Source organism: Paenibacillus sp. LC231, from assembly GCF_001860525.1.
Taxonomy (GTDB): domain Bacteria; phylum Bacillota; class Bacilli; order Paenibacillales; family Paenibacillaceae; genus Paenibacillus_AQ.
The window spans coordinates 173,014-230,684 of sequence record NZ_JFOM01000009.1; the positions used below are offsets into that span (position 1 = coordinate 173,014).

Annotated in this window: 48 protein-coding genes (2 of these 48 only partly in view); 36 read left to right on the plus strand and 12 right to left on the minus strand. The window is 47.5% G+C overall.

The window, feature by feature from the left end:
- Together AK95_RS05910 and AK95_RS05915 are read right to left on the minus strand one after the other, a co-directional pair.
- Positions 1-298, minus strand: the start of a protein-coding gene (locus AK95_RS05910) for an ABC transporter permease (RefSeq protein ID WP_071219047.1). Its footprint begins 593 nt before the window's first position; only the first 298 of its 891 coding nucleotides appear in the window; the start codon lies at positions 296-298; the stop codon falls past the left edge of the window.
- Between the two features lie 110 nt (positions 299-408).
- A complete protein-coding gene (locus AK95_RS05915) occupies positions 409-2,109 on the minus strand; it encodes an extracellular solute-binding protein (RefSeq protein WP_071219048.1) in 1,701 nt (566 codons plus the stop codon).
- A gap of 347 nt (positions 2,110-2,456) precedes the next feature.
- Between AK95_RS05915 and AK95_RS05920 the strand changes: the two genes are divergently transcribed.
- The 3 genes from AK95_RS05920 to AK95_RS05930 are packed head-to-tail and all read left to right on the plus strand — an operon-like array spanning position 2,457 to position 6,140.
- On the plus strand, positions 2,457-4,208 hold the full coding sequence (locus tag AK95_RS05920) for a sensor histidine kinase (protein WP_235613009.1): 1,752 nt from the start codon (positions 2,457-2,459) through the stop codon (positions 4,206-4,208).
- Between the two features lie 4 nt (positions 4,209-4,212).
- The gene (locus AK95_RS05925) at positions 4,213-5,640 is read left to right on the plus strand and encodes a response regulator transcription factor (RefSeq protein WP_071219049.1); all 1,428 of its coding nucleotides are present in this window, start codon (positions 4,213-4,215) and stop codon (positions 5,638-5,640) included.
- A gap of 2 nt (positions 5,641-5,642) precedes the next feature.
- Entirely contained in the window at positions 5,643-6,140 is a 498-nt protein-coding gene (locus AK95_RS05930; protein WP_235613011.1) for an AAA family ATPase, read from the plus strand.
- 115 nt (positions 6,141-6,255) lie between these two features.
- Here AK95_RS05930 and AK95_RS05935 read toward each other — a convergent pair whose 3' ends face one another.
- Positions 6,256-6,540, minus strand: a complete 285-nt coding sequence (locus AK95_RS05935) for a hypothetical protein (protein ID WP_071219051.1) — start codon at positions 6,538-6,540, stop codon at positions 6,256-6,258.
- A 1,032-nt stretch (positions 6,541-7,572) separates the two neighbouring features.
- Here AK95_RS05935 and AK95_RS05940 point away from each other — a divergent pair.
- Both AK95_RS05940 and AK95_RS05945 read left to right on the plus strand, forming a co-directional pair.
- The gene (locus AK95_RS05940; protein WP_071219052.1) at positions 7,573-8,469 is read left to right on the plus strand and encodes an AraC family transcriptional regulator; all 897 of its coding nucleotides are present in this window, start codon (positions 7,573-7,575) and stop codon (positions 8,467-8,469) included.
- A gap of 25 nt (positions 8,470-8,494) precedes the next feature.
- A complete protein-coding gene (locus AK95_RS05945) occupies positions 8,495-8,959 on the plus strand; it encodes a GNAT family N-acetyltransferase (RefSeq protein ID WP_083397531.1) in 465 nt (154 codons plus the stop codon).
- Positions 8,960-9,037: 78 nt separating this feature from the next.
- Here the strand turns inward: AK95_RS05945 and AK95_RS05950 are convergent, their stop codons facing one another.
- From AK95_RS05950 to AK95_RS05965, 4 genes are read right to left on the minus strand one after another with little or no spacing between them, the layout of a single operon-like run.
- Positions 9,038-9,778: an ABC transporter permease gene (locus AK95_RS05950; RefSeq protein ID WP_071219053.1), complete on the minus strand. Its 741-nt coding sequence runs from the start codon at positions 9,776-9,778 to the stop codon at positions 9,038-9,040.
- Positions 9,775-10,686 carry an ABC transporter ATP-binding protein gene (locus AK95_RS05955; RefSeq protein WP_071219054.1) on the minus strand — a complete coding sequence of 304 codons (912 nt, stop codon included), beginning with the start codon at positions 10,684-10,686 and terminating at the stop codon, positions 9,775-9,777. The genes AK95_RS05950 and AK95_RS05955 overlap by 4 nt, the downstream gene beginning before the upstream one ends.
- Positions 10,687-10,703: 17 nt before the next feature.
- Positions 10,704-11,114 carry a DUF3021 domain-containing protein gene (locus tag AK95_RS05960; protein ID WP_071219055.1) on the minus strand — a complete coding sequence of 137 codons (411 nt, stop codon included), beginning with the start codon at positions 11,112-11,114 and terminating at the stop codon, positions 10,704-10,706.
- On the minus strand, positions 11,111-11,569 hold the full coding sequence (locus AK95_RS05965; protein WP_071219056.1) for a LytTR family DNA-binding domain-containing protein: 459 nt from the start codon (positions 11,567-11,569) through the stop codon (positions 11,111-11,113). The genes AK95_RS05960 and AK95_RS05965 overlap by 4 nt, the downstream gene beginning before the upstream one ends.
- 256 nt (positions 11,570-11,825) lie before the next feature.
- On the opposite strand from AK95_RS05965, the gene AK95_RS34050 reads away from it, so the two are divergent.
- The 4 genes from AK95_RS34050 (at position 11,826) to AK95_RS05980 (ending at position 14,827) form a co-directional block, all read left to right on the plus strand.
- Positions 11,826-11,978, plus strand: a complete 153-nt coding sequence (locus tag AK95_RS34050) for a hypothetical protein (RefSeq protein WP_162487535.1) — start codon at positions 11,826-11,828, stop codon at positions 11,976-11,978.
- A gap of 140 nt (positions 11,979-12,118) precedes the next feature.
- Complete coding sequence (locus AK95_RS05970; RefSeq protein WP_235613012.1) at positions 12,119-12,991, plus strand: SDR family oxidoreductase; 873 nt, start codon at positions 12,119-12,121, stop codon at positions 12,989-12,991.
- Positions 12,992-13,125: 134 nt separating this feature from the next.
- A complete protein-coding gene (locus AK95_RS05975) occupies positions 13,126-13,833 on the plus strand; it encodes a DNA alkylation repair protein (RefSeq protein ID WP_071219057.1) in 708 nt (235 codons plus the stop codon).
- Positions 13,834-14,263: 430 nt separating this feature from the next.
- Positions 14,264-14,827 carry a histidine phosphatase family protein gene (locus tag AK95_RS05980; protein ID WP_071219058.1) on the plus strand — a complete coding sequence of 188 codons (564 nt, stop codon included), beginning with the start codon at positions 14,264-14,266 and terminating at the stop codon, positions 14,825-14,827.
- A 132-nt stretch (positions 14,828-14,959) separates the two neighbouring features.
- On the opposite strand, the gene AK95_RS05985 is transcribed toward AK95_RS05980, so the two are convergent.
- Both AK95_RS05985 and AK95_RS05990 read right to left on the minus strand, forming a co-directional pair.
- Positions 14,960-16,342, minus strand: coding sequence for an ADP-ribosylglycohydrolase family protein (locus AK95_RS05985; protein WP_071219059.1), 1,383 nt, complete (start codon positions 16,340-16,342; stop codon positions 14,960-14,962).
- A 95-nt stretch (positions 16,343-16,437) separates the two neighbouring features.
- Positions 16,438-17,298 (minus strand): helix-turn-helix transcriptional regulator, encoded by an 861-nt coding sequence (locus tag AK95_RS05990; protein WP_071219060.1) that lies wholly within the window; start codon positions 17,296-17,298, stop codon positions 16,438-16,440.
- A gap of 306 nt (positions 17,299-17,604) precedes the next feature.
- Here AK95_RS05990 and AK95_RS05995 point away from each other — a divergent pair, with 306 nt between their 5' ends.
- From AK95_RS05995 to AK95_RS34720, 7 genes are all read left to right on the plus strand, one after another.
- Positions 17,605-19,269, plus strand: coding sequence for an extracellular solute-binding protein (locus AK95_RS05995; RefSeq protein ID WP_071219061.1), 1,665 nt, complete (start codon positions 17,605-17,607; stop codon positions 19,267-19,269).
- A gap of 114 nt (positions 19,270-19,383) precedes the next feature.
- Positions 19,384-20,289: an ABC transporter permease gene (locus tag AK95_RS06000; protein ID WP_071219062.1), complete on the plus strand. Its 906-nt coding sequence runs from the start codon at positions 19,384-19,386 to the stop codon at positions 20,287-20,289.
- Positions 20,290-20,326: 37 nt separating this feature from the next.
- Positions 20,327-21,211, plus strand: a complete 885-nt coding sequence (locus AK95_RS06005; protein ID WP_201259359.1) for a carbohydrate ABC transporter permease — start codon at positions 20,327-20,329, stop codon at positions 21,209-21,211.
- A gap of 40 nt (positions 21,212-21,251) precedes the next feature.
- Positions 21,252-22,982, plus strand: a complete 1,731-nt coding sequence (locus tag AK95_RS06010) for a sensor histidine kinase (RefSeq protein ID WP_071219063.1) — start codon at positions 21,252-21,254, stop codon at positions 22,980-22,982.
- A gap of 12 nt (positions 22,983-22,994) precedes the next feature.
- Entirely contained in the window at positions 22,995-24,677 is a 1,683-nt protein-coding gene (locus AK95_RS06015; RefSeq protein WP_071219064.1) for a response regulator, read from the plus strand.
- Between the two features lie 96 nt (positions 24,678-24,773).
- On the plus strand, positions 24,774-26,048 hold the full coding sequence (locus AK95_RS06020; RefSeq protein WP_162487536.1) for a Gfo/Idh/MocA family protein: 1,275 nt from the start codon (positions 24,774-24,776) through the stop codon (positions 26,046-26,048).
- Between the two features lie 317 nt (positions 26,049-26,365).
- Positions 26,366-29,275 carry a DUF4855 domain-containing protein gene (locus AK95_RS34720; RefSeq protein ID WP_235613013.1) on the plus strand — a complete coding sequence of 970 codons (2,910 nt, stop codon included), beginning with the start codon at positions 26,366-26,368 and terminating at the stop codon, positions 29,273-29,275.
- A 162-nt stretch (positions 29,276-29,437) separates the two neighbouring features.
- On the opposite strand, the gene AK95_RS06030 is transcribed toward AK95_RS34720, so the two are convergent.
- Positions 29,438-30,136 (minus strand): MerR family transcriptional regulator, encoded by a 699-nt coding sequence (locus tag AK95_RS06030; RefSeq protein ID WP_071219066.1) that lies wholly within the window; start codon positions 30,134-30,136, stop codon positions 29,438-29,440.
- Between the two features lie 151 nt (positions 30,137-30,287).
- Here AK95_RS06030 and AK95_RS06035 point away from each other — a divergent pair, with 151 nt between their 5' ends.
- The 13 genes from AK95_RS06035 to AK95_RS33365 all read left to right on the plus strand — a co-directional run bounded on the left by AK95_RS06035 (position 30,288) and on the right by AK95_RS33365 (position 43,815).
- Positions 30,288-30,776 carry a DUF6022 family protein gene (locus AK95_RS06035; protein ID WP_071219067.1) on the plus strand — a complete coding sequence of 163 codons (489 nt, stop codon included), beginning with the start codon at positions 30,288-30,290 and terminating at the stop codon, positions 30,774-30,776.
- 104 nt (positions 30,777-30,880) lie between these two features.
- Positions 30,881-31,114, plus strand: a complete 234-nt coding sequence (locus AK95_RS06040; RefSeq protein ID WP_071219068.1) for a transcriptional regulator — start codon at positions 30,881-30,883, stop codon at positions 31,112-31,114.
- A gap of 205 nt (positions 31,115-31,319) precedes the next feature.
- On the plus strand, positions 31,320-31,643 hold the full coding sequence (locus tag AK95_RS06045) for an ArsR/SmtB family transcription factor (RefSeq protein ID WP_071219069.1): 324 nt from the start codon (positions 31,320-31,322) through the stop codon (positions 31,641-31,643).
- A 96-nt stretch (positions 31,644-31,739) separates the two neighbouring features.
- On the plus strand, positions 31,740-32,741 hold the full coding sequence (locus AK95_RS06050) for an NADP-dependent oxidoreductase (protein ID WP_071219070.1): 1,002 nt from the start codon (positions 31,740-31,742) through the stop codon (positions 32,739-32,741).
- Positions 32,742-33,065: 324 nt separating this feature from the next.
- Complete coding sequence (locus AK95_RS06055; protein WP_071219071.1) at positions 33,066-34,013, plus strand: ABC transporter permease; 948 nt, start codon at positions 33,066-33,068, stop codon at positions 34,011-34,013.
- Positions 34,014-34,026: 13 nt separating this feature from the next.
- Complete coding sequence (locus AK95_RS06060; protein WP_071219072.1) at positions 34,027-34,902, plus strand: carbohydrate ABC transporter permease; 876 nt, start codon at positions 34,027-34,029, stop codon at positions 34,900-34,902.
- Between the two features lie 156 nt (positions 34,903-35,058).
- Positions 35,059-36,573, plus strand: coding sequence for an extracellular solute-binding protein (locus tag AK95_RS06065; protein WP_071219073.1), 1,515 nt, complete (start codon positions 35,059-35,061; stop codon positions 36,571-36,573).
- Between the two features lie 67 nt (positions 36,574-36,640).
- The gene (locus AK95_RS06070) at positions 36,641-37,897 is read left to right on the plus strand and encodes an FAD-dependent oxidoreductase (protein WP_071219074.1); all 1,257 of its coding nucleotides are present in this window, start codon (positions 36,641-36,643) and stop codon (positions 37,895-37,897) included.
- A gap of 25 nt (positions 37,898-37,922) precedes the next feature.
- Entirely contained in the window at positions 37,923-39,563 is a 1,641-nt protein-coding gene (locus tag AK95_RS06075; RefSeq protein WP_071219075.1) for a response regulator, read from the plus strand.
- Positions 39,526-41,430: a cache domain-containing sensor histidine kinase gene (locus tag AK95_RS06080; protein ID WP_235613015.1), complete on the plus strand. Its 1,905-nt coding sequence runs from the start codon at positions 39,526-39,528 to the stop codon at positions 41,428-41,430. The genes AK95_RS06075 and AK95_RS06080 overlap by 38 nt, the downstream gene beginning before the upstream one ends.
- Before the next feature lie 318 nt (positions 41,431-41,748).
- Complete coding sequence (locus AK95_RS06085) at positions 41,749-42,318, plus strand: TetR/AcrR family transcriptional regulator (RefSeq protein ID WP_071219077.1); 570 nt, start codon at positions 41,749-41,751, stop codon at positions 42,316-42,318.
- A gap of 7 nt (positions 42,319-42,325) precedes the next feature.
- Positions 42,326-42,919: a GNAT family N-acetyltransferase gene (locus AK95_RS06090; RefSeq protein WP_071219078.1), complete on the plus strand. Its 594-nt coding sequence runs from the start codon at positions 42,326-42,328 to the stop codon at positions 42,917-42,919.
- A 485-nt stretch (positions 42,920-43,404) separates the two neighbouring features.
- Positions 43,405-43,815, plus strand: a complete 411-nt coding sequence (locus tag AK95_RS33365; RefSeq protein WP_268801957.1) for an HIT family protein — start codon at positions 43,405-43,407, stop codon at positions 43,813-43,815.
- A 927-nt stretch (positions 43,816-44,742) separates the two neighbouring features.
- Here AK95_RS33365 and AK95_RS06100 read toward each other — a convergent pair.
- Positions 44,743-44,952 (minus strand): hypothetical protein, encoded by a 210-nt coding sequence (locus tag AK95_RS06100; RefSeq protein WP_071219080.1) that lies wholly within the window; start codon positions 44,950-44,952, stop codon positions 44,743-44,745.
- Positions 44,953-45,481: 529 nt separating this feature from the next.
- Between AK95_RS06100 and AK95_RS06105 the strand changes: the two genes are divergently transcribed.
- The 5 genes from AK95_RS06105 to AK95_RS06125 all read left to right on the plus strand — a co-directional run bounded on the left by AK95_RS06105 (position 45,482) and on the right by AK95_RS06125 (position 52,593).
- Positions 45,482-47,191, plus strand: a complete 1,710-nt coding sequence (locus AK95_RS06105) for an extracellular solute-binding protein (protein WP_162487537.1) — start codon at positions 45,482-45,484, stop codon at positions 47,189-47,191.
- A 69-nt stretch (positions 47,192-47,260) separates the two neighbouring features.
- Positions 47,261-48,160 carry an ABC transporter permease gene (locus AK95_RS06110; protein WP_028404878.1) on the plus strand — a complete coding sequence of 300 codons (900 nt, stop codon included), beginning with the start codon at positions 47,261-47,263 and terminating at the stop codon, positions 48,158-48,160.
- A gap of 12 nt (positions 48,161-48,172) precedes the next feature.
- On the plus strand, positions 48,173-49,093 hold the full coding sequence (locus AK95_RS06115; protein ID WP_071219082.1) for a carbohydrate ABC transporter permease: 921 nt from the start codon (positions 48,173-48,175) through the stop codon (positions 49,091-49,093).
- A 103-nt stretch (positions 49,094-49,196) separates the two neighbouring features.
- On the plus strand, positions 49,197-50,948 hold the full coding sequence (locus AK95_RS06120; RefSeq protein ID WP_162487542.1) for a sensor histidine kinase: 1,752 nt from the start codon (positions 49,197-49,199) through the stop codon (positions 50,946-50,948).
- A 1-nt stretch (position 50,949) separates the two neighbouring features.
- Positions 50,950-52,593 carry a response regulator transcription factor gene (locus AK95_RS06125; RefSeq protein ID WP_235613027.1) on the plus strand — a complete coding sequence of 548 codons (1,644 nt, stop codon included), beginning with the start codon at positions 50,950-50,952 and terminating at the stop codon, positions 52,591-52,593.
- Between the two features lie 75 nt (positions 52,594-52,668).
- Here the strand turns inward: AK95_RS06125 and AK95_RS06130 are convergent, their stop codons facing one another.
- Complete coding sequence (locus AK95_RS06130) at positions 52,669-53,364, minus strand: response regulator transcription factor (RefSeq protein WP_071219085.1); 696 nt, start codon at positions 53,362-53,364, stop codon at positions 52,669-52,671.
- 295 nt (positions 53,365-53,659) lie between these two features.
- Here AK95_RS06130 and AK95_RS06135 point away from each other — a divergent pair, with 295 nt between their 5' ends.
- Both AK95_RS06135 and AK95_RS06140 read left to right on the plus strand, forming a co-directional pair.
- Complete coding sequence (locus tag AK95_RS06135) at positions 53,660-55,057, plus strand: ABC transporter substrate-binding protein (protein ID WP_071219086.1); 1,398 nt, start codon at positions 53,660-53,662, stop codon at positions 55,055-55,057.
- Positions 55,058-55,154: 97 nt separating this feature from the next.
- Positions 55,155-57,671: the 5' portion of an extracellular solute-binding protein gene (locus tag AK95_RS06140; protein ID WP_071219087.1), read on the plus strand. The gene runs 375 nt beyond the window's last position; only the first 2,517 of its 2,892 coding nucleotides appear in the window; it begins with the start codon at positions 55,155-55,157; its stop codon lies beyond the right edge, outside the window.

A 57,671-nucleotide genomic window follows, 5' to 3' on the forward strand; every position in this document is an offset into this window, starting at 1 on the left:
TCAGACGAAGCTCATTGAGCATGAGTGCAAACAGCAGAGGCGCAATCAGATTGGCGACAATCTTCATGGACGCGATGACAAGCGTATTTATGAAGACTTCCTGCGTATCCTTCAGCAAAAACATATACTTGAAGTGTTCGAGCCCCGCCCAATCCGAGCCCAGGATTCCTTTGCCTGGATTAAAATATTGGAACGAAATGACGATGCCGAACATCGGAACGATGCTGAAGACGAACAGCCATAGAAATCCCGGGATCAGCATCAGATAATAATGTTTGGCGAAACCTTTCATTCGCATGACAGCACTCCTTTCCCCGAATCCTACTTCGAATGTTCCAGAGCTCCTGACAGGTGCTGGGAGCTCTGGCTATATGGTTCGTAATTTGCCTTAAGATTACTTCACAAGTGTTACTTCACAAGTGCGTCCTTAACCTCCTGGGTAATCTGGTCGCCGCCTTGACGTTTCCAGTTCTCGACGAAGGAGTCGAATGTCTCCAGTGGAGCCGCGCCCATAATGATGCGCAGGAAGGTCTCATCCTCTAACTTTCGCAGATTCACCCAACGGCTCTCCATTAATGGCGTCTGCTCATACAGAAGACTGGGCACCTCCTCAAACTCGGTATCAACCAGCGGCCTGCCGCCCACCATCATGGAGTACGCTCGTGTCCATGCTCCCCAGTTCGCTTCAGGGTTCCATGTTGAAAGATCCATAGAATCGTAAGGCTCGTTTTTGATCGTCTTGATGCTTGCGATGTCCGAAGGCAGCAGTTTGTAGGCTTTGTCATTCGCAAAATCCTCTGCGGTTTTATTCCCTGCCAGCACATCACGGAGGGCTTTGACTGTAAATTCAATTTCATCGGATGGTGCGTACACCACGCGGAGCGGATAGTAACCAGGACCGCCTTTGCTTGGGTCAAAGGTGTTCTCTTGCTCGTTTTTAAACAAATTGTTAAGTAATTTCATCGGAACTTCCGGATGCTCGTAATCTTTCCGAACCACCACAAACTCAGTAGAAGGCGTAGCAGCATGTGGTCTAAATTCGCCATTCTGATTCAAAGGCAGGGCATAAGCTTGCCAGTTGGCTTCGGAATCATTTTTTACAGCATTGGTTAGCGGGCCATAAGCCATCCACCATGGCGCAAAGAACATTCCGGATTTACCGGCGATAATGGGCTCATCCGCTTTGTTACGAACGCCCATCTCAGGATCAATAAGTCCCTTGGAATATAAATCTCTTAAACTAGCTAACGCCTCGCGAGTCTCCGGCAGGATTGATCCGTACACAGGACTGCCATCCTCGCCCTCAAGCCAGTATCCAGGGAACGAGTCATGCGCGGAGAAAATGGCGTCAAATCCGTACAAATTGTTCTTCGACTCCAGGAAGTTAGCATACAGCTTACCACCACTCTCCGGTCCGGTAATCCCAATCGTATCGCGCTGACCGTTGCCATCCGGATCATCTTCGACGAAAGCACGGGCGACGGCCTCAAGTTCAGACATCGTGGTTGGCGGTTCAAGGTTCAGCTTATCCAGCCAGTCCTGTCGGATCCACATGAGGTGGATGCCATCGGCATTGGCTTGCACACCCGGAAGGGCCATGATTTTGCCATCGAATGTTACCGAATCCAGGGCAGCACCGTTGGTGTTTTCAATGATGGTCTTTATATCCGGGGATGCATATTGCTCATACACATCCGTTAAATCAGCAATTTGGTCGGCTTCGACCAATTGGCGCAGCTCAACGGCATTGACGACCATAGCATCCGGCAAATCGTTACTTGCAATAGCGAGACTGATTCTCTGACGAAGATTCTGGCCGGAGGCAGCAAATTGATGATCGACGTCCACATTAAGCGCTTCCTTAATCTGACGAGTGTATTGATTGTCCAGCGGCGTGTCGCCAGGCGGCAATTCATTATCGGTGGGATCGATTTCAATACTGATGCTGATCTGGACAGGTTCTTCGTAGCGGCCAAATGGATCAGCGGGTTCGCTTGACTCCGCGCTTTTCTCCGGTGCAGCCGGCGTGTTATTAGTTGTATTGCTGCAAGCACCCAGAACGAGAAAGCAGGCCAGTAAAAGCGCTAACGTTTTTGACTTGTTTTTCATAATTACACCCCTTCTATCAGATTGAATGGAATAACTATCCCTATGGACCATTTAACTGTAACACAATGAAACCGCCTTCAAGGATAGAAGGTGGTTTCTAAATGAGGGGGTCATATGTACAAAAATTTACGGCTGTTCCGGGTGGTTGGACATTTCACCCACTAAGGAGAAGACATTTGTCTACCCTGTTTTTTTCAACTGAAAGATAACAGCTCAGGCATCTGGATTATTGAAATCTTTGCTCAATAATCAAATTTATTTGTGTTATATTCTAGAAAGATTTTTCCACCTGTTTCTGTTTATGCACGTCTTAGACCTGATTCGAAGAGAGGAGGAGTCAATAATCGATGGGGATGCTAGCGTTGAAACCGGAAAAGGATTGGAAGTCCCGCCTGAAGCGATTGACCTTGAAAAATAGAATTCTTTTACTGTTCGCCGCAGCAACATTGATCCCTTTCATCTGCACCTGTTATCTTTCATACAACACCATTACATCCATTCTGAATACGAAGCTGCAATCCGGCATTCAAAGCAATTTAAAGCAGGTCAGATTGTCGCTTGAGAACACGCTGAACAATCTGAATCACGTATCCCAACAACTGTCCTTTAAAGGGAATGTCGGCAGGCAGCTTGAGATGTTTTTGATGGCGAAGCAGCCGTATGACCGGAGTTATCTGACGGATGAAATCAAAAATCAGCTGAATCTCATCACGTTCACCAATCCCAATGTTGGATTAACGCTGTATTATTTACGCGACGATCAGACCACTCTTTTTGAGAATACAGGCATGAAACAACCATTCCATCTCGATAATCTTCCAATCCTCGCAGAGTATTATGGCATCACCTATTTTGGACCGCATATCAGTCAAGACCGGTTCAACAATCAATATGTGCTTTCCGCGTTGCGAAAGGTGGACTTGCCGGAGAGGGAGGATGCCTTTGTCTACATTGAGTCCGGTTTCAAGCTGACGCAGAGTATTCTTGATTTGGATGAAGTCAGCAAGCATACCAATCATTTAATTCTGGACAACAACGGAAGAATTTCTTACAGCGAACTTCAAGATATCTTTCCTGAAAATTCATTTTTTACGGATACACTATCGCCATCCCTGGTAACAGGTATTACGTCCGACTATTATTGGTATCGACAAGTCAGCAATCAGGGCTGGAGCGTGGTTTCGCTTATTGCGAAATCCGACTACAACCGCGAGAAAAATCGCTGGATGATGCAGATGCTTGGGCTGGCGCTGCTGTTCGCCGTAGTCAGTCTGACGATTGGCTGGCTTCTATGGAAAATGGTGTACCGGCCGCTGTCGCGCTTCCATAAGGAGATCAAATCGATTGCGGGCAGCAATTTTAATGCGGCTGCCACACAGTCGAGCATCCCGGAATTTGAGATGTTGTTAAACCAATTTCAACATATGAAGGTTCAGATTACGCAGCTGTATTCTGAAATCAAGGCCAAGGAGAAGCGCAGAGCGGATCTGGAGATCGAGAAGCTGCAGTATCAGATCAATCCGCATTTTCTGATGAATACGCTGGATACCGCTCACTGGCTTGCCGTTATGAACGGTCAGGAGGAGATCGACAGGCTTGTCACCTCGTTGAACAAATTGCTTTACTACAATCTCCGCAAAGGCAACAGTGTCGCGACGATCAGGGATGAGATTGATTCACTGAAACAATATCTCATTCTCCAGCAAATTCGATACAATTTTCAGTTCGATGTCAAAATTCATGTGGACGACGCACTGCTCGAAGTGACGGTTCCCAGATTCATTCTGCAGCCGTTGGTTGAAAATTCGCTCTATCACGGGCTGGATGACAACGGCAGAATCGAGGTGGTGGTTAGAAAGAATGACAGATTGGAGATCGAAATTCGGGATAACGGTGGGGGGATCTCTGAGGAAACGATTGAGACGTTGCTTGAGCAGGAACAGACTGAGCATCATAGAGTGGGAATGGGAATCGGACTGAATTATGTCAAACGAATGTTAGAATTTCATTACGAAGGGAAAGCGAGTCTGACGGTAACAAGCGAGCTTGGCAAAGGTACCCGCATTATCATTTCGATACAAATTGGGGAGGGAAATTAACGAAATGATCCATGTTCTCATCGTAGACGACGACAAGCTTGTACGTAAGGGACTGATGTCCTTTTTACCCTGGGAATCGTTCGGAATGAGAGTTGTAGGCGAAGCAGCTAACGGGGAGAAGGCGCTCGATTTTCTAAAGGCAAATCGGGTAGATCTGTTAATGACCGATTTGGCCATGCCCGTGATGTCGGGTATCGAATTAATTCGGGTTGTACGCAAGTTATATCCGAATATCGCGATCGCCGTGCTGACGCTTCATCAGGATTTTGAATACATCCAGGAAGCGCTGCGACTGGGTGCCATTGATTACATTGCCAAAGTAGAGCTTGAGAAAGAACAGTTCGAAGAAGTGTTTCAGCGCATCCACTCGCGCATTGTGGAAGAGAAGCAGAAGCACAAGAATGAGTCGCATACGATAGCAGCGGTTTGTTCTTCTGATACGGCCTATGCGCTATTGACATTCCCGGATGAGCCAATAACAAGCAGTATGGTTGCGGATTGCGTTTCCTTGGGCTGGATAGCCGAATCGGAAGGCTCTATTCTGATGTGGCTGACGGATCTTGCCAAGGAGCTTCAGCCTCAAGGCCATTACGAAGAAGAACCGTTGCCGCCGCTTCCAAACGGAACGCGCAGCTCCGGATGGCATATGGTGCGGATACGGCTTACAGCCGGTTTATCTCCATCCGATCTGCATCAACGGATACGGGCTTACAGGAGCAGAGATTTTTTTTACGACTGCGACGGCAATGAGCCCTATCCGATTGAGAAGTCTGTCATGGAGCTGTTGGCTGAACATCCTGAACCGGGAGAAGAGGAGACGGACACGGTGAAGAAATTAATGCACGCCTTTACTTGGGTCCATGACGATGAAGCCTTTGATAAGCTTTGTAGTCGATTAAAAGAACTGCGAATACCTGTCTCCAAACTAATGCAATGGATCTACGGATTTATAGTTGACTGGAACCGGCTATATAGAGCGATACAACCTGATGATATCAAGATGCCTGACACATTTACGTGCTGGCGGGAGGTTACGGACTGGCTGAAACATTTTAGGGGAAATGGGATAACGCTGTCAGGCAGCCTGCAGCTGAGCCCGGAAGTAAGCGGCAGTATTATGACCGCGGTCAAGATCGTGCACGATGAACTGGAGTTTCCGTTATACGCCGTCGATGTCGCGAAGCGGGTCAATCTGAGCCGAAGCTACTTCTATCAATGTTTCAAAGAAATCGTAGGCTATTCCTTCAATGAATATCTGCGCAAGGTACGAATCGATAAAGCGCGGGAATATCTGGAGCAGACGGCCAGGCCAATTGTCTGGATTGCCAAGCAAACCGGATACGAAGATGAGAAATATTTCAGCAGAACTTTTCGAGAGCAGACAGGCATGCTCCCGAGCGAATATAGACAGCAGTATAAGTCGAGGTCATAACAATGGAAAGTGAATTTCCTTTATTTATCGTAACAGGTGCAAGTGGCTCTGGGAAAACATATGTTACCAAGGAATTGCGGAGATTGATGCCTGATTTTGATATTTTTGACCCTGATAGTCTTATTGAATTTATCGGGCACGATTGGGAGAAAATGCGAAATATTTGGCTGCGGGTTGCACGCAATATCGCTGAAAATGGACGCATGACTATAATATGCGGAACAATGATGCCGTGGGATATTGAAAAATGTGCGGACTTTCCTTTTTTTAAGCATGTATATTACCTAAACCTGCATTGTGATGAGGAAACGCGCGAAAAACGTCTACGTGAAAGAAATTGGGCGGATGAAGAGATTCAAAACCACAAAAACTTTGCAAAACGATTGCTTGAAATTGCCGATGAGGTCTATAACCCACCTATGCCTACTATTGATACAACGGTTACTGATGTAACCGAGGTTGCCTCTCGGATAAGAGAGTGGGTTCACCAATACGCTTGAAATAACGGGAAACGATAGGCAGCCGATCACATGGAGATCTGCTGCCTCTTGAATGTTGGAAAGAATTATAGACCGATATTGTCACAATGAGGATAATTCTATTTCCGTACGAACCTTACTTTGATTTTTTTATATTTGATTTTTTTCGTTTTATTCCTTGGAAAATCAGCATAAATCCCATTAAGAAAAATAAAATATTGACTGAACTTAAAGACTGATTTCCTAAAAAATCCTGAATTAAAACATAAGATTGGATAACCAAGATAATGGATGCATATAAAAAATACATATTGCATTTGTCTTTAAATTTCCGGCCAAGTAACTTAATTATCATTGTAAAAGCAATGGCATAAATGGTGATTATCCCCACAAGAATAAGAGCTAAGATCGATATGTTCATAAAATCAGCCCCTTACATTAATTGTTAATTTCATTTTATTACATTATAGGTTTTATTCTAACAGCAATCACCCTAAATTGGCGGAAATTGAAAATTATCTGCTTTTTTAGCCGAGTATGATGAGTGGAGCTAACCCGATGCAGGAGGAGTAAAAGAAGTGAAGCCTGTAAGTGATGGATTTGAAACAATGTGAGGTTCTATTGAGGCATTTCATCTGATTCAGTTTTTTTATGTAACAAAGGGTTACACTTACAAAAATTAAAAAATCGAAGGAGAAGTGGGATGTCTAAATATATAAAAGCCATGACTTTGAGCACAACTATAATCCTCAATAAGCCATGATTTTGAAATTATTCTTTGCTTTACTTCTTAGTATACCGTTTACGATTATAAATTTCAGTGCATACCTGAAAGGCAACACACCTTCAACTATGAACTTAGTGAGCACTGTTCTCTTTTTAATTTTGTGGATGTCATGGGGAGGTTACACTAATTATAGGGACAAACGGAGCATGCGCTTTGTTAAGTTCAGCTCTTTTTACTGTTTTGTCTCTGTTGCATGTGTTTTTGTTATGTATCTTATAGATTCAATACTTTTTTCAATACCAGTTGGAATATTTATTATAGGACCGGTATATGGGTTAAGGTATTTCTTCCCCTCGGTTTCATATGAAGCATTTGGATACATCTCTGGAATAATCGTGTATGCTTTCAGTTTGGTTGGTTCCTTTATCGGATATGTAATAAGTAAAAAGCAGCACGAGAGTAGACAGTAATGGGACTGACCCCATACCGTGAGACAAACTAAAAATACCTTCAAGAGAATGCAACCATGTCGTAAGATATGGAGACAACCTTGGAGGTTTTTTGCATGGTTAACAAGAGTCAATGATCCGGTCGAAGTAAAGAAGAAAGCCGCTGTATCTGTCCCTGCTGAATGAGGAGAGGTGATAATACCAACTTACTTGAGCATAAAAAGTTGCGATACAAAGTCGCTGTTAATCTATACTTCGATTGAGAGGAGGGATAGAAATGGATTGGCTTACGAGGATGAATCGGGCATTGGATTATATTGAAACAAATTTATCCGGAGAAATCGACCTGACGAAGATAGCAAGCCAAGCTTGCTGTTCGTCTTATCAGTTTCAAAGAATGTTCTCCTTCATTACGGATGTTACACTGGCGGAATATATACGACGCAGACGGCTTACTCTTGCAGCGATTGATTTGTTGAATAGCGATACGAAAGTGATTGATATCGCCATTAAGTATGGTTACGAATCACCGGTTTCTTTTGCAAGAGCTTTTCAATCGATGCATGGTGTCAATCCAACCACGGCTCGTCAAGAAGGTGTCGCGTTGAAAGCATATCCACGGCTTACCTTTCTTATTTCAATCAAAGGGGTTGAGGCGATGAATTATCGGATCGAAACCAAGGAATCTTTCCAAGTATTTGGCATTGAAAGAGTGTTTCAAACAAGCGGTGATGGCGATGGACCGAGTACACCAGGGGGATTATGGCAACAATGCCATGCCAATGGCGAAGTAGAGAGACTTACTGCCAATGCGGGTGAATTGCCTGTATATCTGAGTAAGGATATGTATAAAGTGCATGCAGTGTGCAGTTATCGAAAAACCGAAAATGATACGTTTCCGTATATGCTGTGTTCATTTAAGAGCGATTCCAGTAAAACAGATGGATACTTGGAAATAACGATCCCTTCACTCACTTGGGCAATATTCCCATCAGAGCTGTTTACATGGGATCAATTTAATGATTCCATCGAATCGTTATACCACCGCTTTTATTCAGAATGGCTTCCAACAGCAGGATACGAGCAGGTGGCTGGAATGGAATTCGAAGTCTATGGAGGCAGAAATGGCCTTAATTTTGTAGAATTGTGGTTCGCGGTACGAAAAACCTCCTGAATGATAAAGACATACAGAGCGCTGGATCATCCATAGAGGGATAAATACCGTCTTTGGTACGGAGAGTTTCACGAATATCGAACAAGCAGAAGAACTAATTCGCAGATGGAATCAGAGATTTGAGAATAATCAAGGAATTCGCTGGGGAATCACCTTGCGGTCGGAAGACTGTGTAATTGGAACTTGTGGATTTCATGATTGGACGAAGAATCATGGCAAGATTGAAATCGGGTATGAACTAACACCAGAATATTGGCGGCTAGGTATTATGACTGAGGTGATTCCGAAGATAATTGAATTCGGATTTAACAATCTTGGATTAAACCGAATTGAAGCGTTTGTAGAACCAGAGAATATGGGGTCAAGAAAGGTGCTTGAGAAGGTTGGGTTTAGGGAAGAAGGGATATTAAAGGAGCATTTTTATTGGAGGAATCGGTTTGTTGATAATGTCCTATATGCATTGCTTAAGAAAGAGTTTAAATTTCGTTAAATAGTAGTAAAACAAAGGCCCAAGAATTGCAGGGAAACTCAAAGGGCCTTCACTTTGAAGATGTTCTCCTTATAATATTCACTTCCCGCTCCAACGGAAAAACCGTGTAGCAAGCACTACAGATAAAATCGCAATGCCAATCAAAACAGCAGCTTCAAAGCCGTATTCCGTAATTGGCGCTTCTGTCCACGTCCCCCGCAGCAACTGAATGACGTAATAGAGCGGGAGTATTTTCGCTGCATATTGAAGAACCGTCGGCATCAACTCCAGCGGAAAAGTCGCCCCTGACAGGAACAGCATCAGGTTTAGAAATAATGAACTGATTGCGGAAGCAGCCTGAGTGTTTTTTGCTAAGGAAGTCAGAAATAAAGCAAACGGGAAGAAGGCCAGGATGCTAATAAGCAATGAAAGCAGGGTGCTTCCGATATAGGCCGGCAGGGTTAAATCATAGAACAGCATGCCAAAGACCATAAGAAGCATGGCGGAGATAGCAAAGATGACGGTCCCTTGAAAGGTATGGGCGGCGAGGATTTTCCATGGCTGGAGCGGTGTTGATTGATATCTTCTTAATACGCCCGTTTCCCGGTAATTGGTTAAAACAGTTCCCAGGGTAAAAAAGGAAGTGGTTACGATATTGACGCCAATCCATGAAGGAACAAAATATTCCGCAAAAGCCTGTTGGCTCATGTTATCTCCAACAAACATGGAACCAAACAGCCCAATCATTACTACTGGAAAGAGGAACGTCCAAAACATGCTTAAACGGTCCCTAAAGAACATTTTCGTTTCTATACTGGCGAGTTTTACGATTGCGTTCATCCGATCTTCTCCTTTTCTAGGTACTGAACAAATAAATCATCAAGAGAGCCGTTCTCAAACCTGAAGCTGGACAAAGGGATGCCTTTTTCCTGACAGTAACAGAAAATGTGATAAGCCGTTGTCTGCTGGTCATCACAAAACACTTTGAATTCGGCTTGATTCTTGTCAACACGCTCCACACCGGGAAGCGAGCTTAAATATCCGGGACCAAGTTCTTCGCTGATAAAGGCAAGACAGCCAGCAGCACCTTGGTTTAATAATTCACGAGGGGAGTTCAAAGCTTGCAATTGGCCGCTGTAAATCATCGCTACCCTGTCGCACAGCTGCTCAGCTTCTTCCATATAATGCGTGGTTATCACAATGGTACTTCCACGGTCTCTTAACAGTCGGATCAATGACCACATTTCCCGCCTTGCTGAGGGATCAAGCCCCATGCTCGGCTCATCAAGAAATAAGATTTCAGGCTCATGCAGAGTGGCTAAAGCAAGAGTTACCCGCTGTTTCCATCCGCCGGATAAGTCATCGAACTTTACGTTCAGCTTTTCGCGTAAGCCAAGCAATTCTACTAAATAATCTTTTTGCGTGGCGTTATCGTAAAATGAAGAAAAGAGATCCAGCGCTTCTTTTACTTTCATTTTCTTCTGGATCGAAGTGGCCTGAAACTGGACTCCAATTCTCTTGTTTAACTCCCGAAGCTGCTTATTGGGAACAAGTCCAAGAACTTCAACCGCCCCATGGCTTGGATCAGAGATTCCTTCCAAAATTTCGAGGGTGGTCGTTTTCCCTGCGCCGTTTGGCCCGATAATCCCGAAGATCTCACCTCTGTAAACATCAAAGGAAAGATTCTTTACTGCCTGGGTCCCGCCAAAGTTTTTCGATAGATTTTTAACTGTAATGACACTCTCCATGCTGATCCTCCTAATATTCAATGTCTTCTAAGATCTTTATTCAGCTTTTTCGATTCATTTTTAAAATAAAGATAAAACCCAATCCATCCGATGGCGTAACCGAAAATAGAGATTGCCAGGTATATCAAAAAGTTCCTTACACCAATCTGAATCCAGCCAATCCATAGGCCTAATATAAAGTACACGATGGTGACTGTTAGAAAGTGCAGGGCTGTCTGCATGGGCAGGCGAAGTGAGCGGATCTTAAAATAGAGTGGTGTGACAGTAAACAGCCAGCCGCAAAAAATATAGCCAAATGCATCTTTAATAAAAAGCAGCCCGTCTATTGTCGATTGTCCACCAAAATAAATAAGCGCACTTGTAGTCATAACAGCAATAAAAGCCCCGAAGAATATGCCGATGATGCTTCTGAAAATAAATGCATTCATTTCGTTTCCCTCCGGTTCATTTTTAAAACTTCTTTAATTCGGCTAATGTAATGACGCGAAACATATTCTTTCTCACCTGATTTAAAGTGAACACAAAGGGTCCCGTTAAATGATGGTTCGAAATGGCTCATTGCATACAGGTTTGCAATGACAGACTTGGAGATCCTGATAAAGCGATGGGAAGGAAGGGAGTTTTCGAGCTCATATAATTTTTCTTTCACTTTAAAGATTCCTTCTGAGGTGGCGGCTGTGACCACATCGCCTTCTGTACGAAAGTAGTGTATATCCTCGTGCTTAATTAAGTGTTGGTTCTCTCCATCTTTTCCGACGATCAAATCCGTGTCATTCTTATTGAGGTACTCGAGGATCTCCTGGATGGCTGGGGTCATTTCTTTGCAGTGAATCGTCACCGTGGTTTCTTCGTTGCGCGGGTTGATGTCGAGTAGGATTTTCATGTATAGACGGCTCCTCCATTCCATACGCTTTATGAGTTTAGTATAGATGGCGATTTTTCAATTGTCATTAAAACAAAGGCGACCCACAGGAACTGAACAGTAAGATGCATGTATCGGCGTCCGTCCTGCAGGATAAAAAAGCGCAAGCGGCTTTTGACCTCGAGGGGGGGAGGCAATGGTGATTGCATGACAACCATATAGTTAGTATGCTAATCATAAACTCACGATAACTAAATTGGACGGAAAGGGAGAAAGCGTGAAAGAGAAAGAAGAAAACATCGGTTATTTGTTGAACAAAATCACGCAACAACCCGACGATGTCGGGCATTGTGGAGAGATTGAAGAGAAAGGGCCTACTACAGTCAACGCCACCCCCCCCAAGATTGCAGATCGTTCCGCGTTTCTCTGACGGACATGATCTGCAACTTTGTGGATAAATAATAAGAACTTACAATGCAGGAGGGAGAGAATAACAATGACTCACAAAAAGAATTGTAGCGCCTATATCGGTGCCGGCTTCATTCTGCTGCCGAAGCTGGTACGACAAGCATGATGACATCATCGGGCAAAGTGTTAGTGACGGGCGTTACCGGCAACGTGGGGATGTATGTTGCCAAGCATCTGATTCGACACGGGATTGCAGTGAAAGGAGCGACAAGCAGGCCGGAAGCGGCAAGGAGCGTCGTGGACGAGGTGGTTGAGCTGGTTCGCTTCGACTTCGAGGATACGGCGACCTTTGATGCCGCCTTGGATGGAGTGGAGAAAGTTTTTCTCATCCGCCCTCCCGCGATGTCTGATCCGAATGCCATGAAACCTTTTCTAAACCGGTGCGTCAGCAAATGCATTTCGCACATCGTCTTTTTGTCACTGCTGGGCATCGAACGCAATCCTTTCCCGCCGCATTACAAGATCGAGAAGATGATTAAAGCGTCCGGTATAGCCTATACATTTATGAGGCCAAGCTTCTTCATGCAGAACCTGAGTACGACGCATCAGACCGATATCCGGGAGCATGACGATTTGTTCATCCCAGCGGGGAAAGCGAAGGTCAGCTTTATCGACACGAGAGATATTGGAGAGGCTTCGGCCCTTGTGTTGATGGATTCAGAGAACCATCAGAATCGGGGGTATACACTAACCGGATCAGAGGCGATAACTTACCAGCAAGCCGCGGATATATTAAGCGATGTACTGGACCGTCGCATCACATATTCCAATCCTTCTTCTGGCACTTTCAAGAAAACGATCATCGCCCGCGGCATTCCGAAGGAGTTCGCAACCGTCATGACGGTGCTGTACTTGACGACCAAGCTCGGCATGGCTAACAAAGTGACGAGCGACCTTGAGCGATTGTTAGGCAGGAAGCCGAGGACCTTCCGGCAATTTGCGCAAGATCACATGAGTTTCTGGCAGAGATCGTAACAAGGATGATAGTTATTAAAACAGCTAAGCGAATCATTATGGAAGGGGACGAGACGACAAGCTGGCATTCATTTTGCTTTCTGAAATACGAACCACTCAAAGGTTAAATATATGTTTGGGAGCGTGAATAATAGATGACCTATGAAGAAATTATGCTGGCATTGGCTGGCATGGGCAGTGAGCAGACGAGAAGCACTTATATTCGACATGGTGCGAAAGAGCCGTTCTTCGGCGTTAAAATCGGGGACATGAAAAAGCTGGTTAAGCATGTGAAAAAAGACCAAGCTCTCGCTCTGCAGCTCTATGAATCCGGCAACTACGATGCGATGTACCTGGCGGGGCTTAGCATCAATCCGAAGACGATCACCAAAGAACAGTTGCAGCATTGGGTGGCAGGAGCCAATTGGCATTCGCCTGCCGAGTATACGGTAGCGAGAGTAGCCGCGGAAAGTCCGCACGCGCATGACCTGGCGGTGGAGTGGATTGATTCGCCGGAGGAACTGGTCGCTGTAAGCGGATGGAGCACATATGCCAATTATGTATCGGTTGCGCCAGACGAAGCGCTCGACATGGAGGAGATACACAGTTATTTGACAAGAGTGCGCGACACCATCCACGACGAGCGCAACTGGGTCCGCTATGTTATGAATAATTTCGTTATTTCGGTCGGTGCATACGTTGAGCCATTAACGGAGGAAGCGAAGGCAGTCGCGGAGGTGGTCGGTAAAGTGCATGTGGATGTCGGCAATACGGCATGCAAAGTGCCGCTTGCGACGGAATATATCGGCAAGATCGAGGCGATGGGCCGTATCGGCAGCAAGAAAAAGACCTGCATTTGTTAACGCAATAGCGGAGGCGGATGTGCGATCTAGTCTCCAGGGTTTCCACTAATAGTATGGCTGGCAAAGTAGCCGGAGTCCGGCAACGCCAGGAAAACCTGCGCACTATGGCAAAATCGCGCCGACGATTCAGATACATATACGCTACATTATGTGGCCTTGCATTTTGATGAGGTTCGTCATTGTCAGAAGGGATATTAAATATTCATTTCGCCCCCCTATAGGTAGAGTGGAGAAGAGTACAATGGAGAAGAGATTTCCTCAATGTCCGCTAGTTTTTCTGCAAGCTACACCAGGGGAGAACATCGCTTTTAACCGTGTTTTGGTATATCTAGCAGATTCACATAATCTAGTGTGACAGTTATCGGAAGGCAAAAACATATTTCCCATAACGAACGAATAGGGGAATGAGATGAGCAAAGGGAGGGCAGACATGGAATTCATATTTATTCGGCATGGTCATGGGGAACATCTCAACGATTATCCAAATCGGTTAAATACTCTGCATCCTAGTCTTACAGAATACGGAAAATTTCAAGTAACGCAGCTACGAAATGAAATTATAATTGATCCTGATGATTTAGTTCTTGTAAGTCCAACAAAACGTACAATTGAGACGGCAAACATAATAAATAATGGTGTGGACTTCATTGTTTCTCCATTGGTTGGTCCGAGAATGTTTCCTCAGAACCCCGAACTTCCTTTTTTAGCATGTGATCACATCCTTTCTATAGCTGAAATTACAAATCTATATGGAGATACTAAAATTCTTGATTTCAATTTGGATTGCTGGAAAGAAGGGATTAATAGGATCGAACAAGATATTTTTGAAGGGTATGCTAAGCGGTTATTAGATTGGATCGGGGAGAGCTATAAAAAAGTAATCATGATTTCACATGATGGCACGATAACGAATTATCGGATATTGCTTGGAGAAAAAGAATTGACCCGAAAAGATTTTCTCGGTGAGGCTGGGGTATATCGAATGAAGTTGTAGTCTGTTAGTCGCTAAGTGTAAAAGAGTCGGAAGGCTCACGTAAGGTTCGCGAGAGTCTAAAAGTGAAACTCCATCTGGCTACAGAGGAAGGAGGCTAGCTGCCCCCTCCAACTGGATTCATCCTTAATCATGTTAATGCTGCAATTTTCGGAAGACACGATAGCTTCTTTGAGCGCATTCGGAGATGGCAATGGGGTGGAAGCCACTGACATCGGCATACAACGTATCGTTTAGCGGCGAGATCCACTTCGCAGGAAGTGCTGCCGCTCCAAGCGATGCGCCAAGAATGGAACCGACGGTGGCGCCATTGCAATCGGTGTCCCAGCCTCCAAGTACGGCTGTCGTAATGCCTTTTTCAAAATCGCCTCCGGAATGAATGAGCGCAGCCGCGCATAATGCAGCATTATTATTGGTATGAACAGGGTGATAGTGCTTAAATGCTTCCCATATTTTACTCACCAATTCTAATGTGTCTTCCGTTTCCTCGGCAATGTTGACCGCTAAAGCGATATCTTCAGCAAGACGGCTGTGTTTCGGAATTTCACTCAATCCGATCTCAACAATTCGCTTCATATCACCTTCAACGAATGCGGCGGCAATCATAGCTGAGCAAAACATGGCACCGTAAATACCATTCTTCACATGAGAGAAGGAAGCGTCCCTCCAAGCAAGCTCAGCTGCAAGCCGGGGCTGGCCGGCAGCACCGTATGCATAGCCGTCCACACGGATCTGGGCGCCGATCCATTCGCGGTAAGGATTTAAATAAGAACGACCCCAATGGATATGTTTCTCCCAGTCGTCTGGCTGATCGCCGCTAATATGTGAAGTGACACGAGCGAAATTAAGATAGGACTTCGCTTCAGCCGTGAATACCTGCCCGAAGGACAAATGACGATGCCACAGCTTGCCCACATCCCAGGAGTTGAAATCAAGTCCTCGCTCCTCAAGCATGAGCAGGCCAAGAACGGTATAACGAATATCATCGTCCGTTTCCATATAGCGAATGTTATCCCGGCAGCTGGCCAAGCTGCTCCACCTTGCGATCTCGATACCGTACTCGGCTTCTGCAGTTGATTCGCCCGGTGTATAGTGGCGAATCGGCCATTGTCCTGCGCCTTCGAACCACAACTTAACATTGTGCCAACCGGGTCTTCCGCCGGAGCCTTGCATGAAGGAAGGAGCTTCGAGAGGTTTTCCGAGCGCACAACCAGCCGAACGGCCAAGCCATGCACCATGAAATTTATCCTGCCATTTAAGCTCATCCCAGTTTCCGGACAGGATTCTCGGTCCATCCGGACGTTCGGCGCGAATGGCTTCCAATTCCGACGGCTCGAAATACTTGAAATCCGCATGTGGTTCAAGAACCATTAAAGCCTGATATACTTCCATTAGCTTTGTTTCGTTTGTGCCGGCTGCTTCGAGTCCTTCGGTCATCCCCTCAACATAACAGCCTTCTTCTCCGCGCTGTTTGATTTCGTCGCGAACTAATTCCCTCAGTCCAATCCATTTCGTCATCACGATTGCCCTCCTGAAATCCATGTAATCAAAATATGCCTTGATTATAACCAGTCATGACGACAAGGGCTTCTCAAATCATGAACGTGTTATTCTCATTTTTTGCTCATTTTCGTAACCCCTATAGATTGCCGATAACGGACCGGAGACAGGCCGACAGTCTCTTTAAAAACGCGGTAAAAGGTCGGCAAGCTTTGAAAGCCGCATTCGAATGCAATATCAGCAACAGCTTTGTCCGTTCCTGCCAATTCACGCTTGGCAGCCTGGACACGCAGCAAGGAAACATATTCCGAGAAACGATAACCGGTCGTTTCCAGAAACGCCCGACTCACGCGCGAGATGCTTAAACCAAGTTCATCAGCCAATTCCCCTAAGCTAACCGGCTCGTGGTAACGATGCTCGACCAAAGCGGCCAGTGATTGCGCCTGGCGAACGGAGTGTACCATATGATGACGCTCTTTATCGGTTAGCAAACCGCCGTAATGTCGAAGAAGACGGCCGCACAGCTGAATGAGCGCGCTTTTGGCCATTGCTAAATAACCCGGGGACTTCTCCCGCAGCTCTTCCGCTATAGCCAGCACCCAAGGCGTAAGCTGTTTGGCGAGGGGCGAGCCGCCCATAATATGATTGCAAAAATGAGTGGAGCGATAGGAAAACGGCAGCAGCAGACCGGGCTCCTCCGCTAGCAGCAGCGCGGGATCAAAGTTAACAAATAGATAGCGGCTCGGGTCGTCTGGGGCAGATTGGGCAATATGCCGCTCTTCATTATTGACCAGGAATAAGTCGCCAGGATTGGCTGCATATTGTTTGTTGCCAAAGAAAAAATAGCCTTTGCCTGTTAAACAGAGGCCGATCTCCAGACTCGCGTGCATATGAGGCGGCTGCCGATACGTGGCAGGGGTCCATTCGAAAGCATTGATAGGAATGGGATGGTCATAAGCAATATGAAGTTTCATAATGATCCAATGCCTCCAGACAATCATGAATTTATATGCTAAGTATATAGACAAGGGATGACTTCAACCAGATACTGTTATTTACGTTCATACATGCATTTTGAGGTGTTTCTAAATGAAAAGTAAACGCTGCCGTTGTATAAATGAATCACGGTAATTATTTGCTTTTTGCCTGGTGTCAAGAGGTGTATACGAAAGTAAAGACTAGTATATAGAACAGCGGGGGGCTTCTTTCTATACTGGAATTATGAAAGACTGCAATACAATTTGCAGAAAACTAAACGAAATGTACCGGAGGGGTAAAATTTGAAGAGAAAAAAAGCACTTGTCATAATCTCCTTGACGCTTGCATTAGCGATTACAGGCTGCGGCTTCAAAACGTCGTCTGAGCCAAACCAACCATCTGGAAATTCCAAGGAACCGACCCAAACGACAAGCACAGGAAACAGCAAGGATATCATTGAGGTTTCAACGGTTTCGCCAAGCGATCCTTACTTAAAATTTGACGAAGGTGAAGACTTCGACAAAAACTCCGTTTATGACGCTTATGAACAAGATCTCGGTGTCAAAATTACAAACAAGTGGATTGCAGATATCAGCCAATTTAAAGAGAGAGTAAAAATTGCGATCGCATCCAACGATCTTCCGGATTTCTTGCTTGTAAACGCTGCACAGCTTAAAGAGCTTACGGAAGCGGATATGATTATGGATTTAACTGAGATTTATGATCAGCATGCTACGGAAGAGACAAAAAAGTTTCTGACCATGGACGGCGGCATGCAAATGAAAACAGCGATGATCGACGGGAAAATGATGGGGATCCCAAGCTCCTACAACCCGTTCAACTATCAATTCTTGTTCGTTCGTACCGATTGGCTGAAAGAACTTGGCCTGCCTGAGCCTAAAACAATGGATGATTTCATTGAAATTGCCGAAGCGTTCAAAGCGAAGAATCCTGGCGGTACAAAACAAGCTTACGGTATTGCGGTCAGCAAGAACCCTTTTAGCACAGAGACAGGCGTTACCGGTCTGAGAGCGTTCTTAAACGGCTATCATGCTTATGAAAACATTTGGATGGAAGACGGAAACGGCGGTTTGATGAACAGTGATATTCAGCCCGAAATGAAACAAGCTCTTGCAGCGCTGCAAGACATGTTCAAGAAAGGGTTGATCGATCCTGAGTTTGCGGTCAAAGATTCGGAAAAAGCCGCAGAGCTCATCTACGACGGCAGCATCGGCATGGTATTTGGCGCTTCCTGGACACCGGCGCAGCTTGTGCAAGGGGCTGTGAAAGACGGAAAGGTGGTTCAAGAATGGGGAGTGTACCCTATTCCTTCCATCGATAACAAGCCTACTTTGAATCAAATTGGCCTTGGCGTTGACGAGTACTATGTGATCTCTAAAAAAGCCAAGCATCCGGAAGGCGTAATCCGTTTGCTGAACCAATGGATCGTTGTTGACAATCATCCGACAGATGAGCAGAAGGTATACACGTATGGCAAAGACCCTGTGGAAAAAGGCAACAACTACTGGCTGCTTAACCCGCTTCGTGTAGGCAAACAGTTTGACAATAACGGCGAAATCCTGCCTAAAGCCATTGAAAACAAAGACGAAAGCATCCTTGAGACTGTAGACCAAAAAACGCGTTATGCACGCGCCATGCAATACGTTGAAGGCGATACAAGCATGTGGTGGGAGTATATAATTTCTGGTCCTAATGGAGCCTTTTCGCATATTCCAGAAATTCAAAAGAACAAGCAATACCTGCAAAACAAATTCTACGGCGCACCTACGCCGACGATGGCAGACCGTCAAGAAATTTTAACGAAGAAACGTGATGAAATATTCATCAAAATCATAATGAACCAAGTATCCGTAGACGAATTCGATACATTCGTTGAAGAGTGGAAGAAGCTTGGCGGCGATGAAATCACGAAAGAAGTTAACGAGTGGTATCAATCGATGAAATAGGATCTGTAGCGCAAAGGAGGGATTGAATCTAGGCAATCCCTCCTTTTTTCAAGAACTATCAGGTTCTTGAGCAAGGCATGCACAGCATGATAAGTGAATCAGCGAGGTGAAAATATGAAGAATCTGACGCGCGTCTGGAAGAAGGAATGGCCGCTTCATTTGATGCTACTGCCGGGTTTGGCTTTTATTATTATTTTTAGTTACATTCCGATGTCAGGAATCATGATGGCTTTTCAAAAGTATGTGCCGAATAAAGGATTGTTCGGCTCCCCGTTTATCGGATGGAGGAACTTCCAGCTGTTAATGGATTACCCGGATATCGGCCGTATCTTTTTTAACACGGTATATATTGCCGTAATGAAAATCGTTGCCGGTTTGTTTGTGCCGATCACCATTGCTATTTTGCTTAATGAATTGCGTAGAGAATGGATGAAAAGAACGTTCCAAACCTTGGTCTATCTGCCCCATTTCTTATCCTGGGTACTGCTGAGCGGGATTTTGGTCGATATTTTGTCTCCTTCCTCCGGCATATTGAACCAGTTGCTTGGATGGTTCGGCATGAAGCCGATTTTCTTTCTTGGCGATAATAACTGGTTCCCTTATGTCATGGTTATCTCCGATGTATGGAAAGAATTTGGATTTGGTACCATTGTTTATTTGGCCGCACTGACAGGAATTAATCCTACGCTTTATGAAGCCGCTCAAATCGATGGTGCGGGCCGCTGGAAACAAACGCTTCACGTGACGCTGCCGGGAATGATGCCGATCATTGTACTTATGCTTACGCTTAATATCGGCAATGTCCTGAATGCAGGATTTGATCAAATCTTTAACCTGTACAGCGCACCGGTTTATGAAAGTGCCGATATCATTGATACTTTCGTCTACCGTATGGGGATCCAGCAAGCCCAGTTCGGATTTGCCACAGCTGTCGGCTTATTGAAATCCGTCGTATCCTTTATTTTCATTTCCGTATCCTACGTACTCGCATACCGACTAGCGAATTACCGTATTTTCTAATAGATGAAAAGTCGGTGATTCAGAAAGGAGACTGACCGTGGTTATTAAACCGTCATTCGGAAGAAGGGCTTTTCTAGTTTGCAATCTCATCTTTCTTGCGTTTATATCTTTTTTGTGCTTAATGCCGATCCTTCATATTTTGGCGATTTCGTTTAGCTCGGGTTCGGCGGCGGCAGCCGGCAAGGTTGCGCTGTGGCCTGTAGAGTTTACAACGGCGGCTTATGATAACGTGTTCGGCAAGCCTGAGTATGTAAGAGCCTTTGGCATTTCGATTCAACGGGTTGTTGTCGGGACGGTATTAAGTATGTTGTTAACGATTATTACAGCTTATCCTTTATCCAAGGATCGCCATACGTTTCGTCTAAGAACCGTCTATGCATGGATATTTGTTTTCACGATTTTGTTCAACGGCGGACTCATTCCTACCTATTTGACAATTAAAAGCTTGGGACTTATTGATACTCTCGGAGCGTTGGTGCTACCTATGGCAATTAACGTGTTCAACGTCATCCTGCTATTGAACTTTTACCGCAATCTGCCCAGGGAGCTTGAGGATGCTTCACGGATTGACGGAGCCGGGCATTTTTCAACACTTTGGAAAATATATGTTCCGCTATCGTTGCCCGCACTGGCAACAACGGGGCTGTTTACGATGGTAGGGCATTGGAATAGCTGGTTCGATGGCATGCTTTATATGAATCATCCGGAAAATTACCCGCTGCAAACCTTCTTGCAAACCGTTATTATTAAGATGGATTTCCGATTTCTTAAATCAGAAAATGTGGAACTCATGCTGCAGCTGTCTGACCGTACAAGCAGGGCGGCACAAATCTTTGTTGCGGCTTTCCCGATTCTTATCGTCTATCCATTCTTGCAGCGGTTTTTCATCAAGGGCATTGTAATGGGAAGTGTAAAAGAATAGACAAGGAAGGTCGTAGATCTCGGGCACAGGAGAACAAACGATGAAAAGTATATTCTTGTTACAGGATTCCTCTATATTCAAAAAAATTATGGCTGCCTTTTTGGCGGCCTTACTGCCGCTTATGGCGATTACCTGGATGATGAATGAGCAAGGGGCCAATCATATCCGCAGTGAAATATCCGATTCGATTTTGAATACGACAAGGTTTTATTTAGAATCCCTGGATCAGGAAGCAGACCGGATCAGCCGATATTTGCCTAACTACGTCATGGACAGGGATTTAATGGAAGTGGCGGCGACTGGCGAGCAGATGAACTCCTATGAGCGGTCGTATAAAATATTGGATATTCAGCACCGCCTGGATTTAATGAAAAATTCCAGTCCGTTCATTCGCGAGGCGAAGGCGTACATTCCGCTTATCGAGCGCACGGTGCTGAGCAACAGCTTTGAAACCAAGTTGAATGCGAAAGAATATGAAGCGATGCAGCCGGACAAGAAGCTTTATACGGAGCCCTTTATTTACTGGCAGGACCGGCTGTTTATTACGATGCAGTACCCTGCAAGCAAAAAGAACCCGCTCTATGTGGTAGGCGTAGAGCTCTCAACCGGCAAAATTAAAGAAACATTAGCGCAAATCGGCAATAGCAGGGGAGGCCAGACCGTATTGTTTAATCTGGAGCGCGGCTGGGAAATCAATAGCGGCTCAGACCTTGAATTGCATGATCTGATGAAGCAGCTGGCTTTTGAGAAGCAGGCAGCGAAAATAGATGAAGGCTATGATACGATCCATTTTAAGGGTAAGCGCTATCTAACCGTATTCAAGTATTCCAGCCTATGGAATTCATACATGGTAACAAGTATACCGGAAGAGATGATCCTCGGTTCGCTCGAGGTATATAAAGCTTTGTTTTGGTGGGCTTGCGCGCTTGCCGTTTTTATTTTTTTATTCTTTACCTATTTTTTAATCCGGTTAATCTATCGTCCATTGATCAAGCTGGTACGTTCCTTCCGCCGCATGCAGCAAAACGAGCTGGAGCCGATCTTGATCGACCGTAGGAAGGATGAGTTCGGCTATTTGTACCAGGCTTTTAACGATACCGTGAAATCTTTGAAAACACTGATTGAGGAAAATTATGAGCAGCAAATTCGCAATCAGCGATCGGAGCTGAAACGATTGCAATCGCAAATCAATCCTCATTTTTTATATAATTGCTTTTTCGTGCTTTGCCGCTTGATTAAATCCGACAGCCAGAAGGAAAAAGCCTACCAGTTCTGTTTATACATCGGGCAATATTTTCAATTCATTACTCGCCATCATGATGACGACATCCCGCTGGAGATGGAGCTTGAGCATTCCCGTACTTATGTGGAGATGCAGTCGATTTGTTACGGGGATCGAATCCAAGTGCTGTTTGAAGCCGAAGCCCAGCCGATTGAAGTCCCCCGATTGATTTTGCAGCCTATTATTGAAAATGCTTATAAGTACGCCCTCGGCAATATGCGCGGCACGGGCGAGCTATGGGTTCACAGCAAGCTGCAAAATGATGCTTTTTACATTTACGTTGAAGATAACGGCGAGTTCATGACGGACGAGGAGATCGAAGCGCTTGGCAAGAGGCTGCGTTATTCAACGAACCAGCTTGAGGAGACAACCGGCCTGCTTAACGTTCATCGCAGAATTCAGCTTCGTTATGGAGAAGCGTATGGGATTACCGTATCACGCTCTGAGCTTGGCGGGCTTCAAGCTATTATTAAACTGAGCATGAGCTAAGGAGGAATCGCCATGTACAGGCTTTTAATCGTGGATGATCTGCCGATTATTGTTGATGGTCTTCTGGAGTTGTTCGAGAAGACGGAGCATTTGGAGCTTGAAGTCATGAAGGCCTATTCCGGCGAAGAGGCGCTTGAGGTGATGTCACATCACCGGATGGATATCGTGATTTCGGACATTAAGATGTCCGGCATAGAGGGCATCGAGCTGCTGCAGGAAATCAAATCGCAGTGGCCGGCGTGCAAAGTTATTTTATTGACAGGATTCAATGATTTTCACTATGCGAAGAACGCCCTAACATTTGGCGCCTTTGATTATTTGCTGAAAGTGGAAAGCGACGAGAAGATCATTCATACCGTAGAACGGGCGATAGAGGAAATCGAAGAGGAACAGGGTCAGGCTCAAATGATCTTGCGGGCCCAGTCCAAAATGAGAATCGCGATGCCTTCCTTGCAGAAGGAATATATTTGGGGTTTACTACAAGGCAAGACGATGACGGGGAAGCAGCTTCGGGACGCTTTTGCGGAAATGGACATCCCGCTCGACGCATCGCTGCCTGTCTATTTACTGATAGGCCGGATCGATGCCTGGAAGGAAATGTTCACGGCGCCGGACAAGGCTTTGCTCGCTTACGCTCTTCAAAATATCGGCGATGAGTATTTATCTGCGCATGTGCGCTGCTTCTCCGTCGTATTTGAGATGAACAAAATGGTATGGATCTTTCAGCCTAAAGCCGGCCCGGAGATAACGACGGATACCGGAACGATGGAATGGACCCGGGCATACCGCTATGTGAGCGGCAATTTGGAGACGATCCAGGCGACCGGCAAAAAGCTGCTGAGCATATCCGTATCGTTTCTTATTGGCAGCGAGGCTGTCCCATGGGATCGGCTGTCGGATCGTTTTCATGCGATGAAATACGGTCTTATGCAAGGGCATGGCTTATTCCATGAAGTCATCATGACAGATCAAGATATTCAGAAATCCGAAGAAAAAGAGAAGGCGAAAAGCTATCATGACAGCTTTTTTCACGCACGTGTACAGCTGCTGATGAGCTGTCTTGAAAATAATCACCGCGAGCAGTTTAATCATCTGTTTGTTGAATTGACAGACATCTGGAACGATCCGGATACTCCTTATGAGCGCAAGGTTGAGTTGTACCATTTCCTATCTGCGGTATTTCTGGCGCATTTGCACAAAAATAAAGATTTGCGAGACTATATGAATACCCAGATTAATTTGGATAAACTGTTCCGGCAGGAGAAGACCGCTTCATGGACGGAGCTCATTCCATACTATTGGCAAATGGCGGACTGCTTTTTTGAATGGAATGCGCTTAGAGGAACTGAGCTGCCAACGGAGGTCGTCAATAAGGTGCATCGCTATATAGAGGAGCATATTGCGGATGATATATCCCTAACTGCTCTTGGGGATTATGTCAGTTTGAATCCATCCTATTTATCAAGGCTTTACAAGCAGATAACCGGAATCGGACTGTCTAAATACGTAAATGATTACCGCAATGTCATAGCTAAGGATATGCTGCTCAATACATCCATGAAGGTCAATGAAATTGCCGCCAAGCTCGGCTACAATTCCGCGCTTGCATTTATCCGCTTCTTTAAGAAGCAAAATGATATGACACCGCAGGATTTTCGGACGGCCCGCACCGAAACGATGCAGCAAGGTCAATAATTGTATATGGAATGTAAGCAATGATCTATTTTGATGCGCGGTGTCACCCCTTACAATGAAATTAAGATGCAATTGTACATGCAAGGGGGACTAACATTGAGAACATTAACGGCTGTACTATTAGGCGCAGGCAGTAGAGGAAGATACATCTATGGACCGTATGCGGAAAAATTTCCGAATGAGCTGAAGTTTGTTGCAGTAGCCGAGCCAGATGATGAACGCAGACAACGTTTTGCAGAGATTCATCAAATCGCGGAAGAGCAGGTTTATCATTCTTGGGAACTAGCATTCGAGCAGGGGAAAATAGCCGACGTGATGATCATCTGCACGCTTGATCGGATGCATTATATACCGACATTGAAAGCGCTGGAGCTTGGCTACCATGTCATGCTGGAGAAGCCGATGTCGCCGAATGTGCGGGAATGCATAGAATTGGAACAAGCTTCCCTTAAGCATAAGCGTTTGCTGGTGGTCACGCATGTACTTCGCTATTCGCCGTTCTGGTCGAGCATCAAGAGATGCATCGAGGATGGGGAACTGGGTGCCATCGGCACCATTCAGCTGACAGAGAACGTAGGCTATCACCATATGGTTCATAGCTACGTACGCGGCAATTGGCGCAACTCCGAGGAAACAAGCCCGATGATTTTGGCCAAATCCTGCCATGATCTGGACCTCATCTCCTGGCTGATGGATGAACCGTGCACAGCGGTCAGCTCCTTTGGCTCATTGCTGCATTTTAAAGCCGAGAACGCGCCGGAGGGTGCAACGGACCGCTGCATCGATGGTTGCGAAGTCGAGAGGGAATGTGCCTTTTCAGCGATTAAAATGTATTTGGAGCAGCCTGCCGATCATTGGGCGCGCTATATGACGCACGATTTATCACAGGAAGGCATTATCCGGGCGCTTAAGGAAGGACCGTTCGGCCGATGCGTCTATCGCTGCGATAACAATGTTGTCGACCATCAGGTCGTCAATATGGAATTTGCCAGCGGCGCCAACGCTACCTTTATTATGTCGGGATTGACCCAGAGCGCAACTCGCCGTTTGCAGATTATGGGCACGCATGGAGAGATCATTGGCGACATGGATAAAGGCTCATTTATGCTGTACCGCTATTCGACGGGCGAAGAGATTGAAATTAAATGCAGCGTGCAGGGAGACGGCCACGGCGGTGGCGATGAGCGCATGGTGAGCTCCTTCCTTAAGAACGTACATAAGTTCGACCGCAACCCGTCACAAGGCCTTACATCGGCTACAGCTTCCTTGCAAAGCCATTTGATTGCCTTCGCTTCCGAACGATCCCGTTTACAGCAAGGCAGAAGCATCAAGCTGACCGAGATGTATGAGAAGGAAGAAGCGGGCGTTTAATTGTTGAAATCCGCAGAATTTGAATTAAACCGCAACCTCGCCGTATGCGTTGAATGAAGCTACGACGGTGGACGGGAGCCATTGCCGCTGCAGAAGTTGATCTGGCGGCTAATGGTTTACCGTCGGACTGATCTTCAAAGACATTTCGCGAGCAAAGAAGGGAAGGGGGATGAGAATTTTTTATTTTTGAAAGCGATTCCAATGAAGGTTTGTTCCTAATTTCGTGAAAGGGGGGATCCATTCAGGTTTTCATCACAAAACGGGTAATGATTTCAGGCATTTCTACAACATTCGAGAGTAAAAAAGGAGTTGACCAGATGATTTTGAATAAGAAATGGGGATCCGCTCTGCTGGCAGCCGTAATGCTGATGGCACCGTTTTCTGCGGTGCAGGCGAAATCGCCTGTTCCGGCAGTGAATATTGCGCAGGCGGGAGTATCTTCGGCAGCGGATGAGACGCAATTCCGCAATCTTGCGGCCGGCCTCCCATATGAATGGTCCGAGGAGCCTGAAACGTCGCGTCCTGACGATGGGTATAAGCTTACGGACGGACAATACGGAACATTGGATATGAATGACCCGGCATGGGTAGGACATCAGCGTGGAAAAACGAGGGAAGTCGTCTTTGATCTCGGTGAGGAAAAATCAATAGGAAAGATTACAGCACACTTCTTCCAAGATTATCCTACCAACTCGATCCTTGTACCTTTGACGGTATCCATGTATGTCTCCGACGATAAAGAAAATTGGGGACTGCTGTCCCATAACGCCACCCAGCTGCTTTGGGGGGAAGGACCGCCAAGACAGGAAACCTTTGAATGGGACGGCAGCCGGGATGGAATCAAAGGCGGGAATACGGACGGCAAACTGGCTTATGCCCGTTATGTCAAAGTCACTTTTACGATGCATCCTACACAATGGTCATATATTGATGAGATTGAAATTCGGGGAACCGATGGACAAGTTGACGGATCCGTAAAGGTCCCTGCCGAGCATCCGCAATTTATGGCGCCGGGAGAAGCCACTGCAGGCATCCGCAATCTCGGGCTGCTTTATAATGGGTATTATGCAGATGGTTTAGGTGATTGGAGTAAAGAGCGGATCATCCCGAACATCAGTTATGTGGATAAAGAGGGCAATCCGGAAGATTGGCTGTTTGACGGCATTTTGTATTTGGGACTTAACACCCCCCAAGGCCAAGATTTTGGTCTGGGAGAAACGAACCTGAATGATTGGAATTGGTATTTGGAAAAAACGTTTAAAACGGATGGCGATATGCAGCATTTAAACGAAGCTACCAAAGAGGTCGCCGAGAAACTGGGCCAGCCGGACCACAAGGAAAAAGTCGTGTTGATGGTTCCAAATCCCGGAGAATCCATGAGAGACTTCGGTGTCATTAACGGAGAACATTTAAGTTTTAACGCAGCTGATGGCGGAGAAGAAGTAGCCTTAGCAAACCGAGTCAAGGCAATAGAGTGGTGGCTTGATGAGGTTGAAAAAAGATGGGATGCTGCCGGGTATTCTAATCTGGAGCTTGTCGGGATCTACTGGCTCGATGAACAAATCAGTACAAGCCAATCGGGTCCGGCTTTACTCCAGGCTGCCAGCGAAAAAATTCATAATAAAAACCTTAAGTTTTTCTGGATTCCGCATTTTATGGGATACAAAGTGTTTATGTGGAAGGACGTAGGTTTTGACAACGTTGCCTTCCAGCCGAACTATTTCTTTGAGGCATTGGATTACGACCGTCTTGAGGATGCCGCGAACCTGGCGAAGCAATACGGCATATCCAACGAAGTCGAGTTTGATGACCGGATGTTGACCGACGGCGTGTTCCGTGAGCGATTTATCGACTACTTGAACAGCGGCGTTGAAACAGGCCTGATGCAAAACGGATACAGAGCCTATTATCAAGGGAACAATGCCGTTTACAATGCGGCGGTCAACCCGGATCCTTCCAATCGCGTTTTGTATGATTGGTTGTATCAGTATGTGAATGGAACCTATGAAATCAATAATGCGGCTCCGCCGGAGGCAGCCGTGCAAATGAATGGACAGCCTCTTCAAAGCGGCGTTTTGGTAAATGAAACAGAGCCGCTCCAGTTTACGTGGAAGTTAAAGGATGACGATGGCTTGACGAAAGTGACGGCTCAGTTTGACGGCAAGCCTTATACGGCCGGAACTACCTTGAACCTGATGGGCGCACCCGGAAAACATGAATTGCTTGTTACGGTAACGGCAGGAAAGTCGCAGAAAACGTCTTATATCATCAATGCCCGTGCAAATGCGGACAGTATGAAAACATCGGTAAACCGATTTGTAGAACAAAATCAATTTACGAATGCCGAAGCGCCACGTTCTTTGAACAATTATCTGGAGTTGATGAAACGCTACGAAGGAACGGATGCAACACAGTTCGACAAATATCTGAGAGGATTTAACGCGAAACTTGATATTTTGATGACAGATGGCGTTATAAAAGAAACGGCGTATAGCGTACTAAAGGAAGACGTTTATTACCTGATTGGAGACTTGGCGCACAATAAAAAGGTGGAAGCCTCTTCGGTAGAAGGCGGCAGCCCGAACTTGCAACCTGAGAAAGCGGTGGACGGATTTCCAGCGACAAGATGGGCCAGTGATTACACGAATAACAGCTGGTTTCAGGTCGATCTTGGCGAATTCAAGGAATTCGATAACGTACGAATGAATTGGGAATATGCGCGTGCTAAAACCTACAAACTGCTTGTATCTGACGATAAGCAGAATTGGACCAGTCTGATCAAGAACAACGAGGGAATCATTACGGCACGTGACGGAAAAGAAACGCTTCATTTTGAGTCGGTTAAAGCCAGATACGTCAAATTCCAAGGGCTCGAAAGAAATACGGATTATGGTTACTCCTTCTATGAGTTTGGCGTGTACAACCTTGCGGGAGGGGATGCGGTAACTCCAATCGATGGCGTAAGAGCTGTGGCAGATGTCGGCGCAGGGAAACTGACGATCGATGGTCTGGTGATGAATGGAAGCAGCCAGTCCAAAGTGAATATGAAAGTGCTCAATTCGAAAGGGAAAGTTACGTATGAAGGCCAGACGACAAGTACAGAAATGGGAAGTTTCCAATTTACCATCAAGCTTACCGGTAACCTGAAGGGAACTAACGTTGCCTATCTCTCAATGGATGGTATGTCGACTCCCGTAAAGTTTACATTTGATTATAAGCCACAGTGAATGATAATGATTTCTCGGGTAAGCGATAATTCGATAACAAACGGGATGCATGATAACTTGTAATTCCTAATGAAAGCCATGGACGCAGCGTTATTTGCACGCTGCGCCTTATGGCTTTTGCTTTTATATCGGTGTCAATGTTATTTTGTAATCTTCTTCACACTAACAGTAGTCTTTAATCAAGCGATATAGAAAATAGAGCGCTCGCATCTGAAGTTTGATCGTTTTGTGCAGGTAAGCCTGAATACGTTCAATAAGCTTCATCGCATGCTCGATGTTCTCTAGTTCTAAGCCCGCAATGGATTGTTTTAAGTACACGGTTTCCTCGGAATAAACAGAGCTCTGAAGTACCTGAATCATCCTAATTTTAAAAAGATGCGCTTCATTATAAAGACGGTAATCGTTATCAGGGTCTCGCATAGCGGTGAACAGGCCGCTTTGCTCCCAGTAGCGGATTACCGATTTAGGAACCCCCGTCCGTCTGGAGACCTCATGAATGCTGAAATATGGGTTAAAATCGTGAGCTCGGCTACCTTCAGAATACGATTTCAACTCCCTTACCAGTTGATCCAAACTTCCTTTTTCCCGATGCAGCATGACCTCTCGATCCCTGACGATCCACAATGCGTCATCCAACTCGTTTCGTCCAATACAATGCATTACCTCGCTCGTTACTTCCATACCGAATCCGGCAGCCATGGCTTGAATACATGCCAGATAAGCTTCATGTCGTTCTGTGTACATACGATATCCATTTGAAGATCGTGCTGCAGGAGGTATCAAACCCTTCGCTTCGTAGTTCCGCAGGGTGCTGCTGCTTAACCCGTATTTTTCTGCCAATTTTTTGGGTCGAAAGCCCATGTTATCCCACCTTCGTAAAAATGCGCAACATTAAAACCGTTGTAATGTTATTCTCGATTATTTATTGATTACCTTCATATTCATCGCTCAAACCTTCCAATTGGCTTTCATGTCGTATGATGGAGATAATCCAATTCAAGGAGGAGTTTATATGACAGTAAAACCAGTATTCCGGTACGACATGACCATTGAGGAGATTGGCGTGGCAGGTAATCAGTATATTGAATCGGTATGGAAAACATTATACGATTCGATGTTTGATGAGTTAACGATCGCTTTTCGTGAAATCGAGGATGCTGCCTATGGGCTTTATTTGGACCAGTTGATGCCCGCACTATATGATAGCCTTAAAGACGCCGGGTTCGAAGCAACGGAGCCCCTCAAGGAGCATGATTTCGTCATCGGGAAATGTTTGCTATTTCGCAATTCGCTTGAAAAATGGGGAACCGAGGAAGATAGGTCCAGAATTTTCTGGAACGTTATACGTAGTACGAATGGTCAACAACCTATTGGAACTCTATTGACGGAAATCCCTCATTCTCATCTGAAATTCGACATTCCAAGGGCACCTGTATTATATTCGCTAAGCGAGCATGAGAGGGAACAAATCGCGCGAGGAATTCGACGGATCAAAGAATAATTTTACCTTCATCGTTTGGCTCCCTTTACAAAGTATATTCATACTGGCAATGGACAAGGCTTAAGGTTAAATAGGCATAATCTTACGCGGGAGGTCATCGCTTCTTGAAATTTGAACTTGGACGTTGCTTGCTGAATGAACGATTGATGGAATCCGGTAAGTCAGCGGAATGGCTTGCCAAAGACTTGCTTATTAAACCGGAACGAGTTTACGACTTTATTGAAAACAAAAGAGTGATGCCACTCAAAATTGCCATATCGATCGCCGATTCCATCGGTTGTGAAGTTGGTGCCTTGTATGAATTAATTCCGAACGGATATGAAGTAAAGAGAGATTAGCGGAGTAAGTGGTAGGCCCACATTTTCCTGTGGGGAGCCGCATCGGCCTGCTTTCATACAAAAGGAAGAGTCAAAAAGTTGGGCGGATAACATTCTGCTTCTCCGCTCAACTTTTCATTTTAGAGACTTTAGGCTTGATTTTATTAAGCAGATAGTTATAATTATGTTTAATTGATTAAACGAATGAACGGAAAGGATGGATCGTATGAGCCAGCGAACCGAGCAAGTTCTGCAACAATTCAAAGAGTCCATCCCGCTGTTGGAAGTGCTGACCGATGAAAACCGTCAAGCTATTATTATGGTGCTGGCACAGAACAAATCGGGACTTAATGTAAATGCGATATCAGGCCATATCAATTTATCTAGACCGGCTGTCTCCCACCATCTGAAGGTGCTGAAACAGTCTGGTTTTATTCAATTCGAGAAGAAAGGCGTAGAAAATTATTATGTATTGACTGTCCGCAAACCGCTCGAGCAACTCAAAACCTTGATTACTGCCATAGAAGCAGAGTGCACTTGGCCTCAGTGACTACCAAAAGAATTAAGCGGGAAACAGTAAAGCAGATTATTTTTGTCATATTAGTTTATTTGTTTAAACCAATAATCATAATAGGGGTGATATTTAATGAAGGCTATAACCATTGAGAAATACGGGAAAGAAGTTCCCTTAGTTATGACTGAACAACCAATGCCTCATATTGGAGAACATGATGTGCTAGTGGAAATTCATGCAGCCAGCTTAAATCCTATCGACTATAAAATTAAGGAAGGGAAAGTAAAACTCCTGTTGAGTTACAAGTTCCCTCTAATTTTAGGCAATGATTTCTCCGGCGTTATAGTTAAGGTTGGCGGACGGGTGAGTGCATTTAAACCTGGTGATGAAGTTTATGGCAGACCACGCAAGAGCCGTATCGGCACATTGGCGGAATACATTGCTGTACACGAGGAAGATATTTGGTTAAAGCCGCAGAATCTAAACTATGAAGAAGCTGCATCTATTCCATTGGTCGGACTTACGACTTACCAAGCTTTTACCGATATTTTGTGTCTCCAAAAGGGCCAAAAAATTCTGATTCACGCAGGTTCAGGAGGCGTGGGGACATTCGCCATTCAACTGGCCAAATTAATGGGAGCTTTTGTTGCAACAACAGCAAGCGATAAAGGGTATGAGTTGGTTAAATCGATGGGCGCCGATCTTATCATTAATTATAAAAAAGACAACTTTGAAGAATTGCTTACTGGATATGACGCTGTTTTCGACACTCTAGGAGGAGCGGCTCTGGAAAAATCGTTCCGTGTCCTGAAGCCAGGTGGTCAAATCGTATCCATCTCTGGCTTGCCAAACGCAAGATTTGGAAAAGAAGCAAAGTTGGGTTGGATGAAAACAGCCATTTTGTCCATCGCGAGCCTTAAGATTACAGCGCTTGAGAAGAAGTTCCATACAAGATATCATTTCCTTTTTATGAAATCGAGTGGAACACAATTGAAGGTTTTAAAAGAATTCATTGAAGGAGACCACATTAAGCCCGTTATTGATAAGGTATATCATTTAGAAGAGGCTGCGCAAGCATTCTCGTACCTGCAAAGCGGAAGTGCCAAAGGAAAGGTGGTCATTAAAATAAAGTAACTCCTGTGCTTACTGGCTGCGTATGCGAACATCATATCCTTCTATGGTTAGAGAAAAGCAGGTATTAGTAAAAAGAGCGTTCTAGAATGATTAGGAACGCTCTTTTTTGCATCTAAATAAATCACTTTCAGATAGGACTTAAAGGATTTTAAGCCTATCTAAAGCGATTGTCCGTAAGCACGCGAAGCTACAGGGGCTTGCCATGTCCCTGGTCCATTCCCAAACTGTGTCGGAAAAGACCAGAAATAAAAGGATCAACCTCTACTCCCTCTGGGCCGCCTTCCCTACAATAAGAGACAAGACAGAGAAAAGTAGGTGGAGATCGTGAGCAAACGCAGCGGAGGAGAAGGCACCCTCCTGGATGCCGGCGGACGGCGTTGGAAGCTGATTAGAGGCAACTTGGATATGTATTTGCTGCTTATACCGGGTCTGATGTTTTTGTTATTGTTCAAATACACGCCGATGTACGGGATCATCATCGCCTTCCAGGATTTCAACATCTTCGGCGGCATATCCGGGAGCGAGTGGGTAGGGATGGCGCAGTTCGAGAGGTTGCTTCAATCGGATGAATTCCTGCAAGTGCTAGTTAATACGCTGCTCATCAGCTTGTACAAAATAACGATTTTATTCCCGATTCCGATCGTCATCGCGCTTATGCTCAATGAAGTACGGCGCATGTTCTTCAAGCGGACGATCCAGACGATCATTTATTTGCCGCATTTTCTTTCCTGGGTCATTATCTCGGGGTTGTTCCTCAACATCCTGTCACCAAGCGGCGGCATCGTGAACGAAATCATCCGTTCGTTCGGCGGAGAGCCGATCTCGTTTTTTACCGACAACAGCCTGTTCCGCAGCTTGGTTGTCTTCACAGCCGGGTGGAAGGAAATCGGCTGGAACGCTATCGTATTTATCGCCGCGATCGCGGGTATCGAGCAGGAGCAATACGAAGCCGCAGCCATCGACGGGGCGGGGCGGATCAGACAGATGTGGTCGATCTCACTGCCGGGCATGCTGCCTACCATCGTTTTGATGTTCATCCTGCGGATCGGCAGCCTGCTGGAAGCGGGGACGGAACAGATACTGACTATGTATAATCCGCTCGTTTACGAGACCGGGGACGTCATCGGCACCTATGTGTACCGGATGGGACTCGGCCAGCAGGATTACAGCTTCAGTACGGCGGTTGGCCTATTCAATTCTGCGGTCGGATTCCTGTTAATCGTCATCGGCAACATGCTCAGCCGCAAATTCCTGAATCGCAGCATCTGGTAAAGGAGGAACGACCATGTATAAGAAAACCTTCAAAGATTTTATGCTAGATGGCTCTATCTACGTTGTGCTTATCGCGATGGGGCTGGTTACACTCCTTCCGTTTGTGAACGTATTTTCCAAGTCGATCAGCGAGGAGTGGGCCATACTCTCGGGCAAGGTCGGAATTTTTCCGGTCGGATTTCAGCTCGACACGATGAAATTCGTGGTCACGAACAGCCAGTTTCTAAACTCGCTATGGATATCGGTGCTGATTACGGTCATCGGTACCCTCGCGTCGCTGCTTATTACGGCGTTGACCGCTTACCCGCTGTCCAAACGCGAGCTTCCCGGCATGGGCATCATCATCATTTTGTTCATCTTCACGATGATGTTTAACGGGGGAATCATTCCCAACTATCTGCTCATCCGCGAGCTGGGCCTCATTAACCATCTAGGCTCACTCATTTTGCCGGCGCTCATCAGCGTATTCAACATGCTGGTCATCAAGAGTTATTTCGAGAGCTTGCCGGCCAGCCTGGAGGAGTCCGCCAAGATCGAAGGCGCGAACAATTTGACGGTTCTGTTCCGTATCATTTTGCCGCTAGGCGGTCCCGTGCTTGCGACGATTGGTCTGTTTTATGCCGTTTATTATTGGAACGACTACTTTAACCCGATGCTGTACATCAACAGCTCGTCGCTGAAGCCGTTGCAATTGTACCTGCAGGACATCGTCATGAACGCCGATACATCTTCGGCGCTTGATAAGACGGCCGACGATCTCATGAATGTGCCCGCGGAAGGCGTCCGGTCAGCAACGGTCATCGCATCCACGATTCCGATTCTGCTCGTATATCCGTTCCTGCAGAAATATTTTATCAAAGGCGTGCTCATCGGTTCCGTTAAAGGTTGATTGCAGCCATGTAAGGCAGCTTCCGAAGGCATTAACTTTACCCGCAATGCGATGCACGTCATGGCATGACTTCAGGTACCGAAGAATCGCCCCGTCATCGGGACGTTGTGGGGAAATTAATGATATAGATTATACTAATTGCAGGAGGGTCTCATTATGAAAAAAGCATTCAAACTTATGTCTGTCATGGCCATGTCTGCGCTTCTGGTTATGACGATGGCTGCTTGTTCCGGCAACGGAACGAACACAAGCAACGAAGCGACGACCAAACCGGATGCGGAGAAGCCAGTCTTAAAGCGTCTGAACGTATGGCAGAACGAAGAATACAATGCATACCCGGTAGCCAAGCTGCTCGAAGAAAAAACGGGCTACAAAGTGCAATACGATATGCTGCCTCAAGACAAGTGGGCGGAGAAGCTGAACTTGATCATGTCCTCCGGCGAAGCGTATGACATCGTCACTTCCTATAACGACATGGCCTTGTATTCGGATTATGCGCAGAAGGGTGCGCTCGTCGACCTGACGCCGCTCATCGACGAATTCGGCCCAAATATTAAGGCGGCTATAAAGCCGGAATCATTGGAAGCGCTTAAGGTAAATGGCAAGCTATATGCACTCCCGGTAACCGTGACGTACGATATCAACAGCTCCATTCTCATCCGTACGGATTGGCTCGACAAGCTGGGGCTGTCCATGCCGACGACGACCGAAGAGCTGACGAACGTTCTAATGCAGTTCAAGGAGAAGGACCCAGGCGGCAACGGCGACCGCAATGTGCCGCTTACGATCAAGGGCGACCAATCGATGATTGACAACCTCGTAGGCGCGTTCGGCATCGCCAACACATGGAACGACGTAGACGGCAAGCTCGTGCCGCGTGTCATGGACCCGGCATTTAAGGGTTATGTCGCTTACGTAAGCAACCTGTATGAGAAAGGATTGATCGACCGAGAATTCGTAGCCAACAAGGACGCTACGGCGAAGGAGAAATTCGCAAGCGGCGTGGCTGGCGCCATTGTCGTTCACTGGGCGGACATTCCTGCCATCTCGGATTCGCTTGCGAAGACCAAGCCGGAGGCCAAATTCGGTTTCGTGCCGGCGCTTAAGGGTCCTAACGGTGAAGCTGGCTTCGCAGCAAACGCCGGATTTGACCGTCTGACGTACATCCCGAAAGCATCAACGCATCCGGAAGATGCGATCAAATGGATCAATGCCAGCCTGGAGCCGGAAACGTTCAAAAATATGGCGATCGGCGTGGAAGGCACGCATTATAAAATAGTAGACGGAGCATACGAGCCAATCCAGCCGATCTTCACCGACGAGCGCAACCTGGCGAATAACTACATGGCGGGCACGGATGAAGAAAACTATCCGCAATACTGGCAAGCGCGCGTTCGTAAAAACCCGGTTATGTTCGAAGCGTTTAACTTCCTCAACAACGAGCAGCCTGCCGAAGTGAAAATCAAAAACGTTCTGGGTCTTGCTCCGTACATGCAGCAATATTCGAAGACGAATCAGCAACTGAGCACAATGGTTGGCGACTACACGGTCAAACTGATTGCCGGCGCGGAGTCCATCGACGGCCTTGCTGACTTTCAATCCAAATTTATGTCAGCGGGCGGGGAAGCGGCTTCAAAGGAAATTAACGACTGGTACGCAACGACTAAATAAAAACAGGATAAGCGGCCGTGATCCTTTTTTACGCACACCGCTTCTTCTATCTAAGGGAGAGATCACTATGAATCATGCAGTGTATTCGTTCGAACGTCACGTGAAAACCCATACCAAGGCGGACGTCGTCGTCATCGGAGGCGGACCTGCGGGGACAGCCGCTGCCATTGGCGCGGCCAGACGCGGCAAACAAGTGATCTTGCTGGAGAAGTCCGCTCAGCTCGGCGGGATGGGGACGCTTGCCAACGTAAGCGTGTTTATGCCTGTCGGCAATGTGACCGGCATCTACCGCGAGATCGTCAAGGAGATGCTGGCCGACTATCTGCCCGTCGGCCACGACGAATCGATCGCGCCGCAATATTCGCCATTTTTGCTACGCCAATACTTGAATGACAAAATGAAAAAGGAAGGCGTATCGGTCTACTTCCATTGTGAATTCGTTGGCACGATACGCAGCGGCAGCGGGATCGGTGCGGTTATCGTCTCGACGCGCGAAGGCCTAAGAGCGATAGAAGGTGATGTCATCATCGATTGCACGGGCGACGCGCGAGTAGCCATCGACGCGGGTGTGCCTTACCGCTCGGGCCGCGAGTCTGATGGACTCACGCAGCCGATGACACTTATGTTTACGATGCAGGATACGGGAAAGCCAGTAGAGAAGATACTTCCGGAAGGCTGTTATTATTACGAGGAGGTATCCGACCTGCCGCAGGGGCGCAGGTTATATTGGAAGCAGCGCGACGACGGCGTGTTGCTCATTAACATGTCGCGCGTCAAGGCGAACGGAGCCGATATGGAGCAAGTCAATTACGCGGAGACCGAAGCGCTTAAGCAGGTGTTCTCGATTGCGCATTATTTGCAGAGAACGGGCTTCGAGACATACGCCATCGCACACATCGCTCCGCAGACAGGTGTTAGGGAGACCAATCAAATCGAAGGGTTATACACGTTGACCGAACAAGATGTTGTAAGCGGTACGCGTTTCCCGGATGTGGTCGCCCAAACAAATTACGAGATCGATATTCATAGCCCGGACGCGGGCAAGACAACCGACGAGCGCCGCGTCGACGGCTACGATATTCCGTATCGCACGATGGTGCCTATCAGCGATATCGACAACCTGCTCGTTGCGGGCAGATCGATCTCCGCAACGCATGTCGCCATGTCCTCGATGCGCGTCCAAGCGACTTGTTACGCGCTGGGTCAAGCAGCGGGCATTGCGGCCGCAATCTCCCTCGAAGACGGCGTGTCCGTTCGCGAAGTAGACATCGACAAGGTGCAAGCCGAGCTTGCCAATCAAGACGCCAGACTGTTAGGCCGATAAATTAGGAGAAGGGAGATGGCGGGCGATGTATCGATTGCTTATCGTGGATGACGAACCGGCGGTCCGGGCGGGCCTGCGCACTTATTTCGATTGGGCTGCTTACGGAATTGAAGTGGCGGGCGAAGCGGATGACGGAGACGTGGCTCTCGAGATGATCACCCGTGATCAGCCCGATCTTATACTCACGGATGTCCGGATGCCGACCATGGACGGCATTATAATGTCGCAGTGTATCTCGGCCGAATATCCTTCCATTAAGATCATATTCGTCAGCGGGCACGACGACGCCGATTATCTCAAGTCGGCGATGAAGGTCAGCGCGGTCGACTATATATTCAAGCCGGTTAATTTGCAGGAGCTGAGTACGGTCATTAAACGCGTCATTGCCGATCTGGACGCGGAGAGCTCCGAACGGATTCATAAGCAGGAGCTGCTTGTTAAACTAAAGGAAGGTATGCCGCTCCTGCGTGAGAAGTTCCTGCTCTCCATGATCAGAGAGGGTGCGCCGAAGTCTGAATTGGCGGAGCGGGTGTCGTTTCTGGGACTGAACTTGCCCGTGGACGCCTCCTATTGGGTGATGGTCGTCTCCGTGGATGATCTTGCCGATGTGATGGCCAGCCGTTCCGAGCGCGACCGCCAGCTGCTGTGGTATTCGGTGCTGAACATCTACGAGGAGCTGCTGGATACGCATATGCGAGGGTATGCCTTCGAGCATCGTACCGGCGAATTTGTAGGCGTGCTGCAGGGATCGGAGCCCGGCGGCGATTCGGCAGCCGAAGCGGCGGAGGCATTGCTTGCGCTGGCCGACGATCTTCGCTCCAATTTGGAGCGCTGGCTCAAGATCGGCGTGACGATCGGCATTAGCGATCTGGCAGGCGGCTTATCCGGACTGGCGCCAGCTTACAAGCAAGCTCGCGAAGCGGCCGATTACAAATGGTACCTCGGCAAAAACCGTATCATCACAATGGACAGTCTGGAGGGCGCGGTGCAGGAGGACGGCGCCATGCGCAGATACGATTATGAGCTCAACGAGAAGCTGATCTCCGCACTTAAGGCGGACGATGAGGACAAGATTAGCGAAGCCCTGGAGATGATTTTTGCCAGCTTGTCCTACACCCGCCCGGACGGCCTGAAGTATGGCCGCAATCTGTGCATGCAGTTGGTGCTTGGGATTGGACAGCTGCTCATGGAGCTTGGCGCGGGGGACCCCGAGCTGGAAATCATGGAAGCAGACCTTACGGAGGCGTTGTACGCTAAGGAGACGTTAAAGGATATGCGGGGGCTGATCGAATCGTATCTGGCGACTGTCGGCGAACACATCCGGGAGAAGCGGACTGGCAAGGTGGCAAACGTCGTAGAGCGAGTACGCGGGTATATCGATCAGAACTACGCTAACGGCGGACTTACCGTGGCCGATATCGGCAAGGCGGTCTATTTATCTTCCACGTACGTCAGTCTCCTGTTTAAGCAAGAGACGGGACAGACCGTCGGCGAATATTTGACCCAGGTGCGCGTGGACCAAGCGAAGAAGCTGCTGCGCGATCCGCAGTACAAGTTCTATGATATTTGCTACGCGATCGGATATACCGACCCCAGTTACTTCACAAAGCTGTTCAAAAAGGTGACGGGTGTTACACCTAGCGCGTACCGGGATTCTCATGCGTAGAGCCTGGAACGCCGTAACAAGCCTGCTTTCGCCGCTGCGCCAGCCAGCGGCGATTCGCCGTTTCTCGATCCCCCGTTCTTGGTTAATCGCGTACCTGCTGCTCATTGTGCTTCCGGCGGGCATTTTCTTGTATGGCTATTACGCGCGTTCTGCGGATATTCTGAGGGGCGAGGTCATCCGGACGATGCAGCAAGCGCTTAAGCAGGCCGGGAGCAATCTCTCCTACCGGCTGGAGCGCATCGAGGATATAAGCGACGCCGCATTCATGAACGCAAACCTGCATTCGTACTTATCGATTAATTCGGATGATCAGTCCATCGGTACACAGATCAAGGTGATTGAGGATTTGAGGTATTTGGTCGAGACCGTACAGTCTAATGCTGATGTGTTCCATGTTCGGGTGTTCGTGGACAAATCTAAGCTGTATGCGGAAGAGAGAATCAATTTCTTCACGCTGGATAGCTTGATGGTTAGACCGTGGTTTCATTCCATCATCGATGGAAACGGCGGAATCGTATGGACGGGCGTTTACGAGGAGTCGTATCTCGGCGCGCCCAATGAGACGATATTATCTGCTGCGCGTATGCTGCGGGATCCCGATAATTATGACAAAGTGTCCGGTGTGCTCATGATCGACGTCCGTCAAGACATCGTCTCCACTATTCTATCTGAGCTGCAGTTCGCCCCGGGCACAGCGGTTTACCTTGTTGCTGAGGATGGCGCAATCGTTTATCATCCCGATGCGGCGCTTATCGGCACGGCGGTTGAAACTCACATGCTGGATGCGCTGAACGAGGGGGCGGAAGGAACAGAGTCGCTTCTGCTGAACAATGTAAAAAGCGATGTGTTGTATACGACACTTGCCCCGACGGGCTGGAAGCTTGTCGCCCAGGGAACGGAATCCCAGCTATCGCCCGCTACGCAGCGACTAACAAAGCGGTCAGAGTGGCGCTCGCTGATTGAATATGTCGCGTTGTTCCTGATCCTTCCGTTTGTCCTTCTGGCGATTATCGTGCGGGGAATGAATCGGCGCGTCAACCACGTGATCACTGTCATCCGGAAGGAAGGCAAGGAGGGCAAGGATGCGATCGACGGTCTACATGAGTTACCGGCGGTTAATGGTGACTTCCATATGCTGGAACGAAGCGTCGACCACCTGATTCTGCGTGTGCGTACGCTCGTCGAAGAAAACTACACAGCCGAGATTCGCGAACGGGAAGCCCAACTGTCGGCGCTGCAGGCGCAGATCAACCCACACTTTCTTTACAATACGCTGGATACAATCAACTGGATCGCCATCGGTAAGGGCGCGACCGACATCAGCATGATGATTGACAGTCTCGCGAAGTATTTCCGCCTTAGTCTGAATAAAGGCAATACCATCGTAAGCGTGACGGACGAGCTGAGGCTGGCAGAGGTGTATCTCGAAATTCAGCAGAGCCGCTTCCTCGGCTCGTTCGACTTCAAGGTGGCTGCGGGAGATGAGTTGGAGGCATATCGTATGCCTAAGCTTATTTTGCAGCCGATTGTCGAGAATGCGTTGCTTCACGGCATACGTAAGGCGAAGGACCTGAAGGGACTTATCGATATTACTGTGGAGTTGGACCAAGGTGATCTCGTTTTCGTGATTTCGGACAACGGCATCGGCATGGACGAGGAGCTGTCCCGCCGTCTGCTGACGGAGGAGCGAGTCGGCTCTGGCGATCATTCGGGCAACGGAAGCTCCTACGGCTTGTTTAACGTGAACGAGAGGATCAAGCTGTACTCTGGCGATGGGTATGGCCTGAGCGTCTCGTCGAAGCTCTGTGTAGGTACCTCCGTCACCGTTCGGATGAAGGCAGAGCTTGCGACCTCCCGGGATTCATGAAGTATAGCTGCACAAAGTATCCCAGGCTAAAAAGAGGCTGAATCATGAAGCAGCTATGAAAATGACTTACGAGATTGATACTAGTAGAGATGTAGAAAGCTGGTTCGGAACCATTCCGTATTAATTTTTGGATTGATTATTATTATTTCCGGCACAATATTGACAAATTGTAATGTCGGTGTTCATAAACATGTTCCCTTTGAAAGTCGCTATTTTAGCGGCTTTTTTGTTTTATCGGTATAAGTTCTTGTCCCGATTGCCGTAAAGGCCGGTTACCGGATAGATAAGTAAAAGTTGATTTCGCTAATTTGGAGTTGAATGTTGGAAAAAATCCATTCAGCCGCGATGCATTTATTTGTTAATCAAGGTTTTGGCTCGACGAATGTTCAAGATATTGCGGATACAGCTGGCATTAGCATTGGGCTGCTGTATCGTCATTACAAAAACAAGGATCAGTTATTTAACGAGTTGGTTGCTTACGCGGTTACAGGATTGAAACGCAATATTACTTTCTTTGAATCCGACCAATCCCCTAAAAAGTTAATGGCACAGTTTGTCGACGAAGTCTACACTGACATGATCAGTGGGGAGGAACTAACCCATCTACTGATCCTTATTAATCAATCACTATTAGCTGGAGCTGTCACAGCCTCAAAACATTACGAAGAGATCCTCCAGGTAAATGCCAGGCTGCTTGATTCTACGGCACAGCTCATTCGAAAGGGTCAAGAGCGTGGGGAATTTCACTCGGGTGATGCGCAGGAAATGGCAGCTCTTTTTTATGCATCAATTCAGGGATTGGCTCAGATGAAAGTATTACTAAAGAGCAACTTTACCATGCCCTCTCCATCTATCCTCACCGCATTTCTATTTAAGGAAAGGGAGTGACCATACCATGATTAACGTGGTTAAAGCTGATCAGGCCAAGTTTGATGTGAGGCGAGAGATATCTGAAATTTTCGCAGAGGGATTCACACAGTGGCTAGGGTTTTTCTCCAAAAATCCTAAGAAGATTGCTGCAGCGTTCGCTCATATGTTCGCTCTGGATCAATTTTATGTGGCTTTATACAAGGGAAAAGTGATCGGGATGGCTTCTTGCACGGATGGAACTTCACTCTCGGTTAGACTTGATACAAAGGAGCTTCGCAAACATTTAGGCTTTTATAAAGGAAGTTTAGCTGGTATTTTCCTGAAAAAAGAATTTGAAACTCCCTTTGTTAATCCTTCACCTGGTGTAGGCTCAATCGAATTCGTAGGAACAGCTGCCGAATTCAGGGGGCAAGGTATTGCTTCTCAAATGATTCGTCATATCCTTGAGCATACACCTTATGAGGCTTACTTGATTGAAGAAGTTGCTGATACCAATATTCCAGCCATGAAACTCTATTCTAAATTAGGTTTTGAAGAATATAAACGCAGGCAAATACCTATGAAAAGGGCAAAGAAGATCGGGATCAACTACCTTATATCATTGAAATATTCGAAATAATGCAGATTAGAAAAAGTTTGTTACATCCCCGATATGATTTCATTATCGGAGGATCGCAAAGATGACTGTTTATTAATCTAACCGGGCAGATATGCTCAATAAACCTACTTTGGCCGAAAATAAATCATGATATAATATGTTAAAATATTGGAGGCCAGAAATATGGATATATCTATCCGAAACGCTCACCAAGATGACTACGAGTCTTTGTTACCTTTGTTTAGTCAGGTTCATGATCTCCACGTTTTTGAAAGACCCGATTTGTATAGAACTAACGGACGAGTGACTATAACTTGATAAATAACTACAACGCGGCTGCCGGATGGATCGGAAGCCGCGTTTTGCTAACAATAAGGCAACGGACAGAAGCTGCCTGCGTCTAATAGCTGTTTGGAGAAAATGAAAGGAGTTGAATGAGAAAGATGACAGCATCATTTTCACATTAGCCCGAAGGATACGAATGTCCATTTTGTCGTATTTGGGGTATCGAGCGACCTAATCAGGGAACAAAACAAAGGGAAATCATCTATCAGAATGAAAAGGTAACGGCATTTATCGCGAGCAAATGGTGGCCAAACAATAAAGGGCATGTTCTTGTTGTTCCTAATCAACATTTCGAGAACATCTTTGAACTCCCTGTGGATTACGCTGTGGAAATTCACCGCGCGGCTCAGCTTACAGCATTTGCAATGAAAAGTACATATGGATGTGATGGGATTTCTACGCGGCAACATAATGAACCTGCTGGCAATCAAGACGTGTGGCATTATCATCTCCATGTTTACCCTAGATATGAGAATGATCAACTTTATCTGACAATGGGTTCTCAGTCCGATCCAGATGAACGCTCTTTCTATGCCGATAAGTTGCGTTCTTGGATAAAGGAAAACACTTAAGGTCTAGGAGTAGCGAATGATAACCCTAGTAGGAGATGTACCTGAGATTACGTGGTTTGTTGCGTTGTCCGATGGGCTTAGAAAAGGCGTCGGAGATTTCATTTCGAACGATAACCTCGAATCAATTACAAGTTTGTCGATTTGAAAATGAATGGAGAAATGATCCGATGGACAAAAAGACACCAAACCTTTTAAGATGATGGGCATGGATTATTTAAGTAGAAGCAATGGTGTTAGAAGGAAGCATCGTAGCGGGGAACAGGTTCTGTAATTGGAAGGAACGCAATGGTCATCTAGAGCATTCCCCCAAACAACAAAATCAGCAACGATTTCAACGAAGGGAGTTGGGGAACATACTATTGTTAATCTTAGCATTTTTATGGTTTATTTGGTTTTTGATTGTTATTCTGTATTATATATGGACATCCTTATTCTGGTCGATGATATTTCGTGCACAAAAACTTGAAAATGAGGGAAAACGTACACTCTCAGGGTTTGTGGCGTTGGTCTCCATAGCCTTGAACATATCTATCTTGAAATTGATTTGCTACTTTACGGATACTCCGAGTTTGTTCCAATACTCTAAAATTACCTCAACTTGTTTTACGGTTGCATTTATTTATATCGTCGTATTAGGAATTGCAACCATTCCTTTTATCAAAAAAGACGGAGCCTATTTGCTGAAGCTAGCCCTATTCGGAAATAAGAAAAAGAAATGGTGAAAAACTATCCAATCGTTTTACCGAAAGGACCATTTTAGAATTATATGTTCAATCCCGAGCAAGCGATAGAGATTTAATCATTTATCAGTAAAAATGAAAAGAGATAGGCAGTGAAGCAGGATTAGGCGACGCATCCGCACCGACTAACCGTATCGCGGCCACCCCTGCCGGGGCAGTCGTGAGATCCAATACATGTGCACTCCATTCACTTTTTCTTTTTTTTGAAGAAATCAAATTTGATCACAAAATCAAAGAGCGAAGTGATTACAACAGCTCCAAGTGGAATCATTGCGTAAGCCCAAGGCGGATTATTTGGAGCTTCACCAGGAGGTGCATCAATTAAAATCTCAAAAAGAACAACACAGTAAATTATGGCCAATAGAATACCTGTTACGTTCCTATCTTTTTTACGCATAGCTATTTTTCACCACCCTTAACATGAACAACCCTTGAAATTAAATCCTCTTATGACAGTTCATAATCATTATATTGTTTTAATTGTATTTAAACCATTTTCAATGCGAATAACTTAAATGGCGATTAGAGGCTCTATTCATATCTAAAAAGAAGATTATATATGGCAGCCTATTGTCATATTATTCTTTTTATTAATAGGTTATCGGATTGCTTTTTTATTTATGGAATGGGAATACGGCTATGTGGACGAATACATGATGGTACCCTTATCCTCTGGAGGGATTTGGGAAGACCTGTTGACGCGTCAACAAACGTTCAAGTAGAGGAACTGAAAATATAAAATATTTTACGGATCAGTGAAGCCTCGACTCCAATCATGCAGTCGGGGCTTTGTCATGTACAAAATTGCATAAGGGTAAACAGCGGAGAAGTGATGTAAAGAGTTGAGGGTTGTTGGAATAAAGGGAGGTCGGTGATAATGAAAGCGTAACCAAACGCAGGTGAATTTAATAGAACGGGGGATGCACATGCAAAAAATGATTTCAGTATGGCGAAGGGCGATATCCGGACTGTTAATGGCTTCGCTCCTGCTTTCGGCCTGCGGAGGCAGCGGGTCCGGCAGCGGCAGTTCAAACGAAACGGCCAAGAACGATCCGAGCACCGTAGCAAATGATGGCCCTTTCGGCAAATATGATCCGGCAATCGAGGTATCGTTCGTAAGGGATCTTAGCGACGTCGTGGAAAATAACGTGCTGGGCGTGCTTAAAGACGAAACGATTGACAACAATCGATGGACGCAATTGTATGAGCAGGAGCTTGGCATCAAAGTCAAGTACAAATGGGTGGTCAAAGGAAGTCCAACCTCCGACCAATACCTGCAGAAAATTAACGTGACGCTGGCTTCGGGCGACCTTCCGGACGTGATTCCGGTCAACGCCACCCAGCTCAAGCAATTGGCGGATTCGGACCAAATCATGGATATGACGGAACTTTACGAAACGTACGCTTCCCCGATGACGAAGGAAGTGCTGCTGCAAGAAGGGACGAGTGCTTTTGACGCCGCTACGTTCGACGGAAAGCTGATGGCGATTCCTCAGTTGGAATCCTCGATCGAGCGGTCGATGTACATCTGGATCCGGACGGACTGGCTGGAGAAGCTGGGACTTAAGCCGCCGAAGACGATGGCTGACGTACTGGCCATATCGAAAGCGTTTACGGAGAACGATCCGGACGGGAATGGTGTGCAGGATACGTACGGACTTGGCGTTACGAAGGATTTATGGGGGGGCGCGATGGGGCTTGAGGGATTTATGGCCGGCTATAGTGCTTACCCTAACATTTGGATCGAGGATGACTCCGGCAAGCTCGCCTTTGGGAGCATCCAACCGGAAGTGAAAAAGGCGCTTCAGGTTTTGCAAGAGATGTCCAAAAACGGACAGATCGACCAAGAATTCGGTATCAAAGACGGAGGCAAGGTTTCGGAGCAAATCTCGGCCGGCAAGATCGGTATGGAGTACGGCGAGCAGTGGAATTCCATCTGGCCGCTTCAGCTGAACCGCGATAACGATCCGAATGCGCAGTGGCAAGCGTTCCCGATCGTATCCGAATCGGGGGAAGCACCGAAGGTGCCGCTCAAATTCAGCACCACCCGATTCTTCGCCGTCAAGAAGGATGCGGCCCATCCGGAAGCCGTCATCAAAATGTTCAATCTGCATCTTGAGAAAAACTGGGGGGAAACCGCCGAATTCGATAAATACTTTGCGCCGCCGGAAGCCGAAAGCGTATGGCAGCTGTCTCCGGTCACGCCGTATCCGGTCATGAAGAACGTGGATGCGTTCCGGGAAATCGATGCGGCGCGCAATGCCGGCGACTTCTCGAAGTTAACCGGAGAGGCCAAGACAATCCAGGAAAAACTGGAAGCTTACGAATCGGGCTCATCCGAAGGCTTTGCGCTATGGGGCTGGGAACGGATTTACGGGGAACAGGGCTCCATGGGCATCGCCGACCAATACGATAAAAACGACCAATTCCTGCAGGAAAAATTCGTAGGAGCTCCGACGCCGACAATGGTGGAGCGCAAGACGACGCTCGAAAAAATGCAAAACGAGGTTTTCGTCAAGATTATTTTAGGCGAATCCATCGACACCTTCGACCGGTTCGTAGAGGATTGGAAAAAGCTCGGCGGGGATCAAATCACGCAAGAAGTCAACGAGTGGTACGAACAGGCGAAGCGATAATCCGGGCCGGAGGGAGCACCTTGTCGTTACTCCCTCCGAACCTGTTACCTACGAATTGGAGGTTCACGAATGAAAGCGAAATGGCGAAGAGAGCTGCCGCTCCATGTGATGATATTGCCGGGACTGATTCTGATCGTTTTATTTTCGTACATTCCGATGGCCGGCATCACGATCGCGTTTCAGAGGTTTATCCCTGCCAAAGGCCTCTTCGGCGATCAGCAATGGGTCGGCTGGGACAATTTCGAGTATGTCATGAGCCTGCCGAATTTTACGCAGGTTTTGTGGAATACGCTGTTTATTTCGAGTTTTAAGCTTATTCTGGGGCTCATCGTTCCGATCGTGTTCGCCGTCCTGTTGAACGAACTCAAAAACAATGTGATCAAGCGATCGGTCCAAACGGCCATTTACTTGCCTTATTTTCTGTCCTGGGTCGTGCTTGGCGGTATCCTGATTGATATCCTTTCCCCGTCCGGAGGCATCGTCAACGGATTTCTTGGCCTGCTTGGCATTCCCAAAATCTTTTTCCTGGGCGATAACGAATGGTTTCCGTTCACGCTCATCGCCTCCGACGTATGGAAAAACTTCGGGTACGGCACGATTGTTTACTTGGCTGCGATTACCGGAATTGATCCGGGGTTATACGAAGCGGCAACGATCGACGGTGCTAACCGTTGGCGTAAAATATGGCATATTACGATTCCGGGCATGCGCATGGTGATTGTCCTGTTATCGGTGTTAAGCCTGGGACAGCTGCTGAATGCCGGCTTCGATCAGGTGTTTAATTTATACAGCCCGCAAGTATACGAAAGCGGCGACATTCTGGATACGTTTGTCTATCGGATCGGTTTGCTTGACGCCCAGTACGGGGTGGCGACGGCGGTCGGATTTTTCAAATCGGTCATTTCGCTCACTTTGATCTCGGGCTCTTACTTTCTGGCCTATCGGTTTGCGAAATACCGGATTTTTTAAGGAGGGGAAACGATGCAGCAACGATTGGTGCCAACTTCGGCTGGAAGGGGCCGTATCCGGCAAAAAAGACGGTTTGAGTGGTTTTCCCTGATCAATGCCATATTCCTGATTTTGATCTCGCTAATTTGCGTTCTTCCTTTGATTCACATCATTGCGGTTTCCTTTAGCTCCAGCGCGGCGGCCTCGGCGGGATATGTGAAGCTGTGGCCTGTCGACGTGACGCTGGCTTCCTACTTGTATACGGCAAGCCGCCACGAGTTTTGGGATTCGATGCTGGTATCGCTCACGAGGATCGGTTTGGGGACTCCGCTTAATTTGCTGCTGACCGTGTTGATTGCCTACCCGTTATCGAAAGAGACACGTTCTTTTCGGCTTCGGAGCGCGTACGCTTGGATCTTTTTCATCACGATGCTGTTTAATGGCGGCCTGATTCCTTGGTATTCAACGATAAAAGAATACGGCATGCTGGATACGATATGGGCATTGATTTTGCCGAGCGCGGTTCCCGTGTTCAGCGTCGTTCTGCTGCTTAATTTTTTCAGGGAAATTCCGAAGGAGCTTGAAGAAGCGGCGCTCATCGACGGAGCAAGCCACTGGCGGACGATGTGGTCGATATTTGTCCCAATATCCAAGCCTGCGCTTGCCACGCTTGCTTTGTTTTCCATGGTTGAGCACTGGAACAGCTGGTTCGACGGACTGCTGTTGATGGGAGACCCGTCCAATTATCCGCTGCAAAGCTATATTCAAACGATCGTAATCCAGCAAAACCTGTCGAATATGTCGAGGGACGATATGCTGAATTTGGCGCTGATTTCGGATCGGACATTGAAATCGTCGCAGATCTTTCTCGGCTCTCTTCCGATTATTTTGGCATACCCGTTCTTGCAGAAATATTTCGTAAAGGGTATCGTTCTCGGAAGCGTGAAGGGCTAAGGCTAAGGACACGGCGCAAGTCGATGTTGCCCGACATAAGTCTGGCTGCCCTGACGAAATGTAGGCTATAATCGAATAAAAAATGCTGGGGGCAATGCCATTGATGTTCCGACGGGACTTTTCGCTGCGCAATACGATATTTCTCCGGTTGATCGTGACGTTTCTGCTCATTATGGTGCCGATTCTGTTATTTGCCGTGTATCTTTACCATTGGAACGTGCAAACGGCCAGCTCCGACATTACCAAGACGGCAGCGGCGCAATCCGAATTCTACCTGACCGATCTGGAAAACGAAATCGAACGCATGAAAATGCTGCAGTACAGCCTGCTGGAGGATGATAACCTGAATGAACTGGTCCTGACCTGGGAGACGATGGCGACGATCGCCCGTACGGAGAACATGAATTCGTTGATCAAGCGGCTGTATACCGTTCAGAACAGCAGCATGTATATCAAGGATGTCAGTGTTCATATCGCGGCGATCGGCCGCACGATTTCAGCCGGAGAAGGGGTGCGTGAATTTAGGCCCGAACGCTTCCGGGAAATCCGTTCCGTCTTTGGCAGCGGCTCTCAGCTCATTGAATGGAACGGAGGCTTGTTCCTTGGCGCCATGAAACAGCGGGGAATCAAAGGGGCAGAGCCGCTGTTCACGGTCGAGATCGAACTGGACGATCAGCGACTGCAGGAAGCGCTCGCCCAATTCAATACGTACCCCGGCAGCGGAACGCTGCTCCTGTCAGACAGCGCCAAGGTTGCCGTCTCGAACGGGACAGGGGAGCTGGCTAACGATAGCTTCCCCCTTTTCCTGCGGGAAATCCCGGCGCTTCTGGAGGACAATCCTTCGCGGCTGACGGTAAATGGGAACCGGTACTATGCCGTGCAGGCGCACTCGCCGGAGCTAGCGCTGTCGATCTATCGTTTCATTCCCGAGAAGGTCGTACAGAAGCCGCTGAGCAAGTTCTACAAATGGGCTTGGGGATTTGCCGCAGCCGCGCTGGGGATATTTGGCGTTTTTGCGCTGTCTACTTATAAGTTCATCCACAAACCTATGCTGGCTTTAGTTAAAGGCTTCAGAAGGATCGAGCACGGGGATCTGAGCATCCATATCGCCCATGAATCCAAAGACGAGTTCAGGTACTTATACGGCAGGTTTAACCAGATGGTGGACAATCTGCGCTCTTTGATCGATCAAGTCTACAAGCAGAAAATCATGACGCAGCGGGCGGAGCTGAAGCAGCTGCAATCGCAAATCAACCCGCACTTTTTATATAACAGCTTTTTTATCCTGAATACGATGGCCAAGACGGGAGATACGGAACGGATCGAACAGTTTACGACGCTGCTCGGGGAGTATTTCGAATTCGTGACGAGGAATGCATCGGATTTGGTTGCATTGGAGCAGGAAGTTCATCATGCGAGAATGTATGCAGAAATTCAGGAGTTACGGTTTTCGAGAAGGATTCAGGTACGCTTCGATCCGCTGCCGGATGAGCTGCGGCCGCTTCCCGTGCCGCGGTTGATCGTTCAACCGATCATTGAAAACGCATTCAAGCACAGCCTAGAAAAAAAGACGAAGAATGGTTTGATTGTGGTGCGATTCGAAGGGGCGGACGGCCAGGCTCGCGTCATCGTGGAGGATAACGGAGACCGGTTGACGGACGAGGCGCTGGAGCAGATCCGGAAGTCCTTGTATGAGGAACAGGACCAGGCCGAAACGACAGGGATGGTGAACATTCATCGCCGGATCCGCATCACATTCGGGGAGGATGCCGGATTACGGACAGAACGTAGCGAGCTTGGGGGGCTTGCCGTAACCATACATCTTGGCGATGGAGGTGAACCGTCAAGTGTATAGAATGTTGATCGTTGACGACGAAGAAATTATCACCGATGGGCTGGCGGATATTTTCGGAAAATTGAACCTTGACCTGGACATCTACAAAGCCTATTCGGGGCAAGAGGCGCTGGAACTGTTGAACCGGACGCGGGTCGATGTCGTACTATCCGATATCTGCATGCCAGGCATGGACGGCCTGGAGCTGATGGAAACGATACGTCTCAATTGGCCGCAGTGCAAAATCGTGTTCCTGACAGGGCATAACGACTTCAATTATGTCTATCAAGCGATTCAAGCGCCGGACGTGCAATACGTGCTCAAAAACGAAGGCTACCCGAAATTGATCGCGGCCGTCGAGCGAGCGCTCAAGGAACTGGAAGAGACGCTGCGGGCGAATGATCTGATCCGGCGGTCGAAAGAGCAGCTGGATACGCTGGAGACGCTTGCCCACGGGGACTATTTTCGAAATTTGTTATTCCACGACGTGCTCTTCGAACGGGAATTGGAGGAAGACTTCAGGCGCCTGCAAATTCCGCTGGATGCGTCCATGCCGATTCTGATCGGGCTGGGCAGCGTAACGTCTGGCGGGTCCGCGGGAAGATCCCCCACGTATGTCGACCGTCGGGAGACGGCGCTTGCGGTTAAGTTTCTGGCAGAGGCTTTCCTGGCAGAGCGGACGAGCAGCATCGGTTTCATCGATCGATACGGGGATCTGATCTGGCTCATCCAGCCCAAGCGGTGGAGCGGATCGGAATGGACGGACGCTTTCGCACAGACGGTCATGTTTCTGGAGGGAACGTTCGAGCTGGTTCAGCAATCCTGCCTGGAATCGCTTGACGCGTCGGTTGCCGTGACACTATGCGGTGAGGCATTCGCCTGGGAAGGACTGCCTGCCATGTACGATAAAATGAGACGGTACCAGCATGATCGGACCGGTGACGGAACGCGGATGGTTCAGAAGGTGTTTCCAAGCGAGGAATCCGCGCCGTCCGCTATGATCCTTAACAGATCCTTGCGCGATAAGTTCGAGGCGCTGGCCGTCCATTTGGAAGCCGGCAGAAGAGAGGAGTTCATGGGGCTGTTCGATGACTTGACCGAACCGGCAGCTTACGAACTCGAGCGGGGAGATCCCAATATGACGGAGCTTTGCTATACGGTTGCGCTTGTGCTTCTGTCTTACATCAATCGGTGGGTAATCCGTGAGATCGGTTCGTTCGGCCTGATGAAGCTGGAAGACTATCGTTCGTGGAGGGAAGCCTTCGGTTATTTGAAAGGCGTTGCTGACGTTTTGTTTTCCCTCCGGAAAAGCGGAGAACAGAAGAGGGCTGCCGGCGTCATTGAAAAAATTTGTTCATTCATTGAACAAAACCTCAGCGAGGATCTGTCCCTTGTCAGGCTGGCGGATGAATTTCATTTCAATCCATCTTACTTATCAAGGCTGTTTAAGCAGGAAAGGGGCGTCAATTTATCGGATTATATGGACGAACTCAGGATCCGCAAAGCGAAGGAGCTTCTGAAGAGGGAAGAACTGAAGATAGCCGAGGTCGGTGGTTTGATCGGATACGAAATGCCGCAATCGTTTACCCGTTTTTTTAAAAAATGGACCGGCCTGACGCCGCAGGAATACCGAACCGTCAGGCTAAGCCGCGATGGAGCGCAATAAGTGCAGCGACCAGGCGTATGGCCAGGCAGCAGTCCTTGGATAACCCAAGGACTTATTTTGCATTGGGCAGGCAGATTAGGAGGCGACCATCTTACGATATTCGTTCGCGCTTACGCCGGTATAGGATTTAAATCGCTTATAAAACCAGTCGATTTCGGTATAGCCCACCTCATTCGCAATTTCGTAAATCTTCAGATCCGTTTGCTCCAGCAGCATTTTCGCTCTTTCCATGCGCTGAATGAACAAATATTCGTTAAAGCTCATATTTTCATGGTTTTTGAACTTTTGGCCAAGATAGGAGCGGTTGAAATGGAATTTGCTTGAAATGTCTTTGAGCGTAATATTTTCGTGCAGCTTTTTCCCCACATATTCCTTGACCCTGTGAATGACGTCATCCTCAGTGCGGCGTTGGTTCGCGTTAACAGCAGCTACACTTTTCACCAGTTCTTCAGCCGGCAACGTGCTAGGTACGTAATCGCTTACCTGCAGCTGCAGCGCTTTGCGGATGAAGGCAAATTCCATGGTATCCTCGACAACAATGATGGGCAAACGGCTTATCCTCCGGATCCGGCCGCACAGCTCCAGCCCTTTCTTTGGGCTGCCGTTCATGTTGATAACCGCCAGTGAATAGCCGTTTTCCTCAATCCGATGCAGCGTTACCTCAGAATCATCATCGCAGATTTCCATGTTCATCCCGCATTTGCCCCAATCCTGCAGGCGAAGCGTATCATCGGAGCAGCAGCCCAGATTGATATACAGTAACTTAGACATGATGACTCCCTCCCCATATATTGCGATAAGCGGAATATCCATTAAATTGGTTACGCTTACATTATGTTGTCCGGCGCCCCTTTTCCACAATGTGCTTTTCTTTGCATTGCTAACCGTTCTTTACTTCTTGCAAAGCTTGGGTTGAAAAAGATCGGCGGACAAGCCGTTGCAGGAGACGGCCTTCTAGCGTTTCAGGGGTAGAATATCCCGATTTCCCCAGGTTGTTGCATGGAAATGTAAGCGCTAAACTTTGGATGAATCTGGACCAAACATCAAACGTTGAGGGGGATTAAAGATGCGTGTTCGCAAATTAATGGTTCTGTTATTAGGATTGGTTCTGCTGCTTGCAGCCTGCAGCGGTGGCTCGGGCAACCCAAGCAGCGGCACCCAAGAAACCGTGGAATCGGAGACGAATAGCGGCACTGAAAACGAGACGTCGAAGGAACCTGGCGAGACGGAAAACAACGGTGAGGAGGAAGAGGAAGTTTACAGAACGCCGGAAATGGATTTCGATTTAGGCGGTAAGACGATTAAGGTTGTTTCTTGGTGGGATATGACGATTCCGGAGGATACCCCGGACAATATTCAGCGCAAGAAGAACCTTGAAGACCTGATGAAAAAGCATAATTTTAAAGTGGAGTACGTGGCCATCGACTACGGCGAGTACCAAGAGAAAGTTACCGCTTCCCTGCTCGCTGGTGAGCCGATCGGTGATATCGTTCGCCTTGGCAAAACCTATACGGTGCCTACTTTGGTTAAACAGGATCTGCTCTGGCCGATTGACGAATACACCAAAAATCCCGTTGCCTTTAACCAAAAGGTTACAAACGAATACTACACGTATGAAGGCAGGGGATACGGATTTACCGAAAATCAAGCAAATCTGGTTCAAGGCATCTTTTACAATCGTACACTTATGAACCAGCTTGGCTTAAAGCCGCTTCAAGAGTACGTGAACGAAGATAACTGGAATTGGGATACATTCATACAAGTGGCTAAGGAAGCCAACAAAGATACGAACAACGATGGCAAGCTGGACACTTGGGGGCTAGCAAACTCCTCGCTTATGGATCATGCCTTGTATTCCAACAATACGGGTCTGACCAAAGAAGATAAGCAAAATCTCGATGATCCTGCAACACTGGATGCCCTTAATTTCATATCCCGTATTGCTACCGAGAAAATAGCAAGACCGACCGAGGGCGGCGATTGGACGGAGCCAGGCCAATTTTTCCGTCAAGGCAATACATTGATGTACGCCGGTGCCCTCCATGAGTTGAGCGGCATGCAGACGGATATGCCGGATTACGACATCGGTTTCGTACCTTTTCCGAAAGGGCCGAACGCAACGGAGTACCACTCTGCCGAAGCACTCTTCCAGGCGCTTACCATACCGAAAGCGGTCGAAAATCCGGAACAGCTGCTTTATATCTGGGAGAAAATCAACGACATTGATTCCGTATACGACTATCCGGACCAAGCCTCGTACGAAACGCTATTCTCGAGCGAAGACGACTTGAATAACGCCAAAATGGTGGCGCCAAACATGATGATTCTTGACCACCATACATTCCCGAATTTGAAGTACTACGATTTCGTCGGCGAGCTGAATGAAGGAATATCCGTTTCCACCGTTGTTGAGAAATACAAGTCAACGTTCCAAGCGGCTATCGACGAAGTATATGGTAAGTAACCTTGAACATTAGCCGAAGAACCGATCGTCCCTGCGCAGCGCATTGCTGCGGCAGGGACTGTCATTGGATGGATTAACCGTATGGGAGGGAGAGAAATTGAACACCAGGAAGAAGCGTTTCGGTAGCGCCATACTTGTCATCGTCCTATTTTTTTTGTCTCTATGGGCCTTCTACCCTTCGAAATCGACAAACCAAGGCTTCGTTCAAGCGATCTCCGACTTTGAAGCGGTCATAGAAACGGAGGGGCAGGACGGGTACAGCCAGTATTTAGACGCTCATGCATCGGCGAGCCGCCCGGACCGCATCGTCCGCATCGAAGGCGAGTCCTTTGTATCAACCTCCGGGGAGGGATTCGAGATCGCGGAGAAATTACACGGCTCCGAAGGGAAGTCCGTGATCACGCCAGAGGCAGGCTCCATCTCATGGGACGTGAACGTGGAAGAACCGGGCTTATACCATGTCCGGATTCGATATTATCCGATTGAAGGGAAGAGTTCGGCGATCGAAAGGCAATTCTCTATCAATGACAAGGTGCCCTTCAAGGGAGCGGATATCGTGCTATTCGACAGAGTATGGGGAAACCGGGACGAGGAAATCAGGCAGGATAACCGCGGAAACGATCTGCGGCCAAGGCAGATCGAGCAGCCTTCCTGGCAGCTTGCGCCGCTCTCGGATCGGTACGGCTACTATGATGAGCCGTATTCCTTTTATTTTGACAAGGGCAAGCAGAAGCTTACGCTAACGTCCTTGCGGGAGCCGATGGCGATTGATTATATCGAGCTGTACCAGGATCATGCCTTGAAAACATACGAGGAGCTGGCGAATGAATATGAGTCCGGGGGCTTGGAGCCGACCCGGGATCAGTACATTCTGATTCAGGCGGAGGATGCCAAGCGGAAATCGTCGCCGACCTTGTATCCTACATCCGACAGATCCAGCCCGACCGTTGAGCCGTACGACGTTTCCAAAATCAGAATCAACACCATCGGAGGCGTTAACTGGAAGCTGCCGGGGCAATGGATCGAATGGGAGTTCGAGGTGGAAGAAGACGGTTTGTACCAAATCGCCTTGAAGCAGAAGCAGGACCAGCTCCGGGGCGTATTTGCCACACGAAGCCTTATGATCGACGGGGAGTTTCCCTTTGAGGAAATGAAACGAATCCGCTTTCATTATGACCGCGATTGGCAAATGAATGTGCTGGGCGAAGAAGAACCTTATTTATTCCATTTCACCAAAGGGACGCATCGGATCCGAATGATGGTGTCTCTCGGCGAGATCGCGCCGCTCTTGCAGACGATTGAATCCAGCGTGCTGGAACTGAACGAAATGTACCGCAAAATACTAATGATCACCTCCAATACGCCGGATCCGTTCCGGGATTATCAATTGGAGAAGCGGATTCCGGATATGGTGGAGGTGTTCACTGAGCAGGCCGAAATCATTCAAAGCGTGGCCGATTACCTGGAAGAAGCGACAGGCGAGCGAAGCGACAAGGTGGCCGTTCTGCATTCAATGGTGCACCAGCTGAACGAGCTCGCCGAAAATCCCGAAACCGTCGCCAAGCGCTTGGACACGTATAAGGTGAACGTGGGCGGTCTCGGAACCTGGATGCTGCAGATTAAAGAGCAGCCCATCTCGCTTGATTATCTGATCGTTCATTCGCCGGATCGCAAGCTGCCCAAACCGGACGCGTCGTTTTTCGAGGTCGCGGGCCATGAGTTAGGCGCTTACGCAGCTTCGTATACGGAAGATTATGACACCATCGGGAACGCCGGCGATGAAGAGGATGCCATTACCGTGTGGATAACGACCGGACGCGATCAGGCGCAAGTACTGAAAGCATTGATCGACGACACGTTTACGCCTGAGTCGGGTATTCCGGTGCATCTCCGGCTTGTTCCGGGAAACATCCTTCTGCCAGCCACGCTTGCCGGTGAAGGTCCGGATGTCGCCATGCAAATCGGCGAGGACGTGCCGGTTAACTACGCGATGAGGGGGGCTGCAGCCGATTTAACGAAATTCGATGATTTCGAAGAGGTGGTCACCCGATTCCGCGACAGCGGGCTGGAGCCGTACAAATATAACGGCGGGGTGTACGCCTTGCCTGAGCAGCAGACCTTCCCGATGTTGTTCTATCGCAAGGATATTTTGGAGGAGCTTGGCTTGAAGCCGCCCGCGACCTGGCAAGAAATCTATGACATGATTTCCGTGCTTCAGAAGCACAACATGCAATTTTATTTGCCGCTGGAAGCCACCAACGCAAGCCTGGTCCCGAATGCGACGTTCGCCATGCTGCTGTACCAGAACGGCGGGCAGTTTTACCGCGATAACGATACGAAGAGTGCACTCGACTCGGATATCTCCATGGAGGCATTCAAGAAGTGGACGCAGTTCTATACCAGCTACAAGTTCCCGCTGCAAGCGGATTTCCCGAACCGTTTCCGGACCGGGGAAATGCCGATCGGGATTGCGGATTACACGACGTACAACATGCTGACGGTCATGGCCCCCGAGATTAAGGGGCTGTGGGATTTCACGATTGTGCCGGGGACTGAACGCGAGGACGGCACCGTGAACCACGAGGTTGCCAGCCATACGACCGCCGTCATGCTG

What these genes read in the sequence shown, in the direction of transcription:
- AK95_RS05915 (WP_071219048.1), bottom strand. Translation starts at nt 2,109, where the DNA reads ATGAAAAACAAGTCAAAAACGTTAGCGCTTTTACTGGCCTGCTTTCTC.
- AK95_RS05920 (WP_235613009.1), top strand. Translation starts at nt 2,457, where the DNA reads ATGGGGATGCTAGCGTTGAAACCGGAAAAGGATTGGAAGTCCCGCCTG.
- AK95_RS05925 (WP_071219049.1), top strand. Translation starts at nt 4,213, where the DNA reads ATGATCCATGTTCTCATCGTAGACGACGACAAGCTTGTACGTAAGGGA.
- AK95_RS05930 (WP_235613011.1), top strand. Translation starts at nt 5,643, where the DNA reads ATGGAAAGTGAATTTCCTTTATTTATCGTAACAGGTGCAAGTGGCTCT.
- AK95_RS05935 (WP_071219051.1), bottom strand. Translation starts at nt 6,540, where the DNA reads ATGAACATATCGATCTTAGCTCTTATTCTTGTGGGGATAATCACCATT.
- AK95_RS05940 (WP_071219052.1), top strand. Translation starts at nt 7,573, where the DNA reads ATGGATTGGCTTACGAGGATGAATCGGGCATTGGATTATATTGAAACA.
- AK95_RS05950 (WP_071219053.1), bottom strand. Translation starts at nt 9,778, where the DNA reads ATGAACGCAATCGTAAAACTCGCCAGTATAGAAACGAAAATGTTCTTT.
- AK95_RS05955 (WP_071219054.1), bottom strand. Translation starts at nt 10,686, where the DNA reads ATGGAGAGTGTCATTACAGTTAAAAATCTATCGAAAAACTTTGGCGGG.
- AK95_RS05960 (WP_071219055.1), bottom strand. Translation starts at nt 11,114, where the DNA reads ATGAATGCATTTATTTTCAGAAGCATCATCGGCATATTCTTCGGGGCT.
- AK95_RS05965 (WP_071219056.1), bottom strand. Translation starts at nt 11,569, where the DNA reads ATGAAAATCCTACTCGACATCAACCCGCGCAACGAAGAAACCACGGTG.
- AK95_RS05970 (WP_235613012.1), top strand. Translation starts at nt 12,119, where the DNA reads ATGATGACATCATCGGGCAAAGTGTTAGTGACGGGCGTTACCGGCAAC.
- AK95_RS05975 (WP_071219057.1), top strand. Translation starts at nt 13,126, where the DNA reads ATGACCTATGAAGAAATTATGCTGGCATTGGCTGGCATGGGCAGTGAG.
- AK95_RS05980 (WP_071219058.1), top strand. Translation starts at nt 14,264, where the DNA reads ATGGAATTCATATTTATTCGGCATGGTCATGGGGAACATCTCAACGAT.
- AK95_RS05985 (WP_071219059.1), bottom strand. Translation starts at nt 16,342, where the DNA reads ATGACGAAATGGATTGGACTGAGGGAATTAGTTCGCGACGAAATCAAA.
- AK95_RS05990 (WP_071219060.1), bottom strand. Translation starts at nt 17,298, where the DNA reads ATGAAACTTCATATTGCTTATGACCATCCCATTCCTATCAATGCTTTC.
- AK95_RS06000 (WP_071219062.1), top strand. Translation starts at nt 19,384, where the DNA reads ATGAAGAATCTGACGCGCGTCTGGAAGAAGGAATGGCCGCTTCATTTG.
- AK95_RS06010 (WP_071219063.1), top strand. Translation starts at nt 21,252, where the DNA reads ATGAAAAGTATATTCTTGTTACAGGATTCCTCTATATTCAAAAAAATT.
- AK95_RS06015 (WP_071219064.1), top strand. Translation starts at nt 22,995, where the DNA reads ATGTACAGGCTTTTAATCGTGGATGATCTGCCGATTATTGTTGATGGT.
- AK95_RS34720 (WP_235613013.1), top strand. Translation starts at nt 26,366, where the DNA reads ATGATTTTGAATAAGAAATGGGGATCCGCTCTGCTGGCAGCCGTAATG.
- AK95_RS06030 (WP_071219066.1), bottom strand. Translation starts at nt 30,136, where the DNA reads ATGGGCTTTCGACCCAAAAAATTGGCAGAAAAATACGGGTTAAGCAGC.
- AK95_RS06035 (WP_071219067.1), top strand. Translation starts at nt 30,288, where the DNA reads ATGACAGTAAAACCAGTATTCCGGTACGACATGACCATTGAGGAGATT.
- AK95_RS06045 (WP_071219069.1), top strand. Translation starts at nt 31,320, where the DNA reads ATGAGCCAGCGAACCGAGCAAGTTCTGCAACAATTCAAAGAGTCCATC.
- AK95_RS06050 (WP_071219070.1), top strand. Translation starts at nt 31,740, where the DNA reads ATGAAGGCTATAACCATTGAGAAATACGGGAAAGAAGTTCCCTTAGTT.
- AK95_RS06060 (WP_071219072.1), top strand. Translation starts at nt 34,027, where the DNA reads ATGTATAAGAAAACCTTCAAAGATTTTATGCTAGATGGCTCTATCTAC.
- AK95_RS06065 (WP_071219073.1), top strand. Translation starts at nt 35,059, where the DNA reads ATGAAAAAAGCATTCAAACTTATGTCTGTCATGGCCATGTCTGCGCTT.
- AK95_RS06070 (WP_071219074.1), top strand. Translation starts at nt 36,641, where the DNA reads ATGAATCATGCAGTGTATTCGTTCGAACGTCACGTGAAAACCCATACC.
- AK95_RS06075 (WP_071219075.1), top strand. Translation starts at nt 37,923, where the DNA reads ATGTATCGATTGCTTATCGTGGATGACGAACCGGCGGTCCGGGCGGGC.
- AK95_RS06085 (WP_071219077.1), top strand. Translation starts at nt 41,749, where the DNA reads ATGTTGGAAAAAATCCATTCAGCCGCGATGCATTTATTTGTTAATCAA.
- AK95_RS06090 (WP_071219078.1), top strand. Translation starts at nt 42,326, where the DNA reads ATGATTAACGTGGTTAAAGCTGATCAGGCCAAGTTTGATGTGAGGCGA.
- AK95_RS06100 (WP_071219080.1), bottom strand. Translation starts at nt 44,952, where the DNA reads ATGCGTAAAAAAGATAGGAACGTAACAGGTATTCTATTGGCCATAATT.
- AK95_RS06105 (WP_162487537.1), top strand. Translation starts at nt 45,482, where the DNA reads ATGCAAAAAATGATTTCAGTATGGCGAAGGGCGATATCCGGACTGTTA.
- AK95_RS06110 (WP_028404878.1), top strand. Translation starts at nt 47,261, where the DNA reads ATGAAAGCGAAATGGCGAAGAGAGCTGCCGCTCCATGTGATGATATTG.
- AK95_RS06115 (WP_071219082.1), top strand. Translation starts at nt 48,173, where the DNA reads ATGCAGCAACGATTGGTGCCAACTTCGGCTGGAAGGGGCCGTATCCGG.
- AK95_RS06120 (WP_162487542.1), top strand. Translation starts at nt 49,197, where the DNA reads ATGTTCCGACGGGACTTTTCGCTGCGCAATACGATATTTCTCCGGTTG.
- AK95_RS06125 (WP_235613027.1), top strand. Translation starts at nt 50,950, where the DNA reads ATGTTGATCGTTGACGACGAAGAAATTATCACCGATGGGCTGGCGGAT.
- AK95_RS06130 (WP_071219085.1), bottom strand. Translation starts at nt 53,364, where the DNA reads ATGTCTAAGTTACTGTATATCAATCTGGGCTGCTGCTCCGATGATACG.
- AK95_RS06135 (WP_071219086.1), top strand. Translation starts at nt 53,660, where the DNA reads ATGCGTGTTCGCAAATTAATGGTTCTGTTATTAGGATTGGTTCTGCTG.